Origin of the sequence: Agrobacterium sp. DE0009 (genome assembly GCF_007680755.1) — a bacterium.
GTDB classification, from domain to species: domain Bacteria; phylum Pseudomonadota; class Alphaproteobacteria; order Rhizobiales; family Rhizobiaceae; genus Agrobacterium; species Agrobacterium tumefaciens_B.
The window spans coordinates 344,381-402,051 of sequence record NZ_VEIU01000004.1 but is presented as its reverse complement, the minus strand read 5'-3'; the positions used below and the strand labels follow the sequence as shown (position 1 = coordinate 402,051).

Here is a 57,671-nt window from a genome sequence, read left to right as displayed (position 1 = left end):
TCGAGATGGTCCCGAAGCAGATCGACCAGCTTCGGAAAGCTGTTTATTTTCGCAAGCTCAGCCGCAGATATCCCAGCCATCGTTTCCCCTTCAAATCAATTCAATTCCATCCAAGCCTTCAGAACGGGTCCCACACCGACAGGCGCTTGAACCTTTCGTAAGAAAGTCTTGGTGATGTGCTTCTCTACCGCTACTCGAATATCCGAGAGTTGCAGGCGTTCGATCTCAAGGTGGCGCGGTGTAGAAGGATCGGAGCGGATGGCGTCCGCCATCAATGGTGCCTCTTCTAGGACCTTTCCGCTCGCGACATCGTAGAGATACCACTGCACGTCACCTGCTTCGGTGCTCCAAATATCTTCGCCGGTTTGCTCGCTGGCGGTTTTGTCATGCGCCGGGCGTGCGTAGCAGAAAAAGACGGCGCGGGTACCGGGCTTGAGGTTCCGCTTTCCGCTGAAGACTGCATTGGGAAAGGCGTTCAGCATCTCCTCAAGACCTGGGTGCTCCTTGAGCAAATCCTGCCATTCAAGATGAAGGTTTTCGTCAGGACTTTGCTGGCCCTCATACTGTTCGTTAAAGTTTCGTAGGTCCTCATAGTCATCGTCTTCGCGAAGCAGTTTTCTGCCCTCGATGCCGAGCGTTTTCGAAATACGCAGGGTCTTATGTGCGACCTTGCCATAAAGGCGCAGCAGCTCGTCCAGGTCTTCGGGCGGTAAGAAATTCCAATAGGCGACAGTGCCGCGAAGGTCCTTCTGCTCCGGATGGTCCTTCAATATCCGGGCCTCAATTTCGGGGTTCATGCGGCGATCGACGCGGCCGATACGCTGCATCAATCTGACAGGATTCCAATGGAGGTCATAGTTGATTAGCCGGGTTGCATCCTGCAGGTTCAGGCCTTCTGAGAGTACATCAGTCGAAATCAGCACCCTGATCTCGCGGTCGCCCTGCTCCTTGCTGCTGCTGTCATTGTAGTAGGGAGCAAAGCGCTGAATGATCTTTGTTCTGTCGCCCTTGGTGCCACTATCAATCTGCTCAACGCCATCAATCCCGCTCTCCTTGAGCTGGGCGGCAAGATATCTCGCGGTATCGCCGAACTCACTGAAAATAAGCACCTTGTGCTTTGAAAGCACGGCGTCCTTGGTAAGAAGTTGTACTAGCTTTTTCAGCTTCAAATCCTGGCTCGGTTTGAACTTCTCCAGCTCGTTCAGGAAGTCGGCAATTTGCTCCAGGTCAGCGATGCTGTCAGCGATAATCTCCTCAACTTTGAACTCCCGTCGATCCAGTTTGTCCTTTTCGACATCCTCGATCAGTTCAGCCGGCACGAGGTCTTCATCGGCCTCGGTATCAAACAGGTCCCGGTCAGGCTTGTAACCGAGCAGCTTCGAATGTTTGCGCTTCCAACGCTCCAACTGCGACTTCTCGTGATCCGTCTCGCAATGAACCTCCAGCCAAGCAAGGAGCTTTTGCAGGAGCCGCCAGCAAGACTGCTTGAATGCCTCAGCAGAGCTTTCAAACCGCTTCAAGAAACTGGTCCTGATAAGAGCGACTACCTGCTTCAGGCGTCCGCGTTCCAGGGCCGTTGCGACATTCTCGGTGTCACCTTTGTAGTAGGCATATGGGTTGTAAATTCCGAGCACGAAGAGTGGTTCGCGCTTGTTGAACGCGGTTGCGACCATCTCCAGCAGCTTCCCATAGGTTTGCCGCACTGAGTAGTCGGCCACAGTGGGTTCGCGTGGTTCCGGGAACATCACATCACCATCGCCCTCCCGCTTCATGCTTTCCCTTACATAGCTTCGGCTACGCTGGACGACCAATGCGTCCATGAGAGGGTCGGCGTAGAGTCGTTTGGAAACATCAGCGGTATTCAGCTCCAGGGGCTCATCGCCGCTCTTGCCATAGATTTCGGCCTCGATCTGTTTTTCAAGTTGGCGGATGTAGCCAGGCAGCGAGTGAATCCCAAGGGTTCCACCGGCGAAATAATCGGCGCGGTGTCGAGAAAAGAGCTCGACCATGTGCTGGAAGTCGGTCAAACGGTTATTGATCGGCGTCGCAGTCAACAGGAAAACCTGCTTCCCTTCGGCAATGTCGTGCAGACGCCAATAACGGGATTTTCGCTCCTCGGCATCCTCTCCGCGAATTCCTGTGTTCCGGAAATGGTGCGCCTCATCGACGATAATGACGTCCGCCTGCTTCGCGATCTGATCGAGTTCTTCCCGCATAGCGCCACGCATCAGGTCCGTGTGGCTGTAAATTCGAAGATTGGCAAAACCTTTGAAAAGGTGAGGAAGGCGCTTCTTCAGTTCGCGTTCCCAGACAGCGTCCTTCGCCGCTTTCGGAACGAAAAGAGCTACATTCTTGCCTTCATGGACCACGAAGCGCTCGATCAGCATCAAGCCGACGAATGTCTTGCCCAGACCGACGCCATCGCAAAGAAATGCGCCTCCATACTTCTCCGCCCTCTTTAGCAGGCCGCCATAACCGTCTCGTTGGTATTTGGCCAAGATCGGAAAGATGCGCGAATTCCGCTTCTCCCACTCGCCGGCTGTTTCCTCGTGGCCCAGAAAGTATTGCTGGAGAGATCGAGCGTAAACTTCAAAGGGTTTGTAATCGCGGGTGTGCTTCTCGACCACTTGAAGTAGCTCTGGCGTCACATCCTCCGCTTCATCCCAGTGTTCTTCGAACCACTCCTGGAGCACAGCGACCGGAGAACCTGTCACCTGAACATTAAGCTCAATATTCTGAGTCAATCCTGGATGCGTGAAATTTGAAGAACCTACCAGAGCCGACGAGCCAATTACCTCCAAACGGGCATGCGTGATGTAAGCTTTCGCATGAAACTTGTCTTTGCGGTAAACACGACACTCGATCTGCTTTGTCCGTATCGCGTCCGAAATGGCATTCACCCCTTTTAGGAAGTGATTCTTGCTCTTCTCTCGGTCAAGGCTTTCATCCAGCTTTTTGCCGATATCGGCGAGACCTTTCTCGAATGCCTTCTTTGTCCGGCGCGAGACCTCATCGCCCATAAGTATGCGTATCTTTTCGACCTTCATCCACTCGTCTTCGAGCGCGAGAAGGGAGCCAATCTCAAAGTAACCGGTAGCGATGTCAAATCCCTTGGATAGTGCGCACCAGTCCTTCAGGTAGCGGACGACCTTCCAATCGTCTTCGCTGTTGTCCACGATGAAAAGCTCGCTTCCGACTTTGTGACTGGATCGTTTAGGCATAGGAAAAGACCTTCGAGGTTATTTGACGCCCCGGTCCGTGATTGCCACGAAACTGCAAGCAATGAAAATCTTAAAATGATGAAGTACATAACCGTATTGACACCTCAACCGGCCTCTTGATCAAATCATCTTTGATGCTCGAAAACCATGCTCGAGTTAGGCTTTAACGCGAACTTCAAATCACCTACCCAAATTTTTAGAATGCTGGCCAACACAACTCAAGAGTTTGTAAGCCCTACCTCAGATTTTTCGTCAGACAAATTTTTTCGAGATCACCGATATTTCGATTCCCATGCAAACGGCGTGATCAGGAGTAATGGGGTGAAGACGTTGGGAATAATGGAACGTCGTTTGCGGAATGATGCTGCAAGCCTTCAGAGGAAGTGTGAGCTGACATCCCCGCACTCGCGCCATCAACATCCCGGTTGGGAGACGATAGGTCGAGGCTTGAGATGCCATTTGGGCCGGAACGGAAACAGGCCATCAGAGTACCGATCGGCAAGGTCTTCGAAGACAATCTCGCTCTCCCGGACATCGAAGCCTTGGCGCTCCAGGTCAATGACGATGGCTTCGGACAGCTTGTCCAGAGCGAGCCGCGCATCTTTCCGCCCTTGGGCAGCTGTTATCATCTGCCACAATAACACCCTCGCCAGATCATCCCGCGACGGCCGGCGTCGGGCCTTGGCCTCGTCTCTGACACTCTGCTGACGAACTGCCTGCTCCGCGTTGCGCTGCTTCTTCGATTTCCTGGCCATTGCATTGTCTCCTTGGTTTGGAGCCTTAGCCTCGGTGTCGGCCATGCAAGGAACAAGCGCGACTGCCTGTGTTGGCATTTCGGCAGGGAGGGCGGGATCGTCTCCAATCGCCAGCCAGACGGCCTCCGGCCTGTGCACACGGTCTGCCGGAATCGCCGATCGCGACTTTGGCAACGACAAAATTGGAATAGGAATCGCGGAAGGGTAAATTGAGATGATGTGTTTCGAGTTGTCCGGAACGTAGACCAACGCGTAGTGCTTTGATCTGACGGGAGTTGACGTGCAGTCGATTTGATCCGACGTAAAGCTCTTTGTCGTCAAGTCAGGAGAACGCATCACGACGGCAGGTCACCCGACCTCGTCTAAACGACGCCGCTACCGGCGCCAGAATCGCATTTCCGCAAATCGGAATCGACTTCCGCGACTTCGGAATCGGCATTCGGGAACGGTGAATCGCAGTGGCGCCGTCAGGAATCGCGGTTTCAGAGCTCTCCGTCGGGTTTCGTCAGGCCGGTGGACCAGGGGACGCGATGAGCACGCGCGTGATCTCCTCGCCCGTCATGACCCCGACATCCTTCAACTGCGTGGCGATGGTGACCAGCGCGTCCCGCCTGTTCTCCAGCAGACTGCGGGCCATCCCTTCGGCTTCCATCAGGCGACTGTTGACCCGGTCGGCCAGATGCCGGTCAAGACTGAGGTCATTGATGCTTCCCGCCGCAGACCGATAGAGCAGCGGCTGATGATCGGAGAACCCGAGCCTGGTCTCGGCGGCAACCGCGTGGTCGGTCGCCCTGGCGAGATCACTGTCGTCGTAGCCACCCGCTCCGGCGGCGGTATCGCCAAATGCCAGAAGCTCTGCCGTTCGGCCCGCCAGCATGCAGGCAATACTGCGCATCAGCCAGTCCTGGGTTTGAAGGAGATGGTGATGCTGCCGACTGACGACCTGCCCCATACCACCGATGCCGATGCTGACAGTCATGACCTCGGCGATCCCCATGTCACAGAACGCGATGGCATGACCGGCTTCATGAATGGCAGTACGCCAGCGCACATCGTCGGAGAGTTTCATCTGACCGGCAAGCAGGGCCTGCTCGAGATCGCTCCAGGTCAGCGGCCGCCGTTCCCGTCTGGTTTTTCGTCTGATGTCACGAACAAGTCGTTCGATGTCGGCTCCGGTGCTACCGGTCGCCAGCAAGACCAGCCGTCGAAGATCGGGGTGCTGCTCAGGTGCAATCGTCTGGCTGGCTTCAGGCATCTTGGGATACTCCGCGATTGGATTGGTCGATGACATCTGCATCACCGCCGACATGAGGCTGTTGCTGCCGTGCTGTTTCGATCGTTTTGGGAAGGCCTGACGGCGCAGACGCCAACACACCGGCCAGATCGTCACCGAGATGATGAGCGAGGATGCCGGTGAGCGCCTCCATATCCGGCATGGGGATGGCGACATGCTTTTCCAGTCGCCCGGATCGCAGCAGGGCCGGATCGATCTTCTCGGGGAGGTTCGTCGCCGCAACGACGATCACGCCGTCGGTTTTGAAGTCCCGTCAAGAAGCTCGAGCAGCCGGTTGATCAGCGAGCGCCAGTAGTCATCATGCTGCTCGCGTCTTCCGCCAAAGCGGCTGCCGATATTGTCGATCTCATCGACGAACAGGATGACGGGCGCATTTTCCCGCGCCAGCTCAAAGGCCCTGGACATGCGTTTCAGGACATCACCGAGATAGCCGGGTTCAAGCCAAGACGCCACCGATGTCACAAGCAGCGGAACCTGCAACGTATTGCAGAGCGCCCGGGCATAGGTCGTCTTGCCGGTGCCGGGCGGCCCGGACAGCATCAGCTTGGTGCTCATTTCATGCCAGGCCAGCCCTCCGTCGCGCCAGAGCTGAAGGTCTGTCTTGAGGTCGAGCGCCCAGTCGCGCGCGTCGCCATAGCCAGAGAGCGTCTCGACCCGCAGCTGACGCAGCCGGCTGTGTTCCGGATCAACGGATACGCCGCCGCCACCCTCCTTCCCGGATGCCTCCGCGGGCTTCTCCGGTTGAACGACATCGATCCCATCCACGGATTTTGGTGGGTCATCACCGTCCTTGATCAAAAACCGGCTCTTGACCTTCGGCCTCCCCGACCGGTCACTGCCACGCCCGGAGCCGCGGCCGTCGTCATCGTCATCGCCCGACTTGTCGGAGGAGCGCGCCCGTTCGCCGAGGACTTCGAGAATCGACAAGATGTGTTCGAGACCACGCCCGGAACGAATTGCCAACGCCAGCGCGTCGATCGAGAGACCCTCCAGATCAAGCGCCATCTTCTCCATCTGTCGCAGCGACTGCTTCGGCGCGATTCCGCAACACGTCTGCAGGAGTTCCGCGATCAGTTCATGATCGAGGCCACGGCACTCGAGCACGAGATCGGCCGTCATGGACACAAAGGGCGGAAGCGCGGTCTTTGTCTCATCGGCAAGAACCACGGGCGCTGACCGCTCCAGCAGAACATCCACGAGGAACCGACTCAGCGACCGTTCGACGGCCTTCGGCACATCGCTGCCGGCGAGTGTCTTGATCGTCTTACGGGTCTTTCCGCGGCGGCGATCACCATATCCGTCCGAGAGCGGGCTGCTGCGATGGACATCTTCGAGTTTCGTCCAGTAGGGCAGGATCAAGCCATCTTCGAGCATAAGACCGAAGCGGCGTTCGAAGCGGCCAACCGGCGCTTTGATCAGCACGAACGCTCCCGGGTTCCGAAGGACAGATGATAGCGCCGACAGGTCGGGAACACTTGAACCAACAGCACGGGCAACCAACAAGGCGACCGCGACATGGGCGACGTTTGAGGGAGCAATGTGCTCGCGAAGCAGCGCCAGGAATGTGCTGGATATCGATGGCGACTTCTCCCGCATAGACGTTGCAACGACCGAGGTCGATTTCAGGCGGGTGCCGACAGCAGAGGTATCCTGTTTGCTCTTGGCCTTCCCGACAGAGCGAGCCTTGTCACGCGGCGGCTCTCCTGGAAGGTCCGACATCACGATGTCGATCGTCGTCGTCTTGTAGGGCGCTTTCCCGAGACGCCGCTCGAGTTCGGCACGCGCCTTGACCGGCTCAGCGTCGAGTAGGCGCAAGGACTGTTCCGGGACCCGCCAGATCGTGCCGGACGTCTCATCACCTTCGACGATGAAGTCCGCCTCCAGCAAGCCGATGACGGCGGCGCGCTCGTACAGATCGAGGATAGCCAGCCGACGGATGCGGGCAAGCAGATAGCGCGTGATGCGATCGGTCAGGGTTTCCATCACACGTCTTCCTCGGTTCCATGAATACCGTGAGGGGTGTGCATCCCATCGACGGCCAGCAGCTTGCGATTGCCCTCGAGCCAATCGCGTAACATCAGCGCCGTCGGATCACCGGCCGCACACAGCGTGAAGAGTTGCTCACGGAAGATTTTCGGGACGCTGGTCATGGCGATACCCTTGCGCCTGGCAAAGCCGATCACGACCTGGGCGACGATTGCCGGATCGGGCAAGGCCGCGGGCGTTGCCGCGCACATGGCCATGGCCTGAGGAATGGCTTGTGACCTGGAAGTCGCCGCGCAGCTCGCCTCTTGCAACTTCGCCAGTCGCTTCAGCCGGCCGGATGGCTTCGGCGTCGAAGGCACCTTGGGCGCAGGGTTGTTGGGGAAAGGGATCACGTTGGAAGGGTGTCGACTCATGACAGACGTCTCCTGTCGCCGAACAGGGCAGTTCGGCGCGAACGAATGGAACAGAAAGCGGATAGGAACGTGAGCGGGGCGGTCAGCCCGTGCCGGTCCGTGGGATGCGGGCGAAGCCGACACGGATTTGGCCACGGCCGGCTGGCTGACGGACCTCGGTGATCGAGCCCGGGTCACACACCTCGTTTCCGTTCGCGTCAGTGATGTCCGCCGAGGCAACGCGACGAGCGGGTTCACCCATCGGTCCGGCAAAGGCATTTCGAGCCAGCTTCCAGTTCTCGTCGATCCGACCATGGAAGCGTTCGCGCAACATGCCGATCGCCTTCCCCGCCCTGCCAACCTCGACGAGATGATCGAGATCGCTCAGCGGCCAGACGCCGCCGGCAATGTCGGAGCGCTGGTTTTCCGCGTTGAGGATGACAACGCGAACTTCCTCGGCCACCAGCCGATGATGATCGCGGTAAAGGAGATCGGGAACGACGAGTGCTGCGGCCAACATGCGGCTCTTCAGCTCGTTGATCCGTGACACCTCGTACGAGCCGAGGCTGCGCTTGACGTCGATGACGTGGGCGAGCTTCGTCTTGCGGTTCACAATGATCAGGTCCGGCGTATAGGTTTTGCGCCCGCCGGTGTCGGCATCGAGCGTCAGGGACCGAAAGTGTTTCGGATCGTTTTTCTCGACCAGCTCAAGCGCCGTCTTGGTGACTGGCAGCCGCAGATTTTGCGTCAGCACCACGAGGTCCGGGTTAAGGTCGGCGATGATGCCAATGCCACGCTCGAGCAGCCGTCCTTCCTGGATAGGAATGGCGCGCAGGATCGCGGCGGCTTCAGAGACACCGCCGGCAAGCGCCCTGGAAAGAGCGCCGGCGGAGAAGGGTTGCGTCGAAAGCTCGTCGATGAGGACCTCGAAGCGCGGCTGGAGAGCGTCGAGATCGACGGCATGCGGATAGGCTGGCGCGCCAGGCCCACCGGATAGAATGGTCGTCATGATATTGCTCCTGCTGACTGTGGCGATCGGCCCGCAAACTTCAGGCGCACGACCTCCGTCGCGGAAATGATTTCCGCATCAGGTGGCCGGCCGGCTTCAAACGAAGCCGTGTCCGAAGTCAGGGACGATCAGTTGAATGAGATCAGGCGAGTGCCAGCCCAGAGGCGTGGGCGATCGCACAGCATGCCAACCGGTGCCGCGGCGACATGCGCTCATCAACAGGATCAGGAGACGGAGAAGCTTCCCGTTCGGAAGCGAAGCAGGTAAGGGTCGACATAGCCCAAGGCCTTTCACATGAAGGTTGCGGGTCAGGCCCTCGTTGGTGTTACAGCACCGGCGGGGGCCGCTAAGTGTCTGCAGATATTCAATTTCTGCTGACCATGACGACATAGCCCGGAGAATCGGGTCCGGCAAGCCGGTTGGAACACACCCGGAACAACAGAGCTCCGGTATGGTTAACGGACGACGCGTCCGCCGAAGTGGTGAACGCAAAGGCCCCGCACGGTGGCGGGGCTCCTGGAGGTCATATTCAAGCTGCCAGCTTCCTGTACTGGCGTTTCATGGGCTTGGGATCGAAGACGATCTGGCTCCTGATCTCGTCGCGGCGTTCGGGTGACGCGATATCCAGGGCATTTTCGACGGTTGCCTGTACCTTGGAGGGCATGTCTTCGAATGCGAGCCCATCGTCAGGCTCCTTGTCGAGCGCAGCGGCGGCATCCGCACGATCTTCCCCGTCAGCGTCGCCCTGCAAGGCCTCACCGTGGACGACGAAGCGAAGCAGGGGAATGACCTCGGCCTGAAGCCAGGTGACGAAGTCTTCCCTGCCCGGCCAGCCGTTATCTCCGCCCATGGCGGACAAAAGCTCCTGCACTTTGCGCCAGGTCGTGCCTTCCGTAAGCCTGGCCGGCCGCCAGTTGAAGCTCGCAACCATCGCCGGCTGCAAGGGGGCCGCGATGCTGTTGATCAGATCGTGCGCGTGCCTGCAGTCGTCCATGATCAATTTCTGCAGTGGCCCCTTGAACCCCGCACGGTTCTGCGCCAGCGGTTCCATGGCCTTCTCGACGCGTTTCAGGATGCCGGTTGTCAGCTGCAGGAACTTCACCGAGTCCTCCTCTACTTTAAGCTCAGCTATCCTGCGCAGACCGGCCATTCCGCCGACGTCGAGGACCGCTTCATTCTTCGCCTTCTTCGCGGGCATCGCACCGACCATGGTTTTCACCTGGGCGACGGTCAGTTGCTCGCCAGCCTCGATTGCCGAGATGACCCGTTCGACATTCGCCTGTTCCGCATAGGCCAGCACAAACAGAGTGGTCGGTGCGACGGCAGCGGTCACGAGCCGATCCTTGTATTCGGACAGGTGCGCATGAACGGCAATGTAGTTGCGCGCGGTCTTCGACGTGAACTTACAGATTGCCTTCACCCATGCGCCAAACGCCCTCTCCGGAAGAATGGATTTTGCGCGCGCGAGGTAGCCGCCGAGTTCGACGGCCTGCTCGGTCGTTCGGCGCCCGAGCGACAGGATGCCTTCGCCGAGTGCTTTCAGTTCGCCTTCCTGCTCCGGGCTGATCTCGTCAGCGCTGGTCGCGGCCTTCGCCGCCAGCTTGGCTGCGATCTTCTTCTGCGTGTATTTTGCCATGTCTTCCTATCTCCATGTTTCATCCGGTCTTCAGTAGCGACCGTGAGATAATGGTGACATGAAATTTCGAAAGTCGTTACAACCGACATTGTCAACACATTGAAAAACAATAGTAAAACTGAAGGTTTCCAAATTTATTCCCATTTTGAGACGGAAATTATTCAATGAAACCGGTGTGCATTTTTTCTGAAATTATTTTCAATACATGAATTTCTAATACACTAAATAGTTGTTATCCGTGTTCTCGGATATGGTGCTGACGCCTCCGCTAGCCAGGCAGCACGTCCCAAATGCCGTGTTTGCGATTGATCGCGAGACCTTTTCATCGACAACGATCAAGCAACCTGTTTTTCACCGCTGCTGCGGAGAATTCCGGTTCCACCCCAGCATGCGCGGAATAGCTTTTTGGGAGCCATCAAGATTAGTCCGCACACCGTCTTGCCTCCAATCGACGTCGAAGCGCGGAGCAGGGCGAATATCGACTACCCGACAGCCTGTCGCCCGATCCGCTGGCACCTCTTGCGAATGAGGAACCTGAGGTTCTCCCCAAAATCTCGATGAAAGGATGGATAGCGCTCTGTCTCCCCCAGTGCCTCTTCGAGCTTTGAGGCAACCCTGTCGGAGAGCTCCCGTATCCGTTTTGTCACGACAGCAGGGCTGAGGCCGACGGCCGATGCGAACTGCCGCCAGTCATTGCCGTGAAGGTCGTTGGCATTGCTCTTGGTCGCGATCTGTTGTGGGAGCGACTGGTCAACCTGCTTATAGACTGCCGCGCACATCAGGTCGTAGAGCGGCGCGAGTTTGGCTGTTCCGGCGGCTCCGACGAGAACGGAATAGTTCTTGGCGTGGGAGTCGGAGTTGCAGATCAAAATGTTGAACATCACAGCGTCCAACAGCTTCAGTCTTTCGGCGGGCGACACATAACGCGCCAGGGCTTCAAACATGTGAACCAGCGACGCGCCGCCTCGCGGGCCAAGGCCGGTGCGTTCATATTTTTCTGCCGGGAACAGCCCGAGCAACTGGCAGAAATCCTCCTGATGAACGCGGCGGATGGTTCCTTGAGCGTCGGCTATACGGTCATGGCGCTTGACCAGCAGGTAGTCTCGGCTGCCGGCACGACCGATCGTCACCTCGGCGGCCTCCAGTTCGCATAACCTGGCGAGGGTCATGCAGAAGGCTTCATTCTGAACACTGCAGGTCAGGCGTCTGATGTCGGGTTTCAGGATATGCGTGGATGGCGTGCCGTCGACGGGAATGGCGATCCTGCCGTCCTCAGCAATGTAGACGGGCAGCTTATCCTGCACCCCCGCCAAGGACATCGACACGCCCTGTTCTCCGACCAGGAAGGGTCGCTCGGGCAGTTCATTTAAAATCCGCTCAAGCGCTGCCTCGTCCGGCACGACGCGGAAATTATTTCCGTCTCGGCGTGGTTCCCCGATCGAAAAGGCTCCGGCGGTATCGCGGCCAAGACGCGCGAGAAGACCGACAATGTCCTGAGGCGAGACCTTCAACTGCTGACCGATCTCGGAAAGGTGTGTTTCCGGAAGAAGATTGGCAAGCCAGGGCATGACCTGCTCAGCACCGTATGTACCGGATCGCAAGGGCATGGTCAGCGAGATCGGGAAGGCCGAGGCGCGTTGCTCCCAGCTTGGCTCATAGGCGAGCGAAATCCCATCGCGGTCGATGAGATTGGCAACGGGCCAGGTCTCGTAGAAGATCGTGGTCACGGCGACGCCTGATCAGGAGAAACGGGGCAGGTAGCCGAGATCGTCATCGGCTTCCGGGCTAGGAGGAGATGCTGCGGTCTTCAGGTCGCCGAGATCGATGCCGACCGTTCGGGCCGCGATGAGGGATTTCTCGAGTTGGCAGCTGGGCTTGCCGTTCTCCAGGTCGACGATGAAGCGTTCACCGGTCCCGCAGCGTTCCGCAAGCTGGGTCTGCGTCCAGCCCTGCATTTTCCTGTGTTCTCGAACAAGTGCGCCGAATTCCGCGGCCGAACGGATCATGATACGCCCTCCTAATGTGGAGCTTACCGTACAGGAAGAATTTGTAAGAATCCATGAAAACTTACCGAAGAGGAAGGAATCACATCCACGTAGAAAATCATCCCGATCGGGAAGGCTAACATCCCGAGCTTGATCACCATAGAAGTTTTGGTAAGCTGACGATGGATGGAGGCGAGACACGTTGCTCGCCTGGAGCTTTATACAAACTCGTCAGCGAAACGTCCAATAGGCGCTCGTACCGTTCAAAGACTGCGGAGTGACGTAGATTTACGTCGTCTTGTGCGAGGAACATCCTCCCAACTGAGGGGTGGCCGCTTTCACGGCCATTGCACGTCCGCTTCAGCAATGAAGCAAAGGACGTGGACTCATGACATCAAACAAACTGAAGAATCTGAGAACGCAGGCTGCGCAGCGCCAAGGCGGGCTATGCTTCTATTGTGAACTGCCGATGTGGGGCGACAGCCCACAGGAGTTCATCGTGCGCTATGGAATTTCGCCGGGTCTGGCGAAGCGGTTTCAATGCACGGCCGAGCATGTCGAAGCGAGAAGAGATGGCGGCAAGGACGTCGCACCGAACATCGTCGCCGCCTGCCTCTTCTGCAACACAACGCGGCATAAGGCGAAGCATGCCCTGGACGCGGCCAAACATGCGTCCGTCGTGCGCTCCAGGCTGGCAAAGGGCAGGTGGCACCCGCCGCAGGTCAAGGCAGCATTCAGCAAACGAACAGGGCCACCGGCCTGGACCGGACAGACTCCACGATCATCCCGAGCGCGATATCAAATCAAGGTCAGTTGACGCTCCGAAAACGTCGACTTGCCAAAATGTATCGTTCAATGTATCGCTCGAAGTATCGAAATCGGGCTTATCTGTCAGTGTATTGGCGGAAACCCTTGGATTTGCTGCAATTGGGGAAGAGTCCCACCCTCTCCGCCATAAAGGATCTTGGACCGTAAGGTTTTCCAGCAATTTTGTTAGTTTTGTCAGTCTTCAATTCCGTTGCCGAAATCGGCGAGGGCCACACTCTCGGCACTAGGAAGCGTTTCTCGAAGCTAGGCTTGGCTTGTTCCATCAGAGCGCGTGCGCCTGTCGTCAGCGACGAGCAGAACGAGATCAAGAAGTTCAAAAACTGGGGTCTCGACATCATCCCGCATAGAAAGCGGATGAAGGACGGTTTCACCGTTAAAGAAGTCGTAGGTGCGGCGGCGAATTGAACCGTAAAGGACGGGCAGACGATTTCGCTTAAGTGGCTTAGTCCGATTTTTGCAATTAAAGCGAAGGCTTAAACCGAGGCTAACTGAACCATCCCTGTCAGCAGGCGCAAGGCACTTGAGCTGTGTCAGCAGTGCCCCGCCCGCCTAATTCTTGATGGTGGCAAGAGGATAGAACAACTCACCCGTTTCCGGATCGAGGATGGGCGAAAACGTTTTCTCCCAGTCAAAAAGCGGTCTGCCAAATAGCGATACACCTTGCTTCCCGTCCTGCGAAGACCAGCGGATTGCAATCGGGCGAAAATTGGCGTGCTGATAGATCTTCAGAATTTGAGGGGATCCGCCTATTGCTCCGGCACACTCTGTCTTCTTATAGAATGTCCCATCACTCCGCCGATTGACAAAACGGTCTTCCTTCAACATCTCAGCCAATATCAGAGCGGGTTGATAGTTCAGGGACTGAGGTTCAGAATCACGACAGAAGTCTCGGAGTCTGGCTCGAAACTCTGCGGTGTAATCACCGATCATGTAGCATTGCTCCCCCTCGGGCAGACCTAGTCGGCGGGTCTGCTTTGAGTGGGTAAAAGACCTGAACTCTTTCGCCTTTGGACTATAGTGAATTGGGTAAACTCGGAACTTGTTTGCTCGCCAAGACCATCCCCCGAACAAGAACCTTGTCTTTCGAATGCTATCGGCATGATCTGCCGCATCGGTATCTTTCCATGCCTCACGATAGGCATTCAGTAATGTTAGGATGCGGTTCAACAGCTCGGGCACATCCTCTCTTCGATCCGCGGCTGGCTGATAGTTAGCGATCGCGGAGTTGACCTGGAAGATCAACGGAAAGGCCAACGCTGTATCGCCGCAAAAGGCAAAAAAGGAATCGCCTCGTGCCAGTGGGAAAACCTTCTGGCAGACGTCGACGTGACCGGCACTTGTTAATCTGCTGTCACTTGCAATGATAAGCTCCGTCGCGGGGCCAACTTTCCTCGTCCACGCAATTACAATGGTCATTCGTTGCGCCCAATCTGATGACTCGAAATCTTGATTGCATTCTTTTGCATTCAGATGTCGAGTGCAAGTTGGAGTTGCTTAGTGGATGTCGTTGCAGAGATGACAGCCGGCACGTCTCGGCCACAGGAATGAATCCGTAAGCCAAGTTCCCAGCCTCTGATTTCATCGCTAAGAGAACCCCGCGCATCACAGCGCCGACCAGACTGCGAAGAGGTGGCAGAGTGGTCGAATGCACCGCACTCGAAATGCGGCATAGCTGCAAGGGTAACGTGGCTTCGAGTCCAAGGAAGAGTCAGCTGTCAGCAACGACAGGCGGCAGCAACGCGCAGATGCGGTCCCAGGGGTGATCTCACGCGAAGACCTTACGGAGGTGCCTGGCCCCCCTAGACACACTTGTCAGTTATTGATCCGCCAAGATGCCGATCAGGCTCCGTATGGCACCCAGATGTTCTTCACCTGAATCGCCCTGCGCAAATAGTCGCCGCCCTGCCCTTGGGTACGGTCAAGCCAATCCGGCTGACGCCCATTATTGACCCAGGTGGCCTTCAGGTTGCCCGCTGAAGCCCTCTCGACCATCGCGCTTCCGTCAGCCGATCCGAAATACCAGATGGCTGCAACCTCATCATGCTCGGCCAGCGTCTTTGCGAGCAGATCGCGTTCGCCGGTGACAATATTGATGACTCCGCAGGGCACATCCGACGTGTCCAGCACCTGATAGAAATCACCGGCAATCAATGGATGGCGCGACGACGGGATGACCACAACGCGATTTCCCATGGCAATTGCCGGCAGCACCAGCGACACCAGCGAGAGGAGCGGCGCCTCATCAGGGCAAACGATACCGACGATACCCCACGGCTCGTTCATGGCTAGCGTGACGTGACGCGACTTGGTGGAGTGTACGGCGCCATCGAACTTGTCGGCCTGGGCGGCGTAATAGGAAATGCGGCGCAGAGATGCGTCGAATTCGTCCCACGCCTTCTTTTCGCTCACACCGGTACTATCGATGATGCGGGCGACAAATTCACCACGCCGCGCATCGAGGTTCTCTGCGAGATAATAGAGCACCTGCGCGCGATTATGGGCGGTTGCGGAACTCCAGCTTCCAGCCTTGGACGCGGCTTCCACAGCGTTGCGGATGTCCTTGCGATTGCCTATTCCGGCCATGCCAATCACGGCGTTGCCCTTGCCGATGACAGAATAACTGTAGCCGCCATCGGGGCGGGCCTGCTTGCCGCCGATATAGTTTTTCATGGTCCGATCAAGGCCATCGATCGCCATCTTGCTGTCAGCATTCGGTAATGCGGATGGCGTGAAGGCTTCAGCGGGCTTACTGACCGACAGGTTCTTTTCCCAGTCTGCCGCCAGATATTCGTAAAGCCCTTCGCGCGCACCTTCACGGCCGAAACCGCTTTCACGGTAGCCGCCAAAACCTGCACCGGCGTCCAGCATGTTGGTGCAGTTGATCCAGACCACGCCTGCCTTGACCCGGGCAGCCAGATCAAGCGCGACATTGATGTTTTCAGACCAGATCGAGGCGGCAAGACCGTAACGGGTGTTATTTGCCAGCGAAACGGCTTCATCCGGCGTGCGGAATGTGGTTGCTGCGGCGATCGGGCCAAAGATTTCCACCTGGCAGACCGTCGAGGCCTGATCAACATCGGTGAAGAAGCCGGGAGCGACGTAATTGCCAGTAGACGGCAACGGGTTGGTACTCTGCCAGAGTTCACCACCCTCCTCCACCCCCTTGCGGACAAGATCCGTGATGCGCTTTACCTGCGTGGCGGAAACAATGGCACCGACATCAGTCGACTTGTCGAGCGGATCGCCGACCCGCAGGGTTTCCAGCCGCTTTTTCAGGCGTGCATAAAATTTCTCGGCAATGCCTTCCTCCACCAACAGGCGGGAACCGGCGCAGCAAACTTCTCCCTGATTGAACCAGATCGCGTCAACAACACCTTCAACCGCTGCATCAAGATCGGCATCCTCGAAAACGATGAAGGGTGACTTCCCGCCCAGTTCCAGAGACAGTTTTTTGCCCGAACCGGCAATCTGCTCGCGAATAACGCGGCCAACCTTGGTCGAACCGGTGAAGGCGACCTTGTCGACGCCTGCATGGCCGCAGATCGCAGCGCCTGTTGAGCCATCGCCCTGCACGATGTTGACGACACCGGCTGGAAGGCCGACCTCGTGGCAGATTTCCGCAAAGGCGACAGCTGTCAGCGGTGTCAGGTCGGCAGGCTTCAGCACCACGGTATTGCCGGCCGCAAGCGCTGGCGCGATCTTCCAGGCCAGCATCAAGAGAGGGAAATTCCAGGGGATCACCTGACCGCAAACACCGACGGGCGAGAAACCACGGAACTCGTCTTCCACCATTTCGGCCCATCCGGCGTGATGGTAAAAGTGACGCGCGACGAGTGGGATGTCGATATCACGGGTTTCGCGAACCGGCTTGCCGTTGTCCATCGTCTCCAGAACGGAAAGGAAGCGCTCGCGCTTCTGGACATGGCGGGCAATGGCGTAGAGATAACGGGCGCGTTCGTGACCCGACAGTTTTGACCATTTTCCGAAGGCCGCGCGGGCGGCCTTGACCGCCTGATCCACGTCTTCCTCATTGCCGCAAACGATCTCCGCCAGCTTATCCCCGTTTGCGGGGTTTGAGACGGCAATCGTCTTTCGGCCATCAGGCGATACGAACCGGCCGTTGATATAGTGACCGAAGATGCGTCCGTGAGTGTCGAGCCACTGCTTCACATCACCATTGGCTTCGGGGGAAGGTCCATATTCCATGGTTTCCAAAATGTCCTTAATGGGTCGCATTTTTCAGTCCTTATGCGGCAGCGTGATGGTGAGCGCTGGAATAGCGGCCGGTTACGAAATGTTCGAGCTGCCGCTCGATATCGCCGAGCATCGAACTGGCGCCAATGCGGAACAGGTCCGGCTCCAGCCAGCGATTGCCCAGCTCCTCCTTCATCAGCGTCAGCCATGACAGTGCGTCCTTCGCCGTCTTCAACCCGCCTGCAGGCTTGAAGCCGACCATCTGGCCGGTCAGTTCGCCGTAATCGCGCAGTGCCCGTACCATGGTCAGACTGACCGGCAGGGTGGCGTTGACCTCCTCTTTGCCGGTCGACGTCTTGATGAAGTCCGAGCCCGCCTGCATGGCCACCATCGAGGCGCGATAGACGTTAGTCAGGGTGTTGAGATCGCCCGTCGCCAGGATAGCCTTCATATGGGCGTCGCCGCAGGCTTCACGCATCGCGGAAATCTCGTCGTAAAGTGCTGTCCAGTTCTGCGTCAGAACGAACTCGCGGGTTATGACGATATCGATCTCCTTGGCGCCTTGCTCGACGGCATAGCGGATTTCAGCCAGCCGTTGCGGCAGCGGCGTAAGGCCGGACGGAAAGCCCGTTGCCACCGATGCGACCGGAATAGCCGTGCCTTCCAGCGCCTTGACGGCGTGGGGCACCATGGTCGGATAAACGCAGACGGCGCCGGTGGTGATGCCGGCATCTGCAAGGCCTATTGCTTCGAGAATGTCTTCCCGGACCGGGCGGCGCGCTTTCGCGCACAGCCGGCGCACGCGACCGGGCGTGTCATCACCGGACAACGTTGTCAGATCGATGCAGGTGATGGCCTTGATCTGCCAGGCGACCTGGTATTCCTTCTTGACCGAGCGCCGGGTGGTGATCGTCGCTGCACGCCGCTCGGACGCGCTGCGATTGACCGACACATCTTCGAACCATTCCGGTTTGAGAGCGGTGCCGTTGTTTCTGGGAAATGCTTCGCTCATTTTCTGTCCATTCTTCTTGTCAGCCTGCAGCATTGGCATGGTCGCGGCAAAATGCCTCGAACTCGTCGATGCTGGCATAAGCCTTCTGTGTTCCGGGACGGGTGATGGAATGCGCCGCGTAAAGCGAGGCCTTCTTCAGGGAGGATACGACCTCGCGCGTTTCGGCGTAAAAGCGGGCGAAGGAGCCAATAAAGGCATCGCCGGCACCCGTGGTGTCCTTCGGCGTTACCTTGACGGGCTCGATGTTGACGATTTCGTTTGACGTAATCATGCGCGCACCGCGCGCGCCGAGCGTCACAATGACGGTGCGAATGCCACGTGCGATCAGCGAACGGGCGGCGTTGACGATGTCTTCGTCGGTGTCGGTCGGCAACCCCGACAGCAAGGCAAGCTCGCTCTCGTTCGGCACGAGGAAGGTTACCTGGCGGATGCGCTCAGGATCGAGATTGGCAGCGGCAGGCGCGGGATTGAGGATTGTCTCGATACCGTTCTGGGCTGCAAATTCGATAGTGTGGTAGACGGTCTCAACTGGCACTTCCATCTGCATCAGGATCAGGCCGCACTCTTTCAGATCAGCGGCAGCCTTGTCGACCTCAACAGGCAAAAGGTGGGCATTGGCTCCTTTGACGATGAGGATGGAATTCTCGCCCGACTGTTCGACGAAGATCGGCGCGACACCGCTGGATTTGCCGGCAACCTTCACCACATGACGCGTATCAACGCCGAAGCTTGCGAGATTGCGAATGGTGTTATCCGCGAAGACATCGTCCCCGACCCGTGTGACCATCATTACTTCAGCACCAAGGCGCGCCGCGGCAACCGCCTGGTTGGCACCCTTGCCGCCGCACCCCATCTCGAAAGTGGGCGCCTCAAGGGTCTCGCCCGGTCCAGGCATACGGTCCACATAGGTGATAAGATCGACCATGTTGGAGCCGACGACCCCGATTTTCTTACTCATGCCGATATTCCCTACTTATCTGTTTTAAAGGGCGCTGATCCTGGCGCCGAACCGATCGGCGGCAGCGTGGTCGAGGTAGCCCAGCCGTACCGGGAAGACCCTGCGTTCACCCGGCGATAGTCTCTGCACGTTGTTCTTGGCCTTCTCCGCCAGATAGCCCTCCGGCTCGCAGGTGGATGGCAGGGCGAATGCGGCAACCTGCGAATCCCCGTTGACCAGGATCCAACGCACTGTCTTGGGGAAGGCGGCGAGCGGATAGGAGATGGCAAAGCCGTCGCCCTCACGTCGTTGCATCATCAGATGCGTCAGCCCCTCACCGTCCGCCGTCAGGCCGTTTATGTAGAACACCTGTTCGGGATCGTAACGTTGTGGTTCGTTGAGCACTTCCATGGCCGAAGGCTGCCTTGCCAGCGTCTCCAGCAAGGAAAGGTAATCGGGGTTTGGTGTGACGTGGCCGGGTACGGCCGTTCGCACCTTCACCTGCTCCGGCGTGTATGGCACCGGCTGAACGATTTGCGCACCCTCGGCATAGGCAAAGTTTACATGGCACATATACATGAGATCCATGGACGCTGAAGACAGGTTCTGGATGTCCATGACCATGTCAAAAAGCGTATCCTCAGCATGCAAAGTCACGCTGGGGCGGGCCAGATAATTGGCGCCGAAGCCCATGACATATTCGACTTCGCCTGTTACCCGAACATAGGGGCCGCGCGCATCGTGACCGATAACGAAACCCGCCTTGTCCATGGCGGCACAGGGCATTTCGCCATGCAGCGCATGATTATCCTGCGGCGAAGGGCATCCGTTGCGCAACATGCCGCTATGGAATGCAAAACATCCGTATGTCTCGACGATTGAACCGGCTGGTCGCGGCATCGAAAAGCGACTTCCCATAGTCAGGTCCACACCGTTGAACTCAACGCTCCAGATCATCTGCCCCATGAATGGCAATATGACGATCCGGCCGTAGCGGTTCTCCAATTGCAGCGCCTCAATGCCGGTGGCGTAGCGGAAGGTGGTAACCTTCAGCCCATCGGTTACGGCTAGAAGATGCGGGAGATCGGCGAAGTCCTGCCTGCGAAGATGAAATTCTGTCGCCTGCATGGGATCACCTGCCCGGGTTTCGCCATGCATTGATGGCGATGACGAGAATGAGGAATGCGCCCCAGATGAAGTCGATAAGGTGGTTGGAGAACCGCATCATCTGGAAACCGGAGGAAAGCAGCATGAGGGCGATCAGCGCAATGGCGATGCCAAGAACCCGACCCTTCCCGCCTGCCGGATTTGTGCCGCCGAGAACGGCAATCAGCACCGCCTGCAGCAAATAGGACGCGCCGTAGTCGGATTTCGCTGCATTGGTTCGCCCGGACAAAATGATGCCCGCCAGCGACGCCAGAACGCCGGTCAGCATGTAGGAATAGAGCATCATGCGATCCTTGCGGATGCCTGCAAAGACGGCTGCGCGCGGATTGGTCCCGATCAGCATCAGGTTAATGCCGAGCGTCGAGCGCGTCAGCAGGATCGCGACGGTGATGCAGACGCCGATGAACAGCAGAAACGGCGTCGCTATACCCAAGATCTTGCCGTTGCCGATCCAGTTCCACGCGTCAGGGAAGCCGACGATTGCCGGGCCGCCGGTCAATACCAGCGCCAGCCCCATCAGCACCTGACCTGTGCCGAGTGTCGCCAGTATCGGGGTAATTCGCAGCTTCGCGACCAAAAGGCCGTTGATCAGACCGGCCAGCAGTCCGACCGCCATGGCGAGGACGATGCCGAGCCCGGTGTAGAACACAACGCCCGAAGTGGAGGATTGCCCCGCCTGAACCATTGTGGAATGGAAATAGACGCCGGCGATGATACCGGCCAGATTGGCAATCCCCACCACGGAAAGATCGATGCCACCGGTCAGCATGGCAATCATCATGGCGATGGAGAGGATCCCCAGTTCGGGCATGATGTAGCTGATGGATTCGAAGTTGTAATAGTTCAAGAACTTGCCGGGGTTCATCCAGGTCATCAGGGCAAAGACGATGACGGTGATAACAAGCAGCTGAACGATGTTGTTGTCGTTGCCGAAAAGCCGACGCATGTCGAACGAATTTTTCATGATGCGCTCTCCCGTCACGCTATGCTTTTGCGGTCGCGCCATGCCGTGATGGCAGTGGCAATGATGATGATCAGGCCGACGACGACGCGCTGCCAGGTCGTGTCCACCTTCATGATGATCAGAGAGTTTTTGACCATCACCAGCATGAACACGCCCATTAATGTTCCGAGAACCGTGCCGCGTCCGCCAAAGATTGACGCACCGCCCAGAACCACCGCCGCGATCACGTCGAGTTCGAGACCGACAAAATCACGCGGGTTGGCAAGCCAGATCATCGAGGAATGCAGAAGGCCCGAGAAGCCCGCCAGCGCACCGGCGATGCAGTAGACAAAGAAGATTGTCGCACCTGTATTGAAGCCAACACGTTTGGCAGCTTCAGGAGAGCCGCCATAGGCATAAACGCTGCGCCCGATCATGGTGTAGGTAAGGACGAGATGAATGACCAATGCCAGGCCAAGATAGACCAGGAACATCGCGGTCAGGCCGAAAGTCGATCCAGTGGTCGACGTCAGCGAGATAACATCGGTCTTGCCAAACTCGATCAGCTCCTTTGGCATCTTGTTGATGTTGACGATGCTGGTACCGACGAGGCCGAGAACCAGACCACGCACAATCGAACCCGTCCCGAGCGTCACGATCAGCGGGATCATCTTGAACCGATGGATGATGAAACCGTTGAACGCACCGAGAACGAGCCCAATCAGCGTTGCCGCAACGAAAGGAATGAGCACGCCATCGTAGCCGAGGTAGACCATACTGCGCACGGTCAGATACATCGCCGCAATGGCAAAGGCCGTGAACGATACGTCGATACCGCCGGAAATCATCACCAGCAATACGCCGAGCGCCATGATGCCGATCACGACATTGGAGCGCAACAGGCCGAAGATGTTGTCGAGCGACCAGAAGGCTGGATTGATGAGACCGATGATGACCATGGCCGCGAGCAGGACGCAGGCGATTATGGATTCTGTGCTTTTCAGGAATTTCATGTCTTGCGGCCCCTCAATTCAGCATCTTGAGCCGGTCGTTAACGGCGTCTTCGGTCATGCTCTGTCCAGACAACTCGTCAACGAAACGGCCGCGATGCATGACCAGCACGCGGTTGCAGTTCTGCACCAGTTCCGGCACATCGTCGGAAATCATCAGCACGGCGAGACCTTCCTTTTCGGCCAGCTTGCGGATGATGGTGTGAATCTGTGCTTTGGAACCGACATCGACGCCGACGGTCGGGCCGTTCAGGATCAGCACCTTGGCCCCAGTCAACAGCCAGCGAGCCAGAACGACGCGCTGTGCGTTGCCACCGGACAAATGGTTGACCGGCGTGTGCGGTCCTGGTGCCACGATCTGCATGGCCGAGAACATTTCGCGCGTCGTCTCGTCCGCCTTTTTGCGATTGATGAAAAGACCGCGGACGAATTTCTCAATCGACGTAACAATGATGTTGCGCTCGATCGATTGCGTCAGGAATAGACCCTCGGTCAGGCGATCCTCCGGCACATAAGCGACGCCGCAGGCAATACCCTCCTGAACGGTCCTTGGGTGAACCTCGCGGCCTGCGAGGCGCACTAAACCGGTAAAATCGGGGCGCATGCCAAACAGCGCCAGCGCAAGTTCGGTGCGACCCGAACCGATCAAACCTGAAATACCGACGATTTCGCCCGGCCTTAACGTTAAGTCAGCGTTTTCTACGGAACCTGGAACCGAGAGGTTGCGCACGTCCAGCACCGGTGTATCGGCGCCTTTGTGCGGTACCCACTGGTAGCTGTGAGCTGTCAGTTCCTGCCCGGTCATCGCACGCGTGATTGCCGGCTCGTCGAATTCGGCGATCGGTCCTTCGGCCACCTTCTTGCCATTGCGGAAAACTGTCAGGCGCTCGCTGATTTCGAGCATCTCGCGCATTTTGTGGCTGACGAAGAGCACGGCGATGCCCTGCGCCTGAATATCGCGCACGATCTTGAAGAGGGCATCAACCTCATGGCGTGTAAGTGCCGTCGTCGGCTCATCCATGATGATCAGGCGTGCATCGGCCATGACGGCGCGGGCGATCGCCACGATCTGCTTTCCCGAGGTCGGCAGGGTTTCGACATCCGTATCAATATCGATGTTCACGCCGAGGCGGTCCAACGCCTTCTGGGCCAGCTCACGGACATGCCGCCAGTCGACCGTCTTGCGACCTTCCATCAGAAAGGTATTGATAGCCAGGTTCTCAGCGACCGTCAGGTTACCGAACAGCGAAAAATCCTGATAGATCACCTGAATACCGTGGTGAACGGATTTTACCGGATCGAGTTTGCCGACAGGCTTACCGTCGATCAGAATCTCACCGTCCTCGGGTGTGTAAACCCCAGACATGATTTTGATGACGGTGGATTTGCCGGAACCGTTTTCACCGGCAAGACAATGGATTTCGCCCGGGCGAATGCTCAGCGATACGTTGTCGAGCGCCTTCACGCCGCCAAACCGCTTGCCGATGTGGCGCAGCTCGATCAGATTTTCAGTCATAATGGCCTCGTGCAAGGCTGGAAAACACGGTTGGTGCACGGAGAGAGGGTTGCCCCTCCCTCCGTGGTTCGGATCAGAAGTCGTACTTGTCCATGTTTTCTTTGGTCACGCCGACCCAACCTGCACCATAGAGCAGGTGTGGCTTGGAGGCGTCAGGAACCAGCAGGCTTTCGTAACCGGGTAGACCCATGTTGAGACCCGCCTTGATCTGCTCATTCTTCTTCTCGAGAACCGCGACAGCCAGCATGTTCATGGCATAACCAGCAACGGCCGGATCCCAGAACTGGATGTACTGGATATTATCGTTCTTGATGTATTCGCCGGCAACGGAAACCAGGCCCGTTCCCGAAAAGAAAACCTTGCCAGACAGGCCGCCCTCGGCGATCAGGCGGCCAGCGCCTGCGGATGTCGGCATCGGCGCGCCAAGAATACCGGTAATGTCCGGATAGGCGGTCATTGCTTCCTTGAGCTTGGTATAGTCGGTGTTGGCGTCGTCATAAGTTTCTAGCCGCTCGGTCGCCTGCGACATTTCCGGGAAGTTTGCCTTCTGGTACTCGACGGCGCCGTCGATCCATTCCATCTGCGACTTGGACGTCAGACTGCCAACGGTGGCGACGTACTTGCCCTTACCGCCCATGGATTTGCCAAGTTCCTTCATCAGGTTGGCGCCATAGGCTTTGTTGTCGAAGGCTTCGATGTCGAAATCGACGTTCTGGATGTTGGAAGCCTCGTGGCTGATGACGACGATGCCCCGATCTCGGGCTTTCTTGAGCACCGGCTCTACCGCTTCGACCGAGAACGGCACGATGGCGATCGCATCAACGCCCTGTGCGATGAGGTTTTCAACGATCTGCACCTGAGCGGCGGCATCAGCCTGGCTCGGGCCAACCATCCAGACATCGTTTCCGGTATCGCCCTTGAACTGCTCGACGCCATCGCGCATGCGGTCAAACCACGCAATACCATCCACCTTCACGACGGTTGCAATGGTGTATTTTTTGCCGCTCGCCGTCGTGATCAGCTCCTTGTTGACCTTCGACGCATCGACGGCGCTTTGCGCAAAGACAGCCGAGGCCGAAAGCGTTGCAGCAAGCGCGATGGTAGTGAAAATCTTGTTCACGAATATCTCCTCCCTTTGAAACCGCGATGTGCCGGACCTATTCCAGTCGCAGCACGCGACAATGTTTTGATCCCTAACGCCGGAAACCGCTTCTCACGCGTCCGACGCCTCCTCATTCTCCCGGAAAGGCCTCCTATGCCCCAGTGCACTGGCCTCGATGTGGCCTAGAAACCTGTTGTTTTCCTCTCCCGATAATGCGAACTATTATGATACAATCCGATCATTATGTTTCGATCGTTTCATGTTTGTTATTCTCCTGTCAAGCGCAGAGAAGTGCGATTGCGAGCAAAATAACACCGAAATTTGAAGCGCAGCGACAAGCGGAAAGCGGAGACAAGGTGAGTAGAATAAGTGCACACAATGCCAGGTTGGATGCCTTGGCTGGGCTGGTTCAGGAGACGGGTATCCTGAGGCTGCGCGACGCCGCGTCCCGGCTTGGCGTCTCAGAAATTACCATTCGGCGCGACATTGCTGCCGATGGCGAGCGGCTAAGCTGTCTTGGCGGATATATTGTTCCGGTTCAGGACGGCACCGTTAGCAGCGACTATGTGCTGGAGCAGGAGAAGGACAGTCACGCAACTGCAAAAGCGCGGGCCTGTACGCAGGCGGCGGTTCTGATCGAACCGTATGATACTGTATTCATCGATTGCGGAACGACGATGCCGCATTTGGCGCGGCAGATTCCGGCAAATGCCCATGTCACCGTCATCTGCTATTCCCTTAATGTTGCAGAGGAGCTGGCGAGAAGAAGCGATGTCCGCCTGATCATGCTTGGAGGGGTTTATCACCCGGAAGCGGCCTCGTTTTCAGGTGATGAGGGCATCGAGGTGCTGAAGCGCATCAACATTAACAAGGCATTTTTATCTGCCGGCGGCGTAGACGAACAGCATGGCGTGACCTGTTCGCACTTCCATGAAGTGCCAATCAAGCAGATCGTTATGCAGCGCTCGGTCCAAAAGCATCTTGTCGTGGACAGCAGCAAGTTCACCAAGGTGCGAGCCGCACGTTACGCTTCCATCAGCGATTTCAATTCTATTGTGTCCGATCAGCCTGCACCATGGGTTAAGATAAGCTGACAATGGCTTGCTGCCATTCGATACGAGAGTGATGCATCTAGGGATTTTTTCTGTACCACGCCCCAGTCATCCGAGATAACCGTATAGTTGGCAAAAAGGACAGCGGGACCGGCAAGACGATCCGACCGCGCAAAGCGGTTGCGACTGATTGATGGCCTGGATACAAGGCGAGTGTCGAAACACCTGCACGAGCATTAGGGGTGCGCCACATCTAAAGCGCCTTGGCCATAGGTTGACGTTTGACATGCGCTGACTGACCAAGCCGCGCGAAGACACTCCGCTTGCCGAAACTCGGCTTGCATGCTCGCCACAGCGCCCAGCGCCGCTTTTGTCGCCCCATTTTTTCTTGTCCCACCCCATTCTTCGAATTAGGTGTCGACACATAGCGGGCCGTTCTTGAATAACGACAGCCAACAGGAAATCTTCATTTCGGAACGGTTGACGACATGACAATGACGGCTCGGGAAAACTGCGCCACCAGGCCGAGCATATCAATGACCCCATTCACCGCCGGTGCGCATATCAATCTTTCTCATGCGGCAAGAATGCTAGTCCAAAATTCCAGCCACTAATCGGCCGGATGCCACAGCCGATCAGAGAAGAAGCGCTGTCGGCCAATGGTCATGATGGCGGCGTGTTTCGTCGGCAGATCAACGCTTTTGAGATGTGAAAAGCCGGACTTTTGCAGATTTCTCAATTGCCGGTGATGGTTGCTGCTTGGCTCCTGCACGATGCGCTCTGTACGCGGATCGTCAAGAAACATGTAGTGCAGAAGGGAAGGCAGCCAGGCGGTGAACCACTCGCGGCCACGACATGCCTCGTCACCCACGATAACGTGGCAACCGCGGTCATAGTCGTTCGCATCGCAGAAGGTCCCGACGACATCTTCTTTTGCCCAGTACACCTCGAAATAGGAAAACGCCCTGCCACCGAACCGGCCTATAAGCGGCATGATATGTGGGTCTGCGAACATGCCTTCCAGATAGTGCCTGTGGCGATCTTCGTCTCCAGCTTCATGCCAGAACTCGTTCACACGGGGACTGTTCATCCAGCGGTGCACCTCCGGCAGGTCGTCTAGGGTCGCCACATCAAAAGAAAGGACGCCGCCCAGCCAGGGGATATAGCGGGCATAGACCGTCCCGACAGGTTTGCGCGGACGTGAGGGATGCGACACCCTGCCGTCATGGATTTCGTGGCGGGGGAACAACCCGGTGGCAGGTGCATTCCAGAGACCTTGCGTCTGCCAGAACATATCTGCCCACACGGAAGGAAGTGACGAGGTGGATGCCGCGTCCAGATAAAGCCCGTGGGCCGCAAACTCCTCTTCGAAACTTGCCCAACCATTGCCCGACAGCGTCATAAACCGAAGCGCTGGAGACGAGGAAAACAGGCATTCGAACGCTGCGGCGGCAAGACGCCAAGTACCAGACGCCGCGACCGACAGGTCGGAAACCTCGATCTTTCCAGCACTGTCATCCGTTGAAAGATGGAAGGCTGCCTTTGCCCCATGAGCATCAGAAACCAGAAGCTGCTGACCGTCTCGATAGACCCCAACTGGTCCGCGGCGATGGAGATTGAAGGCGAGATAGACACCAGGACTGGTCATTCCGCCCACGTCGCGGGGTGTGACGGGAGTGACGATCTCCCGCCGCATGTCGCCCTGCCAATTCATCAGAAAACTTTCGTTAGCGACACGGCGAAAGTGCGTCCGCGCGCCTTGTAGTCGAACACAGCCTCATTTGCTAAAGCCCCGTAAAGAGCGTTGGCGCGAGCGCCCCATATAGTCGAGTAATCCTTGTCGAACAGGTTCATCACGCCGAAGCGCAGCGTCGTCTCCTGAGCTTCGAAACGATAGGCGCCGGTTAGATCAAACAGGGTGTAACCATCGATCGTCCGGCTGTCATCGTCACTGAGGCTGAAGACATGCTGCCCGGCAAGTTTGACGTTGAAGTTATCTTTCGTCCAGCCGACATAACCGCCAAGTTTGGAAACACTGGCACTGCCGATGCTTTCCTTTTCCCACTGACCGTCGCTTTTTATTTCCGACTTCACCCAATGCGCTGATGTGCCAAAGTCGAAGCCGTAATCCAGTTTCGCGCTGGCGTTCGCCTCGATACCATAGACGCGTCGTTCACGATCAACCACATCAACGGCCAAGGTCGTGCGGTTAAGCTCGATGGATCGGTTGGAGAGCGAATAATATGCCGCCGTTTCGAAGCTATATGTATCGTCATTGAAGCGATAACCAACTTCGAAGGAGTTCGTTTTGATCGCCTGGAGTGCCGAGTCGCCCACGTTGACGCTGTTCAAGAGGACATAACGGCCGCCGACGAGCCTGTAGCTGCCGATCCCGTAATATTTCGCCGGATCAGGCAGTTCGAAGCCCTGGCTGAAATTGGCATAGATCTGCTGCGCGTCGGTCAATTCGTAGGTCGCGCCTGCGTTGAACAAAGCGGCATCGTAACTGACGTCGCCGCCGGGGATGCTATCAACGGAGGAACCGACCCTGTTCAGGACGGCGACCTGCTGTGCCGCTCCGGCGAAGCTGGAGACATCGGTGGTAACATATTGATAACGCACCCCGCCGTTGACCGTCAGCCGATCTGTCGCCTCATAAGACCCCTGGATGAAACCGGCAACGGTCGAAACATCAATATCGGGGTAGAGTCCCGTTATGCCGCGTGTCTTGAAGTCCATGGCCCCAGTCGTTGCAACGCTGAGGAAATCGAAGACATTTTGTTTGGAACTCAGTGAATCCCGGTCGGCGTCGATGCCGTAGGTAACCTTCAGCCCGTCCAGAGGCTCCGAGATCATCGCTGCCTTCAGGCTGTAATAATCGGTATCCTGCGAGCTGCCGCCGAAATAGACGAAGGGAGAGAAAATCGCGCTGCCGGGGAAAGGGTGAAACCGGATTTCTTCCCGTCGGAAGCTGCCCTGCAGAAGAAGCTCCTGGCCTAAGAAGTCATTGTCAGTATAGGTCGCGTTGACCATCGTGCGACGCGTTCGGGGATTGAAATCCGACCGGTATCCATCCCGCGTTTCGACCAGTTTGGAATTGCGTATGCCGGCAAGCCCCGCGCCAAGATAAAGCCCAAATGGCGAATCCTGTGCGCTGTCGTAAAATTGGCCTGATACTTCGAGGCGTCTGTTGTCGTCAAACTGAAGGCCGACAGTACCCATGAAATCGACGCGCTTGTTAAAAGCGGTGGATGTCTGGGTGATATCAGGCGTGAGCATCGTGCCGGAGCCGTCGTAAAAGGCACCTGTCTGGTTACCGGCAATGGCGAAACGCGCGTCCCAGTTTTCGCTGTTATAGGTCACCGCACCCGCACCATTGCGGTCAATGTCGCGGGTGTGCCCAAAGCCGCTGCCGAGGCCAGCCGTCACTTCGCCATGCAGACCTTCCGGCGCATCCTTGCCCTTCTTCGTGATGATGTTGATGACGCCGCCTGTCGCATTGCCGCCATAGATCGCCGTTGCACCGGACAGGACCTCCACGCGCTCGATATTGAAGGGGTCTATGGAATCGAATTGGCGACTGAGCGAGCGAGCCGAGTTCATCGAAACACCATCGATAAGAATGAGGGCCGTGCGTCCTCGCAGGTTCTGGCCGTAAGCCGTGCGCGCGCCTTCGCTCGCGGGATCGAAGCTTGGAACTTTCTCGGCGAGAATCTGCTGTAGCGACTTGCCCGAGCGGGCCTCAGTCTCGATGGCCTGTGCATCGACGACATAAATCGTTCGCGCCGTTCGCGAAATCTGCTGGGGTATACGGCTGCCGGTGACGACGATCGGCTCCAGCACCGTCGAACCGCTGTTTGGTTGCGCGCTCTGCGATGCATCCTGCGCCTGCGCGGCGCTGTTGCCGCCACCAATTGCAACGGCGATAGCCAGAAGACTAACGCCGACATTCCACTTTCCGATCATGTCGCCCCCAATGCGAAAAAAATACCTCCCGGTTCGTCCAACCGGGAAAAATACAAGACTATTTTTATCATGTTTTATGCGCTATGAAACGGCCGGGCTTGGATGGGGACGAACCCGATTTGGATAGATGCGAACATCAACAGAAAAGACAGGTTTGATTTTTCATGGAAGTGATCCGACCCTTGAAACTTGGAACCCTTACCCTGCCCGATTCAGAAAGCAGGCTGGTCTGCCGCACGATACTTCTGGATATGCTGGGGGAAGCAACGATAACCGTCGAAGACGGTGATCTGGCAGGCGTGACCGGCCTTGTCTGGAAACATCAGGAACTGTCGCTGGCCACCGTTTACCTGCCAAGGACCGCATTGCGTCTGACTGCACATGGGGTGGGCAGGCCTGATATCGTGATGTTGAGGGCGACGGACGGGCCGTTGATCGTTCATCATCGCAAACAGAGCTTCGAGATGGCACCGCGTGATGTCATCCTCCTTCCCTCCGACATGATGTCGGAAATCGTTCTGCCCGAAGGCGGGCGCCTCGACTGCGCGCATCTTCCCCACGCCGGCATTACGCTTGCGCGGAAATCCGTCGACCGGATTTTGTTGCGGCCGTTTTCAGCAGAATGCCTGCCGTTACAGCTCCTGACCAACTATGCGGGTTATCTGCTGCGCCAGGACCATCAGGACAAGGAGCACGCCAGCATGATGGTGGCTCACTTCTATTCGCTCCTGCCCGTTCTCGCCCAATACGTGGCCGAGGCGGCACCTTCGGCAGTGCCGCAGAGCCGGCTTGAGGCAATCAAAGGGATGATCGAGGAAAATCTGGCCGATGGCTCGTTTTCCATTGCCGATGTATCACAGGCCGAGGGGATCACACCGCGCGCGATTCAAAAGCTTTTCAGCAAGGCGGGAACCACCTTTTCACGCTACGTGCTGGAGCGGCGGCTGGTGCTCGCAAAAACCCGAATTCTTGCCGATACTGCCGCAACGCCGATCAGCCAGATCGTCTACAGCGTGGGTTTCAACGACCTGTCCTATTTCAATCGTACGTTCCGCAGCCGCTACGGCATACGCCCGACGGATTTGCGCCGCATGACGGCGCAAACCGTTTGATAGGTTGAGACAGTCAAACCGGTTACCGGCTCGTCAGGCTGCGTCTTTCTTCCGGTCGAAATGCACGAGAGGATTTTTCACCATGCCCTGGAAATCCGGCACCGGCCGCTCGTCATCGTCGGCATAACCATGGGTAAACAGGCGCACGCGATTAAGGCAAAGGCGGGGATACTCATCTGTGAACAGATCGAAAATTGCGAAACGTGCCGCCATGTCCGGGAAACGGGCCTGATAGCGCCTGACGCTGTCTCCAGCCAGCGCCCAGAACGCCTCCTCCGACAGGCCTGACCTCTTGTCCAGCAGCACCGACATGTAACGGAAGACGCAGATGAACAGCGTTGTCTGAATGAAGTGCATCAGGAAATCAGCCGGCAGGCGCAGCAGCACATCCTGAACCTCCTTCGGCAGGCTGTCGCTTTCAGGGAAATTAATATCGCAGACGATGACATCGTCGATGAAGTCGCGCAACGCCAACCGCACCGGCAAACCGTCTTTCAGGATAACCGTCGCGTTCTGCCCGTGGGCGGAAAAGGCAAGGCCATGACGGGCAAGAAGGTGGTAAACCGGAGGCAGCACGACATCGAAGAAGCGCCCCAGCCAGCTTTCGACGCTGACCCCTGCTTTTTCCGCCAGCGCCTGCACCACCGGCTTGCCATCGCTACCGGCATGCATGAATGCGGCGAGCGGCATGCCGGTTTCACCGGGCTTCAGATGTGCCTGAAGACTATCGCGCCACAGGCATCCAAGCATCTCGTTAAACTGGTAGGGCGCGCCGGGAACCTTCGAAAATTGCGGATGTGCATAGTGCATGCCTGCCCGCTCTCCCAGAAGCGCGAGATCGCAATCTTTCGACAGGAAATCGTCATTCTCCAAGAGGTCATCAAGCCAGGTCGTGAGCGGCGCAGCCGTCAGCGCCCGCTTGCCGGGGATACCGCGATAGACCGCCGTATTGAGGATCGTCATGCACAGTTTGAGTGTCGATTTTGCGGGGGTGCTGACGTTCGAAAGGGTCCGGACGGATTGCTGCGGCAGATAGAGATCGTCGCCCTCCCCCAGAAGCACGATATGCCCGGACGAAATATCGGCTGCGAAGTGCGGCAAGATCATATGGTCCCACTGCCACGGGTGAACCGGCATGATATGATGGGTCTCGGTCGAGAACCCCGCAGAATTGAGCCTGCCAACAAATGACGCGTAGAGCGTCTCACCGATAGCCTCGGCCACCAGCCTCTCGTTTGTCAGCCCCGCCTCACCAACGAAGGACGCCCGTTCGCGGCTTACCCCGATCCAGACGATCTTCAACGCCGTCCGGTTTTCCGGGGTATAGGCGAGATAGTCCGCGTAACCGAGGCCGATCCGACCTTTGCTGACCGTGACCCAAGGATGCCCGGTCATCTCGCCTTCCATATGGATATCATCGAGCTCGGCGAGCTCCGCACCCGTCTTGCCGGCACGGGCGGCGATGTGAGCATCGGAGACGAGGGTATTGCCAAGCTCACGGATGAAATGCGCTGTCGTCATGGGCTTGACGCCCAGTTCCGGCAGTACCTCTGCGCAGAAGGCCAGCGGATCATGAACCGGTGTGCTGATGCCATCAGCATGTCTCACAATGCTCTGGGGTTCGACCGACAGATTATCGAACACATATTGCTTGGCCTTGAAGCTGTAGGAAGCCGCCGAAAAGTCGATCCGATAGTGACCCGGCTTGTCGGACGCTACCGGGAAAACACGTTCATAGGCGAATTCCTCGATAACCTTGGCGAGCAGTCGGCGGGAAGTTTCTTTCCAAAGGGACGGCGCAAAGGCGGGGTGATAAAGCGTGTCAAACGGCGCGGGCATAGACATCTCCTAAAATGGTCGAGGACGGGGCGTGGTCTTGCGGAATTGCGAAATCCTGGAAGGCAGATCGCGCATTGACCCGGTAGTGTTCTCTCTGGAGCAACTGATTGATGATGACAGCGTTGCGGAACGCACCGAGACCAAGGTCCGGCGCGCCAACGCCATGCTGGAAGGTTTCGGCGTTTTGGACGAAAATCGCTCCTGCACCGCCGTCACGTCGTCTGGCGCGGAAATCAGCGTCGACGACCAAGTCGCCACCGTCGCAGGTTTCCAGCATCTGCTCCTTCAACGTGTCCAGCCATTGCGGCCACGCGTGGCGATAGCCGGTTGCCGAAACGACCGCATCAGCCTCGACAGTACTTTCCTCGCCGGAAAGATTGTGCCGCAGGCCGATCTTCAGTCCACCAGAAAATCCGGATGACTGGATATCGGTGACATCGCAGTTGGGCGCGAGCGACAGGCCCGGATCTCGCCCACCGATGGAGCGCTCGTAGAGCAGGTCGAAGATATCCCCAATCGTCGAAAAGCTGATGCCCTTGTATAGCAATCCTTGATCGGCCACCGTCTGCCGTCGTGTCGTGCGCGGCAGCTTGTGGAACTCGCGCATGTAGTCCGGCGTGAAATATTCCAATCCGAGCTTGGAATATTCCATGGGGAAGAAACCCGCCGAGCGGGTGATCCAGCGAATGGATGCTCCTGCCGCCACCCTCTGCGGTGTCAGTTCGCTAAAGAGCGCGAGCACACATTCAGCGGCACTTTGGCCCGATCCTATCACGGTCACCCGACGGGCTTTCATCAACTCCGCCTTGCGCTTGGCAAATTCGGCGGAATGGAAAACCGGCGAGTTGGCATTCAACCCTGACCACGTCGGCAGGTAGGGAGACGTTCCAATCCCTATGGCGATATTGCGGCTTCGATAGTTGCGCGTCGTGCCGCCCAAAACGCAGGTTTCAGTTACGAACGTATCGGTCACAGCGTCGTGTCGCACGTCGGCAACCGTTTCGCCGAACCTGCAGCTATCGAGCTGCTGAGAGGCCCAACGGCAATAATCATCATATTCCTGGCGTGGGATCAGGAAATTCTCATAGAAGTAGAATTTATAAAGACGGTCATGGGCGGCCAGATAGTTGAGGAAGCTCAGGCGGTGCGTCGGATCCGCCATCGAAACGAGGTCCGCAAGAAACGGCACCTGCAACGTCGTTCCCGGCAGGATGAGCCCCTCATGCCAGCGGAAACCCGGTTTGCGCTCCAGGAACGTCGCCGAAACCTGCGGGTGGGAGGAGAGAAGCGAGGCGAGGCCAAGATTGAATGGCCCGATACCGATACCGGTAAGATCGAGTGTGGTCATGGTCATAGTCCAAATTGTTCGATGAAGCGCTGTCGATGGCAGAACATCAGTTTGGCGCGTTTATCTGGCAGGTCGATTTCCCCCTGCTCCTCGAAGGCGCAAACCGGCGCATAACGCAGCAAACGCCGTGCCTCGATGCTCGGCTCACCAACGACCTTTTCCGTGGCGGGATCATCGAGAAAAAGGAAGCGCGTAAACGCGCGGATCACCGCGGGCGCGATGCCTCGCCCAAAAAAGGAAGGCTCTCCCACCAGCATGTGCCAGCCGCGATCCTTGTCGGCAGCGGCATAATGGCGGCCGAGAATATCGTCCTTAGCCCAATAGGCCTCCCAATAGCTCATGGGTGCGCCGTCGATGAAGCCGACATACGGATCCTGATGCGGATCAGCCAGATTGGCGTCAATATAGGCGGCAATATGCTCTTTCGGCTTCGCCATCTTCCATTGCGGCACGACATGGGCCTGGTTCATCCAGCGCCACAACAGGTCAAGGTCGCGCCCCTTGTCCAGCAGCCTGAAGCTGATCGTCTTGCCGATATCCGGATCGTATCGGGAATAGGCAAAGCCGGCGCCAGTCGTGGTCAGGTTATCCATGAGCCTGCGCCCGCGCATGCTGAAACAGGGGATTGTCGATTTGCAGATAGACCGATTGCGTTTCCAGCGGCCCGACCAGTTCATCCATCTGCGCAAGCCGTGTCTTGAGATTGGCCTTGCACTGCAAAACAGGCGCCAGCATCTTTTCCACAAGGCGGGATTGCCCGCCTTCTTGCGCGTTGAGTTCGACAAGCGCTGCGCGCAACTGCGAAATCAAGGACTCTTCCTCGATCAAGCCCTCGCGGCCCAGAGCCCCGACCATGCCAAGAACGGAATTGATGAAGGCGTAATAAAGGATGCGCTCATCGACCGGCTCCTCGCCGAAGACGGATTCGCTTGGGACCCCAATGCCCGGAATAGCAGCATTCAACGCCAGATGGCCGCGATCGTGGTGGAAGAAGCCCTGATTATCCCGGTAGAATGCAGCAACGGGATAACCATCGGCAATTTCGAGCAACATGTTCTGTTGATGTGCTTCGATGGCAATGCCATGACGCAGGTAAAGGGCAAACACCGGCGTCACGAAAACCGTCAGGAACCGTGAGAACCAGTCTGCAGCGACAGCTTCCACCGCTCGGCCCTCCATTGCCGCCCGCCTGCAGATCAACGCACCCAGCCTGCTGCCACGTTCGGGCAGGTGTTCGCATAAGGCGGCGAGCAAACTGACGTTGCGGCCAACGTCGTCATCATGGAACGGATTTTCACGCATCGTGGCGGAAAGACCGTCGATCACGCCGCCATTGACCGAAACACCCACATAGGCAGGGTCCGGCATGAAATTCAGGCCCGGATAATCCGATTTCAGGTCCTGCCACAAATGGCTTGCCCGGAAGCGATACATGTCATCGCCCCGCAGCAGTTCGCGGGCAAGATTGACCCTCACCGAATTGGTGATGCCTATACCGAGCGATAGTTTCAACATAAAGGGTGCATCCGGCCGGTAGAGCGTGCGCACGGAGGAGGTAGGAAACCATGGTTTACCCGCCTCGCCGCAGTCCACGATTTTACCGGCGGCTACCAGGGCTGCCACATCTGCCTGTTTGAGCATGGCGTCCGCCTGCCAGGGATGTACCGGCAAGAACGCGAAGTCACCCTTGGGCAGGCTGGTACGCAGAGCAGCCAACGTTTCGCCGTCCACGGCATCAAGCCACTCTTCGGCAGCGGCCGACCCATCTGAATGGCCTGTGTGATAAACGTCGCGTGCAACGGCGAACCAGCGCAGCGGAAAGCTTGCGGCAAATTCGGGCGAGTAGCGTCTGCCCTCCTCTTCTGTCATGCCTTCGCGACTTTTAGGGCAAGGGTGTATTCCGTGACCGGCAATCAGTCCCTGCTCCGCTTCGATGAAGGAGACATGGTCGCCAATAAGCTCTGAAAGATCATTCTCGCGGGCGTGAAGCGCAGCCTCCACCAACAAACGGCTGGAATGGGTGCGAGCCAGAAGATCTTTGCGTCCCTCTTCGCTGGCAGTCGCCTCGATGCGCTCGACGATGATGTCGATCGCACGTTCCGGGCTGATCGTGTTCGTACCGGCGTCATCGCTCAGCACCAGCGGCTCGCCGAAGAGATGATGGCCGGTCACGGAGCGATAGAGTACCGGCACCCTAAGGCTGCCGCCGTTATCGGGAAAATCCAGCGTCAGTTTTTGTCTGCCACTGTCGTGCCCCCATATGCATTGCTCGGCATATTCGCGAGCCACGCAATTGAGCAAGGATCGAAGCGCAAGGGTTGCGGCTTTACGGGCATACATGGTCGTTCTCCAGTTCGCGCGCCATCTCTCCAACCGCGTCCAGAACGCGGCCAATGACGTCGGGTGTGGAATGGGGATTAAGAAGCGTCAGTTTAAAGTGGACCCGTCCGCCAAGAACGGTGGTAGCAAGAGCAGCAATGCCCTTTCGAAAAAGTTCAGCGCGAACGGCAAGCGTCACTTCGTCGGAACGCTCCGGCCCATGTGGCGAAACATAACGAAAAAGCACCGTCGACAATTCCGGCTCCTGCGCGAGATGAAGATAATCACGCCTTCGCACAGCCCCGGCTGCTGCCTTCGTATTGTCGAGCGTCTTCGAGATCAGCTCGTCGAGACCGTCAAGCCCGATAGAGCGTAACGTCATAAGCACCTTCAGTGCGTCGCTGCGGCGGGTCGTCTGCACCGACGACTCCACGTAGTTGGGGACATCACCGAAAATAGACACTTCGGGATTAAGGTAATCTGCCTTCGTCGCAAGCGGCGAAAAGTGGATGCGCTGACCAAGAAGCAGGGCGCCACAGCTGATCGGCTGGAACAGCATCTTGTGAAAATCGAGCGCGATGGAATCTGCCCGCTCTATTCCACGAAGGCGATGGCGATAATTTGAAAACAGAAGTCCCCCGCCGTAGGCCGCATCCACATGGAGCCATAAGCCGTGTTCCTTCGCTATATCGGCGACACCCTCGAGCGGGTCGATCGCGCCGAGGTCTGTTGTGCCCGCCGTCGCCACCACGGCAACCACTGGCCGTCCCCGTGCAGCCGTTTCAGCGATTGCGCGTTGGAGGGCGGGAACTGACATGCGGCCTGCGTCATCCGTCGCAATGGTCACGACCGCGTCCTTCGCGAAACCGAGAAGGGAGGCGCTTTTCTGGATACTGAAATGCGACTGTTCCGAGGTGAAGATGACACCATCCCGCCGAACCGCGAGCCCCTGCTTCTCTGCTGCAAGATAGAGGGCCGTCATGTTGGACTGACTACCACCGCTGGTGAAACTTCCACCTGCCGTTTCTGGCAATCCCATAAATCCTGTCAGCCAAGAAAGCACCCGTTCCTCGACCAGCGTCGCGAATGGTGACTGGTCCCAGGAATCGAGGGACTGGTTTGTGGCGGAAATCAGCACTTCCGCTGCGAGAGCCGGAATCGCCACTGGGCAATGGAGATGTGCCATGGTGGCGGGATTGCCCACGTCCAGCGCATGCCGCACAGCCGGAACGCCGACATGCTCAAGCGCCGCGGAAACGCCGGTTCCCCGGTTCGGGCAGACATCAAGCGTCGCCAGGAAGCCGCGGATATCGTCGGCTTCGACACCGGAGTGAATGTCAGCCCGGATGGCGTTTTCGGTGATCATCGTTACCGCGGTCATCATCGCCTGACGATAAGCCCTGAGCGCGGGGTCCCCTGGGCCAAGGATCGCGGTAGACAACGCGTCCTCTGCCACGTCGACCTGTTTACTGTGTAGCAGGGTAACATTCATGCGGCGTTGCGTCCAAGGCGCAGGAAAGCGTCGGAGAGGATATCGCAAGCCTGATCGATTTCCGCGTCGGAAATGGTCAGCGGTGGGAGAAGCCTCAGAACGCTGCCATGGCGACCACCGGTTTCCAGGATCAGACCGTCGCAAAATGCCGCGCTCTGGATCGCCCTGGCGATATCGCCGCCATGCGGTGGATGGCCCAAGCTGTCAGGATTGCGCGTTGGGTCGATGACTTCTACGCCGAGCATCAGCCCTTCGCCGCGGACCTCGCCGATATAGGGCGTATGGCTCTGAATGCGTTCCAGATTGGCCCGCAGCCTGCGACCGGCAATCGCTGCCCGCTCCACGAGCCCATCGCGCTTGATGATTTCAAGGGTTTTCGATCCGGCTGCCATGGCCAGTTGGTTGCCTCGGAAAGTCCCCGCATGCGCACCCGGTTTCCACAGATCGAGACCTTGTCGATAAATTATGACAGACATCGGTAGACCTCCGCCGATCGCCTTGGACAGGGCGATTATGTCGGGCACGATGCCCGCTTTCTGGAATGCGTAGAAGGTGCCGGTTCGCCCGACGCCGCTCTGCACTTCGTCTAGGATGAGTGGAATGCCGAGTTCGCTGGTGACAGAGCGGACCTTCCGCAGCCACTCGGCAGGTGCTGGAATAACGCCACCCTCGCCCTGAACAGCCTCAAGGATAACGGCCGCAGGTAGATTTATTCCACCTTCAGGGTCGCGTAGCGCCTTTTCGAAATAGTCTGCCGCTAGCGTCGCGGTCTCATCGCCGCCACGTCCAAAGGGGCATCGATATGCATAGGGATAAGGAAAGAAATGTGTTCCCGGCACCAATTGGCCGATTGCCGCCTTCGGGCCGAGCGATCCCATTAAAGACAGTGATCCCTGCGACATGCCATGGTAGGCGCCACGAAACGCAATGACATCAGTGCGTCCGGTGGCGGTCTTGGCAAGTTTGATAGCTGCCTCCACCGCATCGGTTCCGCTCGGTGAGCAGAACTGGATTTTGGCCTCTTCTCGCAATCCGGCGGGTAATGTTTCGAAGATATCGGAAACGAACTTGTCTTTGACGGGGGTCACAAGATCAAGTGTGTGCAGCGGGAGGCCGGAGGCCAGCACGTCCTGAAGGCTGGCAATGACTTCTGGGTGATTATGTCCGAGTGCAAGGGTTCCGGCACCGGCGAGGCAATCGAGATAGGTGCGCCCCTCCACATCGGTGACGAGGCACCCAGAGGCTGACTTCAGCGCGAGGGGAAACCGTCGCGGATAGCTGCGCGCGTTCGATTCACGACGCGCCTGACGCTTGAGGTAAAAATCGTTATCGTGCCGTGAGAACGGGTCCATGATATCAACTCCAATGGAATTGTTGTGGATTCGCGTCCGTATCAGGCACCTGCCATAACAGGTGCCTTCGGACAGCGCCCGATCCGTCGAAGGAACCAGACAGACAGTCCCATTCCGGCAAGGGACAACAGCGTCGCCGTCGAAAACAGCGCGGAATAACCCATTCGGTCAGCCACCAGACCGGCTACGGAAGCGCCCGCCATGTAGACGATCAGTTCGGCGCAGGTGAGGATTGTAAAATCCGTCCCCGGCTGCTCATCTGAGGAATTCTTCATGAAGAAGGAATAGATGGCGACCAGTTCCATGTAACGGATCAGCGTCTGAAATGCCGAAGCGGACATCGCCACCCACATGCCGGGCCAGATACCAAACGCATTGAGCGCAAAGGCGAGGAAGCAAAGGCTTCTGAGACCACCGAGCAGGATAAGCGTTGCCGTCAGGCCAACCTTGCGGATGATGAATGCTGCGATCGCCACGCCGATCAGGCCCGCCGTAGCCGCCGCTCCGCCTGAAAGGTACCCGATCCAGTCAGTCGGCACCTTGCTGTCCACCAGATAAGTGCCTTCCATACCCCGCACGAGACCTTCGCTCGCCCTGTATGTCAGCGCAAAACCGAGGATCAGCCAGGCATTGGGGCGCAGAAAAAAGCCGGCAAGGCTGGCGCGCTTTTTATCTTTGCCTGCCGAGAGCGGTTCCGGCTGCATCGCCAGGGCGGCCAAGAGCGGCAGCAACGACAGCACAGCGACCAGCAGAATCATCGTGCGCCATCCAGCGATATGGAACACCACGAGCGCCGCCGTGCCACCAATGATGACGCCGAGCGCAACAGCCCCTGCCTGCACCGCGTTGCCCAAAGAGCGATTACTGTCGGTCAGGCGCCTGACGGCGTAACCGTCCGTTGCAATATCCTGCAAGGAGGAGACAAGTGTAATCGATATGCAGATCGCAAACAAAATTGCGGCGTCGCTTGGCTCTACCAGTGCCATGGACGCGATCCCGACGCTCACAAGGAGCTGCGTTGGGATCACCCAGCCGCGGCGATGACCAAGTCTGGGAAATGGAGACCAACGATCTACAAGTGGCGCGACCGCAAATTTCAGGATCAGCGGCAGCATCAGCAAAGAGAATAGCCCGATGGCCGTACGTGATGCACCGCTCTCCCGCATGATCGGCGGCAGCGCCACCAAGAGCAGATAGGTGGGTATGCCCTGAGCGAGATAAAGCCCCCCTAGCACATACATCAACGACCACTGGCAGGTGGGTGTCCGGCCCGCGTCACCGGAGATCGCGTCGTTGATTTTAACCATGCAAGATCCGCACTGATATTCCAGAACACCGCCACCCGCGTTAGGTTCTCAGCGCTACCAGCGCCCGGCTGTTCTGAAGAAGTTAAAGAGGAGTATTGCTCTCATCTTTATCTCAGCTTTAAGAAAATGCTTGGATATGAGCGAACCCGTTTAAGACAATTACGAACGGGCTGTGGCGCTTCCACATTCCGCGGAAAGGTCGATCCTGAGGCAGGCTACCAATGATGAGTGACGACTTCCAAAAACTACTATGGTCCTTGGGGCTCTGGATGGCAGGCTCGGAAGCGTTGCGGCCGCCGGTTTGGCGATCCGCGGCGCATTGCTTTAAGACACCTAAGCAGGGCGATAGAATTATTCTTTCGCAAACCCGGATGTCATTGAGCACCTTTACTCATCTGACACCCGGGAAAGGTTTCGGCGGCGCGTTAAACCTGTCGTAAGCCGCCGTCGACGCATAGTTCGGCACCGGCAATGTAGCTCGCGTCGTCGCTCAACAAAAACAAAGCGGCTGCGGCAACTTCTGAAGGCTGCGCCATACGTCCCATCGGAATTGGAGCAACAATTTCCGCTCGCGTCTCTTCCGCAACAGCAGCCATCATCTCCGTATCTGTCGGGCCGGGCGCAACGACGTTCACCCGGATGCCTTTTGGGGTAAGTTCTGCTGTCCAGGTTCGTGCATAGGAACGAACAGCTGCTTTCGTGGCTGCATAGGTTCCGTAACCTTTATAGCCTGCGGTCCCGGCGATGGACCCGACGAGTACCACCGAACCGCCCTCCGTCATGGCGGGCAGAGCCGCCTGGAAGCCGAACACCATCCCCCGGACGTTGACGTCGAAATGGCGGTCAAAATGCTCCGGAGTTATCTCAGGTATCTGCGAGTACTCGGATAATCCCGCATTCAAGACCAGTCCGTCGATGCGGCCATATGCCTTGCGGACAGCGTCGACAGCAGCGACCATGTCTTCCGGTGAGCCTGCGTCAGCCCGAAGTCCAGTCGTGCCGTTGCCAATTCTCGCGGCCGCGTTTTCGGCATCCTCTTCCCTCCGGCTGGTGAGAAAGACACGGGCCCCTTCCTCAGAAAGACGCCTTGCAATCGCCAGACCAATCCCTTTTGCACCACCGACCACCAGAGCAACTTTGTTATTCATTCTATCCATCGTAAAGCCTTTCACTCGTTGATCCACTCATGATATACGCTGGATATCTGATATCAATTACGCACCTGGAATAGCCTAGATATGGATGAGTATACCGACCTCGAAACCCTCTCTCATCGCGCACTTTGCGACATGCCGCTGGTTCGCCCGGTTCTGGATAAAATTGCGGACAAATGGACAATTCTGATCCTGACAGTGATTTGTCCCAAACCGTCGCGCTTCAACGAAATCAAGCGCCGCCTCGATGGTATCACTCACAAGGCCTTAGCCGACGCGTTAAAGCGGCTGGAGCGAAACGGACTTGTCACCAGAACAGTCCTTCCCACGCAGCCGATTGGAGTTGAATACGCGATCACGCCGCTAGGGCACTCGTTGCGGGAGCCCTTTGAAGCATTGTGCCTATGGGCCGCCGCCAACGGTGCCAAGATCGAGGCGGCGATTCTACAGTATGACACCACACTTAAGCAGCGCTAACCGGATGAAGCATTGATGCTCTGTCGGCCGAGGATCGTGCGGATCATATGGCTCTGTAGTCCGTATGCCCTTGCGGTGATGACATCGCGATGGTGACGCTCAAGATTGTGGCGCCTTTGCGCATGGACGATACGCACGCGAAAGTTGATCCCTTCCTCCACGAGGCTCACCGGCCAGTCGATGAAAAGCGTTTATAACTCGTGCCGTCTCATCGAATGAACCTGTTTTCTCCCTATCGTCCATTGGGCTTTTTGACGATCTTTCCCAACTCGCGGAACTTCAAACCGCGGTGAGGGTTGAATTTCGTCGGTCGAAAGCGAGGAGTTGCAAATGACGATGGATGAGCTCTCTAAGAAACTGAGCAAGATAGACTTCTGCATGTTTAACACCAAAGGTGCCGCTGGGCGAATTAATACTCGGCCGATGAGCAATAATGGCGATGTGGAATATGACGGCGACTCTTGGTTCTTTTCGTATGAAGACACCGCTAAGGTCGCGGAAATCGAGCGGGATTCTACGGTCACACTGACGTTTTCCGCGCCGCCCAGCATTCTGGGAAAGCCGGGGATATTCATCTCCGTTGACGGCCAGGCGAGCTTAATTCGAGACAAGGCCGAGTTCGAGGCCCATTGGGTAAATGAACTCGACAGATGGTTTCCACAGGGAACGGATACGCCACATCTTCTTCTTATCAAAGTGTCGGCGCATACAATCAAGTTCTGGGATGGCGACGAAAGCGGCGTCATAGAACGATCCAGCGATGCGGCAACGATTGGAGCCGTGTGACGCGAGACGGCGTTGCAAACACATCCGGAACGTCATGCCCTCAAGGTGAATGCAACCCAAGAACTCGCGTCGGCGATCAAAGGTTGCATAAAAGGATTGACTCTCGTGTCAGTGTGAGTGAGCTTCGCGAAAACGACGAGGAACGACCAATCATCATGTCGCCGGAACGGTTTAATCAATGCCTGCGGGTGATCCGCTGGACGCCGATCAACATTGCCTCTGCCTTGCAATGCGAGCTTTCGTGGATTGAGGCGTTGGAAGCCGGCAATGAGATCGTGCCCGAGGGCCTTGCCACATGGCTTGAAACGCTGGCGCAAGCCCATGAGGCGCTCCCGCCAACCGCAGCGTACCGAGGAAAGCGATCGTCGTTTTAACGCGGCAACAGCCGATAAACCTTCACCAGCAATTGGATAGATTCAATGAAATCACTTATCGCAGCCCTCGCCCTGATTGCGTTCTCAAGCCCTGTCCTTGCGGCATCCTGCGAGAAAAACTTCTCCGTTTCAGGCGTACCGATGGTCACGGCCGTTTCCTACAAATCATGGCAGGAGCTGCCCAAGGCCAAGGCTCCGGCGGTGCTGCAAAAGCTCGCACAGGCCGTGGCGGCGGAAGGCTTTTCCGGTATCCAGATCAACAAGGAACTGTCCGCTATCGACGCACATCAGGAAACGAGTGGCAGCGGCAGAATCCAGACCTTACGGGTAGTGGCCCGGCAGAAAGGCGCCGGCGTGAGGATTGACGCCGTCTTCAATATTCAGGCAGGGCAGATCGCGGATAAGAACGTCATCCGTGAGGGGATCTGCAACATCATCAAGGGCGCCTGACCCACGAAGCACCGAGCCGCCCGACCGCACGCCGTGGACCGCGCTTATGGTGTGGCAGGAAGTGCCGGAATCTGCCATGAGTGCCGGACGAATTGTGCCTGTGGCCTGAAATCGGCCTGGAAGCGGTTGGGGGGACCATGCCGATTTATGAACTGGCCGCCTTGGGTGCGGCAACGTGCTGGGCTATGACTGGCATGCTTTCGGCGGGCCCGGCGGGTCGGCTGGGCGCGCTCGCCTTCAGCAGGACGCGCCAGCTTTTCGTCGCGGCCCTGCTCGGGGTGTATGTACTTGCCTCGGGCAGCTGGCGGGAGCTTCAGCCCGAGGCGCTATGGTCGCTTCTCCTGTCCGGTTTCATCGGCATTTTTGTCGGTGACACGCTGCTTTTCACCTGCCTCAATCGCGTTGGTCCGCGTCGGTCCGGCATTTTGTTTGCGCTGAACGCCCCGATGGCCGCGCTGCTGGGATGGCTCGTGCTTGGCGAACAGCTTTCCGGAAAGGCCATCGCGGGTATCGGCCTGACGCTGAGCGGCGTGCTGCTCGCCATTCTTTTCGGCAAGCGTAAGGCACAGCTGCACGAATGGGAAAACGTCAAAGGGCCGCTTTGGATCGGCGTGCTTCTTGGGCTCCTCGCCGCGCTCAGCCAGGCGGTGGGATCGCTGATCGCAAGGCCTGTCATGGCGACCGGGATCGACCCTCTGGCGGCCTCCATGCTACGCGTCGGCATAGCGGCGATCTGCCTCACCGCTCTGACCAGTCTGCCAATCCAAGCCGTGAAACCGAAGACAAGGCTGACCCCGGCCCTGTTCGTGCAGACGGCGGCCACGGGCCTCATTGCTCTGGCCTTCGGCATGACGCTGCTTCTTTTTGCCCTTTCCGGCGGAAAGGTCGGGATCGTTTCGACACTATCGGCGACGACACCCGTGATCATCCTGCCGCTGCTCTGGTTGAAAACACGCGAAGTACCGGCGCCCGGCGCCTGGGCCGGCGCCGCGCTGGTCGTGGCCGGGATGGCGCTGATGTTCTGGAAATAGCCAAATCCCCGCAGAGCCGCCTGAGGAGCGCCGAAACCACGGCGATATTTCGGCTCCTGACAAGCATTCAAGCGACCACTTGATAAGCAACCTCCGCGTGCTTAAAAGGTGCGCAATATGATCAGTTCGTGAGAGAGGGCCACGTCATGGAACAGGAAACTACCCAACCTGGAAAGGCTCGGCGCAAGGCGCTTTGGTCGGCGGTTGCAATCATTGCGGTGGCCGCCACCGGCGTCATCGGCGGCAAGATCTTTTTGGAAACAAAGGTGAAGGAAGTCGTTGCCCGCGCCGGCGCGAAGGCCGCCTCCGTGGAGGTCGATTTTCTTGGCAAAATCCATGTTCGCGACCTGACGCTGCCGCTGGAAGACGGCAAAAACATCAAGATTGCCTCCATCGACGGACGCCCGAAGCTGCCGTTTCTGGATGGTGCGCTTGATGTGAAATCGATCGACATCGAGGTGCCGACCGGGAAAATCTCGATGGACGATGCGCGCATCGAGAACGCGGTGTTCGAAAGGCCTCAGCCGGCGCCGGCCGGCGGAGACAGCAACTCGTTGCCCCGGCGCCTCGAGCGCTTCGGCGCGACGCGTATTTCCACCCCCGCGCTGACGTTTACCCAGTCTGTCGCGGCCACCGAGCAGACGACCGTTTACAAGAACCTCGCGCTTTCGGACATCGCAGGCGGCCGCATTGGCCATTATTCCATCGAGAGCGGCAGCTACGACATCAAGATGAAGCTGCCCGACGCAGAAGGCGCGATGAAAGACAGCCACATCGTGGCCTCCACCGGCACCATAGCTGGCGAAAGCATCGACGTCGCTTATCTCGCCCGGTTCTACACGGAAAAGGCCGGCCCTGAAGACAAGGAAGCAAAGCCGCTCTATGGCCCGCTTTCCATCCGCGCCGTGACCCTCACCGATGGGACTGCTCATTTCAGCTACGACGAAATCCGCAGCGACGGTTTCACAGCTCGCATGCCGGCAGAGCCGCTCTCGGAGACCTTGAAAGCGCTGACGGCAACTCAAAACCCTGACGAACTGTCGCCGCAGGCGCGTCAGGCGCTTTTCGCCAAGGCCGTGTCGATCATCGACATGATCGGCAACAGCAACATCCAGCTGGTCGGCTTCAAGATCGACGTGCCGGACGAAAAAGAAGGGGCCGCCGGCAAAAGGGTCAAGGCCACCATCGACCGCATGGACATGAAGATGGATAGCCGCAAGCTCGACATCGGCATGAAAGGCATGTCGATCGGCGATGAAGACGGAAAGATGGAAGTCGCCGAAGCGAGCCTGACAGGTTTCGACTGGAGCTCTACGCTCAAGGGAATGTCCGACATCGTCGGGCTTGACGAAAGCGAGATGGAGACCTTTGCCTTCAACCGCCTGATACCGGAATTCGGCCGGATGCATCTGGGTGGTATCAACGTCGATTTCGCCGCGCCGGAAAATCCCGATGAAGAGGCTCCCGCCAAGCCTGAACGCATCAAGCTCTCGCTCAAGAATTTCGATATGGGACTGACGAAGCCCTACAACGGAATTCCGACCGACATCGAGATCAGGCAGGAAGACCTGACGCTTCCCGTTCCAGCGGACTCGCAAGAAGACATTTTCGTTCAGGCCCGCAAGCTTGGTCTCGAAACGCTCGCAGTTTCTTATGGGCTTTCCGCGGGCTGGGACGAGCCGAACAGCAATCTCGTGATCCGCGACATCTCGCTTAGCAGCAAGGATATCGGCAGCATCAAGTTCTCGGGTCTGGCAAGCGGCTTTACGGAGGAGTTTTTCTCCTTCGACATCAATCGCGCGCAGGCCGCTCTCTTCGGTCTGGCCGGCCGCGAGCTGACATTGACCGTCAAGGACGAAGGCTTGGTGGCGAAGGCGATCAAACTCTACGCGCTCGAAAACAACATGTCGGAAGATCAGGTGCGGGCAATGCTCACGCTGGTTGCCGGCATGATGCTGCCACAATTGGCCGCCGACCAGCCAAAGCTGCAAAATGCCGTGGACGCGCTCGTCAAATTCATCAGCAAGCCCGGGACGTTGACGGTGACCGTGAAATCCACAGGTGCAAACGGCCTCGGCATGTTCGACCTGATCGCGGCCTCTGATAATCCGATGCTTCTTCTCGACAAGGTGGATATTCAGGCAACCGCCGAATAATCCGACCATGCCAAACGTCTCAAGCTCGACCTGTCGGGCTTGAGACTACCTTTTCTGCGTGATCAGAAAGTCGTGGGCAGGGAACTTCCCCGCGCGTGCAGGAATTATGACGGTCGTATCCGCTGACGGTCATGGCGGTCATAGGCATGAGGATCAGTCCCTTGAAGACCCAAGAATTAACATTCCCCCCGAGCGAGCAAGTCCCCAACAACGGGAGATTTTCGGTAGTGATCTATCAGGGCGTCGGACCGGCTCTCGACTCCGCGGGATTTGAGGCGCTGTTCTCCCGCAACGGGTGGACCGGCATTTGGCGCAATGGCGTGTTTGACTACCACCACTACCACTCGAAAGCGCACGAAGTTTTAGGCGTCGGGCGTGGCGAAGCGACATTGCAGATTGGCGGACCACAGGGTGAGGCGGTGGACGTCAAGCAGGGAGACTGCCTGATTCTGCCAGCCGGAACCGGCCACAAGAGGTTGAAGGCTTCCGCCGACTTCCAGGTCGTCGGCGCCTATCCACCCGGCCAGGAAGCGGACATCCAGACGTCGTCGCCTGACGAAGACATGCTGGAGGCGATCAGATCACTGCCAACGCCTGAGACGGACCCGGTGCATGGCGCGATCGGCGGCCTCGTGACAATGTGGCGTTGAAGGTGGAGCGACGCGTCTGGCTGCAAAAATGGCGGCGGCCTGTACCGTCTCACCCCCCTTCGCGCAGAAATACCTCTGTCGCGCCGTAACTCGGAGACCCTTCCCACGACGTTCCCGCCGGCAGCGTCTCGCCCTTCATGACGACAGAGAGATTCCCGAGCTAGGCTCCTCGCCGATTTCGGCATCGTAAAGCACGATCGCATAAGAACCGATGACGGCGCGGTCAGCAACTGCCGCGCCGCCGACTTTCATGACGCGATCTTCGAACAGGTGGGGGTGCAAGCTAGAATATTCGTTGAGCACGACCTCGTCGCCGATCCGCACGAGATCATGTTCGGCAATATCGGTCGCGTCGGGGCCAGCTTTGTGAAGCGCCTGGGAGCGACAAGCAGTTCTGCGCCGTCGGCAAATGCACTCCACATAGTTTCGATGGACATGTCGAAAGCTGTGCTGAAGCCGCCGAACACCCGTTCGCTGTCCTCAATGGCAGGATTGCACCTTCGGACCGCAGGAAGTGGCAGGCGCTGGCCTCGGCAAGACGCGAGAATGCCGGCGCGGATACCGTCACGGCGAAAGCGCCAGATCGATGGCTGCCTCGCAATGAATCCGTGTCGTATCGAAGACGGGCACCGCCACATTGCCCTGGTTCAGCAGCATGCATACTTCCGTGCAGCCAAGGATCACGCTGTCAGCCCCGACCTCCACCAGACGCTGGGCAACATCTTCGAATTTCGAACGGCTCTCGTTCCCGATGATGTCCATGCAGAGCTCATCATAGATGATGCGATGCACCTCTGCCCGGTCATTTTCGTCTGGAATAATTGGGTGAAGTGAGGCTTCGACGAGCCGGTCACGATAGAAGCGTTGCTCCATCGTAAAGGCGGTGGCGATCAGCCCCGGGCGACTGAGCCCGGCGGTTGAAATGCGTTGCGCGGTGGCAGCAGCGATGTGCAGTAACGGAATGGTCACGTCAGCCATCATCGCCGATGCGACCTTATGCATCGTGTTCGTCGCCAGCAAGATGAAGTCTGCACCGCCCTTTTCCAGCCCCTTCGCCTCGGCATTGAGAATGGAGGCCGCAGCATCCCATTGTCCGAGCGCCTGCAGCGCCTCAATCTTCGCAAAATCGAGAGAGCGGATCAAAAGCTCGGGCGAATGAAGGCCGCCGAGGCGATCACGGGTGATCTCGCACAGCGTCCGATAATAGATCTGGGTCGATGCGGCCGACATGCCGCCGAGAATTCCGATGGTTTTCATGATCTCATCACCATCCAAGCGACAACATTATCTGTGCGTCACTTCGCGCCCGTTGATCTGCCGAGGCCCAGCAGATGATAAAAGGCAATCGCGCCGATCGTCGCCGTGCCGATACCGTCGAGCGTGAAGCCGGCGACGTTGAGCTTGAAGTTGCCGGCACCGAGAACAAGCGCGATACCGACCGTGATGAGGTTGCGTGGCTCGGAAAAATCGACCTTGTTTTCAACCCAGATGCGGCCCGCAGTCGCGGCAATCAGGCCAAAAACGACAACGGACAGCCCGCCGATAACAGGTCCCGGTATTGTCTGGATCAGCGCACCGAACTTCGGTGAGAAACCGAGGAGGATGGCGACCAGTGCCGCAACAACGAACACGAGCGTCGAGAAAATGCGGGTGATCGCCATGACGCCCATGTTTTCGGCATAAGTCGTCATGCCGGTTCCGCCGAAAGCGCCGGAAAACATCGTCGCTAGACCATCACCGATAAAGGCGCGCCCGAGATAACGGTCGAGGTTCTGGCCGGTCATTGCGCCGATCGCTTTGATATGCCCCAGATTTTCAGCAACAAGGATAACGACCACGGGTGCAATCAGCGTGATGGCGGATGCGGAAAACACCGGAGCAGTGAAAGTCGGCAGACCGAACCATGATGCAGCTGCGACGCCGCTAAAGTCGACGGGTTTGCCGAGACCGAGGCCGTTTGCCACCACGAGATAGGCGATATAGGCAATGGCACCACCCAGGAGGATCGGCAGGCGGCGCGCCATGCCGGGCGCGTAGACGGCAATGGCACCGACTGATGCGACAGTCAGGATCGCAATCCAACGCGAGAGCTGGTCGCCATCGGGATTACCGGGACCGGAGCCGGAAGCGCTGGCAATCGCAATAGGCGCGAGAACGAGGCCGATCGCCGCGACGATCGCGCCCGTCAAAACCGGCGGCATCAGTTTCTCGATCCAGTTGTGTCCGGCGATCATGACGATAACGCCGATCAACGCATAGAGCACACCGGCTGCGATGATGCCGCCGAGCGCCAGGGCAATATTCGGGCTCGCGGCACCGGCAGCGGCACCCGTTGCAACAAGCACGGGCCCGATAAACGCGAAGGACGAGCCAAGATAGCTTGGAACGCGACCGCCAACGGCGATGAAGAAGATCAGCGTCGAGATACCGGAAAACAGGATCGAGACGTTGGGGTCGAAACCCATGATCAGCGGGGCAAGAACCGTAGAACCGAACATCGCAACGACATGCTGCAGGCCAAGCACAGCCGTCTGTCCGGCGGGCAACCGCTCATCGGGCAGGATGCGCCCTTCGGTTTTCAATCTCCAACGCGGAAAATATCCACCCGTATCGCTCATTCTCGTCCCCCAGGAAACAACCGGCAGGCATGCGCGAGGCTCCTCCCCTGGATTCGCCGCCTCACAGAACGTCTGCCGTTTAATGACATACCGCTTGCGCACGAAGCCGAATCGGTTGCCGGCGCATTATTGTCAGGTACAGCGGTTCACCCCGACTGTCATCCGCTCCGGCCGGTTTTCCAGATGTCAGTGTTTTGTCAGCCAACACGCCGCACGTGGTCGCTCTCCGGTTGCTGCGTAGGCGGTGTGTACCGAAGCGTATTTTTTGCGCGATAAAGCGCCTCATCGGCCCTTCGAAACGCAGCGTCACAGCTCGTCTCGCCGGCAGGCACGACGCTGAGCCCGAACGACGCTCCGATAACCATGGGCTTTTCCTGTATGAGATAAGGCTGGGAAATCTCCAAGCAGAGTTGCCGGCAAAACAACTCGGCTTTCGCAGGAGAAACGTCTGACATCAGGAGGGCAAACTCGTCACCTCCAAGTCTGAAGACGCTGTCTCCTGCACGACAGGCCGCTTTCAGACGTGCAGCGACTTCCTTTAGCAATGCGTCACCCGCTGCATGGCCATGAAGGTCGTTAATCGCTTTGAAACCGTCAAGATCAAGGCAAACGACGGCAACCTCTCCGGTTTTGGACATGCGATCGAATTCCGGGGAAACCATCGATCGGTTCGCGAGGCCAGTCAGAAAATCATGCGTGGCAGCATGCCTCATCCGGCGCTCGGCTTCGACGAGAGAAACAATGGCACGCCGTGAGATGCGTGCCGCAACCGTACAGACGACAACGAGAACCAGAATGACGGCGACTGCAAGCGGCAGCGATTGCCTTAGCAGATCATGTGCCGGCGTCGCTGGACGCCAGGACAATGCCTGCGCCTGCCCGTTCGGCCCACTTGCCACCTCCACCTTCGCGCGCCCTTCGGAAACGTTCACTGCGGGTCCCATGGTCGCGTCGTCGAGCAGGAAACGATTACCAAGGAATTCCTGAAGACTGCCGGCGATAGGGATTGCTGAAACGAGGATGGGGGCATGTGTACCTTGTGGAACGGTGGTGCTGAAATCCGGCTGAAACAGGCTTGCCGACAGCAGCACTGCTTCATCGCCAATCACTTCGATCTTGCTGAAGGCGATCGGCTGAGGGATACCGGCTGGGCGGCCGGCCTTTTCCCTGTCTCTGACGGCACCGATGAGCGGACGCGCATCAGCGGCTATCATTTGCGCCCCGCGTACGAAAAAGGGCCGGTCCTGGAATTCATCGTCCGTTTTGGTGTAGACGATGTCCCCACGACCGTTGATGATCATGACGAAGCGCGTCCGTGACGTCCCGATCAGCGAACGGCCGATGTTGCGGTCAGTCCATTCCAGATCGAAGGCATTGTCGATCTTGGCGATGGCCTCATCCCATATCGTCCAGGCCGTCAAAGCGAACTCTACATCGGAAATCCAGATCGATATATTGCGGGATACCAGCGTCTCCTGACGCTCGCGGACTTCCCTGTCTAGCCGGGCAACCCCGAAGTACGGGATCGCGGCAAGACCGATCAGAAGGACCGCGACGAGCAGGACGGCGGAGCCTACAAGTCTGAATTGGGTTGAGCGCATCTTCAATAGGCGTCCTGATGTTGTGGAGACGGCATATTGACGTTGCGGCGTTTAACAGCGGTTACGATCTCTGCTTTTTCAGACGTGTGGGTTAATGCTTTATTTTAGCTATAGCGTAATTGCGGACGGCGCCGGCCCTACAAGTCAGTAGCCGGCGCCGGGATCGCAGCTTTATCTTTTTTCGATAGCCGCCAATATCTCATAGGCGGCGCGAACCCGCTCGACATTGGGATAGAATTTATTGGCCAGGATGACGATGCCGATCTTACGCTCCGGAATAAAGGCGACGTAGGCACCAAAACCATTGGTAGATCCGGTCTTGTTGATCAGCACATCCTTTCGCGGCGCCATAGGCGGGGAAATTGCCGTGACCGGGACGGTCTTCACCAGTGCACCCGAATTCGCCTCACTCAACGTGTTGAGCGAAACCGGATAGGCAAATTGCTCCCATACCATGTCCTGCGTCATGGGACCGACGCTGAAATAGCCGGTGTGGGTCGCCGTAACTGCCTGCTGGATTTTTGCATCCAGTTTTTCGAGCGCCATGTTGGCGTTGACGAAGCGGATCATGTCTTCGGCTGTCGATCTCACACCATAGGCCTCGGAAGAGAGGACACCGGGTGTCAGGCGGACGGGGTCACCATTCTTTTTATAACCCTGCGCATAGTCGTCCATTTTTGCTTTCGGCACCACGGTGAAGGTGTTTTTGAGACCGAGCGCAGCAAAAAGCGTGTTGTGCATGGCGTCATCGAAGCCCTGCCCCATCGCCTTTGCAGTGATGTATCCAAGCATGCCGATGCTGGGATTGGCGTAACTTCTGTGGGTGCCGGCCCTATAGGAAGGTTTCCACCCCTTCAGATAGGACATCAGTTGCTCTTCCGTTTTCACGTCGTCAGGCACCTGCAAGGGAAAACCGCCTGCCGTATGGGTGCTGAGATGATAAAGTTGGACGTTGCCAAAAGGCTTTCCCTTCAGCGCCGGAACATAATCCGCAACCTTCCCCTCAATCGAAAGCTGACCATTCAGTGCGGCATAGGCGCTGAGCGTCGCGGTAAATGTCTTGCTGATCGAGCCGAGTTCGAACAGCGTCTGCGGCGTAACCGCCGCGCGCGTTTCGTTTGAGGCGACGCCGTAGGTGAAGACTTGGCTCTGTCCGTCAACAGTAATGCCAACGGCCATGCCGGGAATGCCGTTCTTCTCCATGATCGGACTGATGGCGGCGTCGGCTGCCGCTTTCAGCTCGGCCTCAGCGGCGGCAGATGCCTGCACGGAAAGGCCCGTCGAGAGCAAGGCAGCCAATGCGATATGTCGGCGGGTGAATTTCATGTTTCGCTTTCTCCAAAACCTCAGGTGGATTTTCAGCCTCTCAGCCAACCCCAGCGAAAAACGTGTAACCGCGCTACATTGCACGAACAAACCATGATATCTGGGACGAGACACAAGAAAATCTAGGTCTTGGATGGTACGCCAATTTCTTCCCCTGAACGGTCTGCGGGCTTTTGAAGCCTCCGCCCGGCACCTGAGTTTTACCCGTGCGGCCATCGAGCTTTGCGTGACCCAAGCGGCTGTGAGCCAGCAGGTGAAGGGGCTGGAGAGACGGCTTGGCGTGGCGCTTTTCCAACGGCTTCCGCGCGGTTTGAAAATCACGGCCGAAGGCGAGGCACTGCTCCCGACGGTTACCAGTTCCTTCGACCAGATGGCGACGACGCTTGACAGGATCGAAGCCGGACAGGTGCGCGAATTGCTGTTTCTGGGCGTCGTCGGCACTTTCGCCGTGGGCTGGCTGCTGCCACGGCTGGCGGCTTTTCAAAAGCGATACCCGTTTATCGACGTCAGGATTTCGACAAACAACAACCGAGTGGATATGGCGGCCGAGGGCCTTGATTTCGCCGTTCGTTTTGGCCAGGGCTCATGGCACGGCACCGATGCATTCCGGCTCTTCGAGGCGCCGCTTTCCCCGCTGTGCACGCCGAAATTCGCAGAGACACTGAAAACTCCCGCCGACCTCATGGAAGCGACCTTGCTGCGCAGTTACCGTGCGGATGAATGGAGCACCTGGTTTGCAGCAGCCGGCGTGACGCCCGCAGCGCAGGTCAACGCGGGTATTGTCTTCGATACCTCGCTTGGAATGATGGAAGCCGCGCTTCAGGGGCTTGGGGTCGCGCTTGCGCCACCATCGATGTTTTCACGGCATCTCGCCTCGGGTGCGATCGTTCAGCCATTTCCCGTTACGATTTCGCTCGGGAGCTATTGGCTCACGCGGCTGCAATCAAAACCGCCGACACCAGCGATGCAGGCGTTTTCCGAGTGGATGTTTGAGACGATTGGTTCCTCCTAAGCAGCCGATGAGATAGCCAGCAGGACGCCGCCGGCGGCACAGAACAACACCACCGCCCATGGCGGTGTTTTCCACACCGTCAGCAGGATGAAACCGGCAAGCGCGAGTGTGAAATCCTTTGCCGTAAAGATGGCACTCGTCCAGACCGGATCATAGAGAGCAGCACCGAGAATACCGACGACGGCGGCGTTTGCGCCACGCATGGCCGCTTGCGCGAGCAGCCGTTTGCGAAACCCCTCCCAGAATGGCAGCGCGCCGACAAGCAGAAGCATACCCGGCAGGAAGATTGCAACAAGCGCAATAGCAGCACCTGCCAGACCATTCGGCTGCGGCCCGACAACCGCGCCAAGATAGGCCGCGAAGGTGAAAAGCGGCCCGGGAACGGCCTGGGTCGCCCCGTAACCGGCGATAAAGGCATCTCTCGTCACCCAGCCATTTGAAACGACTTCCGATTGCAGCAGCGGCAGGACCACATGCCCGCCGCCGAAAACCAGAGCGCCAGCCCGATAAAATGCATCAAACAGGGAAAGGCCCTGCGATGCATCCGATGCCGCGAGCAGGGGCAGAAAAACAAGAAGGAGAGCGAAACTGGCAAGCGAGACAAAGCCGACAGTTTTCGGCACCCGGAAACAGAGATGGCTTGCCTGCCCAGCGGCTTCTGCACGACAAAAGACCAGACCGGCGACGGCACCGACAGCGAGCGCCAACACCTGTCCGAAGGCGCCAGCGACAAAGACGACGCAGACAATCGCGGCAAGCGCGATGCTTGCGCGCTCCCGGTCCGGCGTGAGGCTTTTCACCATGCCCCAGACCGCCTGCGCCACAACGGCAACGGCAACGATCTTCAAGCCGTGCAGCAAGCCCGTCCCGACAGGTCCATCGATGGAAGCCGCAACCGTGGCAAAGAGAACAAGCAGAATAGCCGAAGGCAGGGTGAAGGCCGTCCACGCTGCAAGCGCACCGAGCGGCCCTGCCCTCAGCAGCCCCAGCGCAAAACCGACTTGGCTTGAGGCCGGCCCCGGCAGGAACTGGCAGAGCGCCACAAGATCGGCATAAGCTGTCTCATCGATCCATTTGCGCCGGACAACCAGCTCATCGCGAAAATAGCCGAGATGCGCGATAGGACCGCCAAAGGACGTGACCCCGAGCTTCAGGAACGCCGCAAAAACCTCCCCCGGTGTGCCACGCCGGAGGCTGCGCCCCTCTGTCTCTACAGTTCGCGCTGACGATTTCACGGAAGCTCCCTTATGTGCAAACGGCTAGTCGTCAACACAGATCTGTCTTGAAATGGTCTCGATATCAAACACCATCATGACAGGGATATGAAGGGGTGGCACCCGCAAAACGGTTTCGCTAACTCAGCCTGCCGACATCGCCGAAAGCCTGTCCGGCTGGAAGGCTTCCAACAATCCAAGATAGGGTTTGGCGAGCGGGGTGGCATAGGCACCGCGCTTGGCAGTGGAAAGCCCCATGGCGACCAGCGATTCCGCCTGTTTGACGGCTGCCGCGACACCATCGACAACAGGCACGCCGAATTCCTCGCGCAATTCGGCGGCAAGGTCAGCCATGCCGGCACAACCGAGCACGATCGCTTCCGCCCTGTCATCTCTGATCGCCAGCGCGATTTCCTCGCGCAACCTTTCGCGCGCGTTGGAGCCGGGATCTTCCAACGACAGCACCGGAATATCCGCGGCCCTCACATTGCAGCGCGAGGACATGCCATATCGATGGACAAGGTGTTCCACGGGCAATCTTGAGCGCTCCATCGTCGTGACGACGGTGAATTTCTGGGCGATGAAAGCGGTCGCCGACACCGCGGCTTCGCAAATGCCGAGAACGGGAATATCGGCCAGAGCGCGCGCCGCATCGAGCCCGGTATCGTCGAAGCAAGCAATGATCGCGGCGTCGGCTCCAAGCTGCGGCGCCTTTGCGAGTTCCAGCAACAGGCCCGGGACGGCAAAAACCTCGTCATAGTAACCCTCGATGGAAACAGGGCCCATGGAAGAGGTGACGGCAAGGATTTCCGTGTCGCGGCCAGCGATCCGATTGGCGGCATCGGCAATTGTTTGCGTCATGGACTGCGTGGTATTCGGATTGATGACGAGAACGCGCATTTTCCGTTTCTTTATCCGCGCGAATGGCGGCGATTGAGCATGACGATCAGACCGAGCGTGGCCGCGATCACCAGGAATGAGAACAGGGTTGTCACAGCGCCCAGTGCATAAAGCACCGGTGTCGTGACGTTGGTGGTCATGCCGTAGATTTCCAGCGGCAAAGTGTTGTAAGTGCCTGCCGTCATCAACGTGCGGGCGAACTCATCGTAAGACAGGGTGAAGCCGAAAAGACCGACGCCGATCAGGCTCGGTGCGATCATCGGTAGCACCACATGGGCGAAAGTCTGCCAGGAGGATGCGCCGAGATCTCGGGCCGCTTCTTCATAGGACGGGGAAAAGCGGTTGAAGACGGCGAACATGATGAGCACGCCGAAGGGCAACGTCCAGGTCAGATGCGCGCCGAACGCTGATGTATACCATGAGGGTTCCAACCCAAGCTGCTGAAAAAGAACACCAATGCCGAGCGATATGATGATCGACGGTACGACGAGGCTGGCAACGGACAGGTAAAACAGCGGTGTCGCGCCGATGAATTTGCGACGGAAAGCTAGGCCCGCCAGCAGCGAAACAAGTACGGTGACGATCATCACCATCAGCCCGAGGCCGAAGGAGCGGCGGAACGAGCCGCCAAAGTCGCCGACTGCCTGTTGCTCGAAGAGGTTGCCGAACCAGTGTAGCGACATGCCGTTCAGCGGGAAGGTCAGGCCGCCATTCGGACCCTGGAAGGCGAGGATGAGAATGGCCGATAGCGGGCCATACAGAAACAGCACAAAGAGCGCGAAAAAGAAGGCAAGGAAATAGAATTCGCGGCTGCGTTTTTCCCGGTGCATGGATCAAAGCTCCTTGCGAATATCAACGATGCGCAGGATGCCCGCGACCACCAGAAGAACGAGGATGAGCAGGATGACGGCGTTGGCGGCCGCAGCCGGATATTGCAGCAGCGACATCTGGTTCTTCATCATCAGCGCCACCGAGGCGCTCTGGCCACCGGACATGACCTGAACGGTTGAGAAATCCGCCATGACCAGGGTCACGACGAAGATGCTGCCGATGGCCATGCCGGGCTTGGCGAGCGGAATGATGACATTGGTGAGTGTCTGCCAGCCGGTCGCGCCGGCGTCACGCGCCGCCTCGATCAACGATTTGTC

The 57,671-nt window shown here is 57.9% G+C and carries 50 protein-coding genes and 1 pseudogene (2 of these 51 running past the window's edge); 12 read left to right on the top strand and 39 right to left on the bottom strand.

Features of this window, described 5'->3' with window-relative positions; all coding sequences use genetic code 11:
• The 11 genes from FS804_RS17335 to FS804_RS17285 form a co-directional block, all read right to left on the bottom strand.
• A protein-coding gene (locus FS804_RS17335) for a type ISP restriction/modification enzyme (RefSeq protein WP_144578067.1) crosses the window boundary here: on the bottom strand, positions 1–80 show its start. 3,385 nt of this gene lie to the left of the window's left edge; 80 of the gene's 3,465 nt are visible here — the first part of the coding sequence; its start codon is at positions 78–80; the stop codon falls past the left edge of the window.
• A gap of 15 nt (positions 81–95) precedes the next feature.
• Positions 96–3,176: a helicase-related protein gene (locus tag FS804_RS17330; protein ID WP_186376855.1), complete on the bottom strand. Its 3,081-nt coding sequence runs from the start codon at positions 3,174–3,176 to the stop codon at positions 96–98.
• A 458-nt stretch (positions 3,177–3,634) separates the two neighbouring features.
• Entirely contained in the window at positions 3,635–3,976 is a 342-nt protein-coding gene (locus FS804_RS24995; protein WP_186376853.1) for a hypothetical protein, read from the bottom strand.
• Positions 3,977–4,481: 505 nt separating this feature from the next.
• Positions 4,482–5,231 (bottom strand): ATP-dependent Zn protease, encoded by a 750-nt coding sequence (locus FS804_RS17320; RefSeq protein ID WP_186376852.1) that lies wholly within the window; start codon positions 5,229–5,231, stop codon positions 4,482–4,484.
• Entirely contained in the window at positions 5,224–5,502 is a 279-nt protein-coding gene (locus FS804_RS25390) for an AAA family ATPase (protein ID WP_144578060.1), read from the bottom strand. Before FS804_RS25390 ends, FS804_RS17320 begins: the two co-directional genes overlap by 8 nt.
• Complete coding sequence (locus FS804_RS25385) at positions 5,499–7,253, bottom strand: ATP-binding protein (protein WP_144578059.1); 1,755 nt, start codon at positions 7,251–7,253, stop codon at positions 5,499–5,501. Before FS804_RS25385 ends, FS804_RS25390 begins: the two co-directional genes overlap by 4 nt.
• Positions 7,253–7,669, bottom strand: a complete 417-nt coding sequence (locus FS804_RS17305) for a hypothetical protein (protein ID WP_144578058.1) — start codon at positions 7,667–7,669, stop codon at positions 7,253–7,255. Before FS804_RS17305 ends, FS804_RS25385 begins: the two co-directional genes overlap by 1 nt.
• Before the next feature lie 82 nt (positions 7,670–7,751).
• On the bottom strand, positions 7,752–8,657 hold the full coding sequence (locus FS804_RS17300; protein WP_144578056.1) for a hypothetical protein: 906 nt from the start codon (positions 8,655–8,657) through the stop codon (positions 7,752–7,754).
• A gap of 529 nt (positions 8,658–9,186) precedes the next feature.
• Positions 9,187–10,293 (bottom strand): hypothetical protein, encoded by a 1,107-nt coding sequence (locus FS804_RS17295; RefSeq protein WP_144578054.1) that lies wholly within the window; start codon positions 10,291–10,293, stop codon positions 9,187–9,189.
• Between the two features lie 482 nt (positions 10,294–10,775).
• Entirely contained in the window at positions 10,776–12,020 is a 1,245-nt protein-coding gene (locus FS804_RS17290) for a type II toxin-antitoxin system HipA family toxin (RefSeq protein WP_144578052.1), read from the bottom strand.
• A 12-nt stretch (positions 12,021–12,032) separates the two neighbouring features.
• Positions 12,033–12,299: a helix-turn-helix transcriptional regulator gene (locus tag FS804_RS17285; protein WP_144578050.1), complete on the bottom strand. Its 267-nt coding sequence runs from the start codon at positions 12,297–12,299 to the stop codon at positions 12,033–12,035.
• 367 nt (positions 12,300–12,666) lie between these two features.
• Between FS804_RS17285 and FS804_RS17280 the strand changes: the two genes are divergently transcribed.
• Both FS804_RS17280 and FS804_RS24990 read left to right on the top strand, forming a co-directional pair.
• Positions 12,667–13,095: an HNH endonuclease gene (locus FS804_RS17280; RefSeq protein ID WP_144578048.1), complete on the top strand. Its 429-nt coding sequence runs from the start codon at positions 12,667–12,669 to the stop codon at positions 13,093–13,095.
• Positions 13,096–13,355: 260 nt separating this feature from the next.
• Positions 13,356–13,511, top strand: a complete 156-nt coding sequence (locus FS804_RS24990; RefSeq protein WP_186376850.1) for a hypothetical protein — start codon at positions 13,356–13,358, stop codon at positions 13,509–13,511.
• 144 nt (positions 13,512–13,655) lie between these two features.
• Here FS804_RS24990 and FS804_RS17275 read toward each other — a convergent pair whose 3' ends face one another.
• The 9 genes from FS804_RS17275 to FS804_RS17235 form a co-directional block, all read right to left on the bottom strand.
• Positions 13,656–14,522 (bottom strand): hypothetical protein, encoded by an 867-nt coding sequence (locus FS804_RS17275; protein WP_144578046.1) that lies wholly within the window; start codon positions 14,520–14,522, stop codon positions 13,656–13,658.
• Positions 14,523–14,945: 423 nt separating this feature from the next.
• On the bottom strand, positions 14,946–17,342 hold the full coding sequence (locus FS804_RS17270) for an aldehyde dehydrogenase family protein (protein ID WP_186376849.1): 2,397 nt from the start codon (positions 17,340–17,342) through the stop codon (positions 14,946–14,948).
• A 10-nt stretch (positions 17,343–17,352) separates the two neighbouring features.
• A complete protein-coding gene (gene deoC, locus FS804_RS17265; RefSeq protein WP_144578044.1) occupies positions 17,353–18,312 on the bottom strand; it encodes a deoxyribose-phosphate aldolase in 960 nt (319 codons plus the stop codon).
• A gap of 19 nt (positions 18,313–18,331) precedes the next feature.
• Entirely contained in the window at positions 18,332–19,270 is a 939-nt protein-coding gene (gene rbsK / locus FS804_RS17260) for a ribokinase (protein WP_144578042.1), read from the bottom strand.
• A 24-nt stretch (positions 19,271–19,294) separates the two neighbouring features.
• Entirely contained in the window at positions 19,295–20,377 is a 1,083-nt protein-coding gene (locus FS804_RS17255) for an aldose 1-epimerase family protein (protein ID WP_144578040.1), read from the bottom strand.
• Between the two features lie 4 nt (positions 20,378–20,381).
• Positions 20,382–21,380 (bottom strand): ABC transporter permease, encoded by a 999-nt coding sequence (locus FS804_RS17250; RefSeq protein WP_144578038.1) that lies wholly within the window; start codon positions 21,378–21,380, stop codon positions 20,382–20,384.
• 14 nt (positions 21,381–21,394) lie between these two features.
• A complete protein-coding gene (locus FS804_RS17245; protein WP_144578036.1) occupies positions 21,395–22,372 on the bottom strand; it encodes an ABC transporter permease in 978 nt (325 codons plus the stop codon).
• Between the two features lie 13 nt (positions 22,373–22,385).
• Positions 22,386–23,885: a sugar ABC transporter ATP-binding protein gene (locus FS804_RS17240; protein WP_144578034.1), complete on the bottom strand. Its 1,500-nt coding sequence runs from the start codon at positions 23,883–23,885 to the stop codon at positions 22,386–22,388.
• Positions 23,886–23,958: 73 nt separating this feature from the next.
• Positions 23,959–25,005, bottom strand: coding sequence for an autoinducer 2 ABC transporter substrate-binding protein (locus FS804_RS17235; protein WP_045531774.1), 1,047 nt, complete (start codon positions 25,003–25,005; stop codon positions 23,959–23,961).
• A gap of 338 nt (positions 25,006–25,343) precedes the next feature.
• Here FS804_RS17235 and FS804_RS17230 point away from each other — a divergent pair, with 338 nt between their 5' ends.
• Positions 25,344–26,081, top strand: coding sequence for a DeoR/GlpR family DNA-binding transcription regulator (locus FS804_RS17230; RefSeq protein WP_144578134.1), 738 nt, complete (start codon positions 25,344–25,346; stop codon positions 26,079–26,081).
• A 568-nt stretch (positions 26,082–26,649) separates the two neighbouring features.
• Here the strand turns inward: FS804_RS17230 and FS804_RS17225 are convergent.
• The gene (locus FS804_RS17225) at positions 26,650–27,753 is read right to left on the bottom strand and encodes a GNAT family N-acetyltransferase (RefSeq protein WP_246665902.1); all 1,104 of its coding nucleotides are present in this window, start codon (positions 27,751–27,753) and stop codon (positions 26,650–26,652) included.
• Positions 27,753–30,005, bottom strand: a complete 2,253-nt coding sequence (locus FS804_RS17220) for a TonB-dependent receptor (RefSeq protein WP_144578032.1) — start codon at positions 30,003–30,005, stop codon at positions 27,753–27,755. Before FS804_RS17220 ends, FS804_RS17225 begins: the two co-directional genes overlap by 1 nt.
• Before the next feature lie 251 nt (positions 30,006–30,256).
• On the opposite strand from FS804_RS17220, the gene FS804_RS17215 reads away from it, so the two are divergent.
• Positions 30,257–31,117 carry a helix-turn-helix transcriptional regulator gene (locus tag FS804_RS17215; protein ID WP_371417894.1) on the top strand — a complete coding sequence of 287 codons (861 nt, stop codon included), beginning with the start codon at positions 30,257–30,259 and terminating at the stop codon, positions 31,115–31,117.
• Positions 31,118–31,150: 33 nt separating this feature from the next.
• Here the strand turns inward: FS804_RS17215 and FS804_RS17210 are convergent, their stop codons facing one another.
• From FS804_RS17210 to FS804_RS17175, 8 genes are all read right to left on the bottom strand, one after another.
• Positions 31,151–32,956: an IucA/IucC family siderophore biosynthesis protein gene (locus FS804_RS17210; RefSeq protein WP_144578029.1), complete on the bottom strand. Its 1,806-nt coding sequence runs from the start codon at positions 32,954–32,956 to the stop codon at positions 31,151–31,153.
• Positions 32,940–34,304 carry a putative histamine N-monooxygenase gene (basC, locus tag FS804_RS17205; protein WP_246665901.1) on the bottom strand — a complete coding sequence of 455 codons (1,365 nt, stop codon included), beginning with the start codon at positions 34,302–34,304 and terminating at the stop codon, positions 32,940–32,942. Before basC ends, FS804_RS17210 begins: the two co-directional genes overlap by 17 nt.
• A 2-nt stretch (positions 34,305–34,306) precedes the next feature.
• Positions 34,307–34,897, bottom strand: coding sequence for a GNAT family N-acetyltransferase (locus tag FS804_RS17200; RefSeq protein ID WP_144578025.1), 591 nt, complete (start codon positions 34,895–34,897; stop codon positions 34,307–34,309).
• Positions 34,890–36,644 carry an IucA/IucC family siderophore biosynthesis protein gene (locus tag FS804_RS17195; protein WP_144578023.1) on the bottom strand — a complete coding sequence of 585 codons (1,755 nt, stop codon included), beginning with the start codon at positions 36,642–36,644 and terminating at the stop codon, positions 34,890–34,892. The genes FS804_RS17200 and FS804_RS17195 overlap by 8 nt, the downstream gene beginning before the upstream one ends.
• Complete coding sequence (locus FS804_RS17190; RefSeq protein WP_144578021.1) at positions 36,631–38,115, bottom strand: aspartate aminotransferase family protein; 1,485 nt, start codon at positions 38,113–38,115, stop codon at positions 36,631–36,633. Before FS804_RS17190 ends, FS804_RS17195 begins: the two co-directional genes overlap by 14 nt.
• Positions 38,112–39,467, bottom strand: a complete 1,356-nt coding sequence (locus FS804_RS17185; protein WP_144578019.1) for a diaminobutyrate--2-oxoglutarate transaminase — start codon at positions 39,465–39,467, stop codon at positions 38,112–38,114. Before FS804_RS17185 ends, FS804_RS17190 begins: the two co-directional genes overlap by 4 nt.
• A 41-nt stretch (positions 39,468–39,508) precedes the next feature.
• Positions 39,509–40,774, bottom strand: a complete 1,266-nt coding sequence (locus tag FS804_RS17180) for a RhtX/FptX family siderophore transporter (RefSeq protein ID WP_144578017.1) — start codon at positions 40,772–40,774, stop codon at positions 39,509–39,511.
• Between the two features lie 425 nt (positions 40,775–41,199).
• Entirely contained in the window at positions 41,200–41,931 is a 732-nt protein-coding gene (locus FS804_RS17175) for an SDR family NAD(P)-dependent oxidoreductase (RefSeq protein ID WP_144578130.1), read from the bottom strand.
• Between the two features lie 81 nt (positions 41,932–42,012).
• Between FS804_RS17175 and FS804_RS17170 the strand changes: the two genes are divergently transcribed.
• On the top strand, positions 42,013–42,405 hold the full coding sequence (locus FS804_RS17170) for a helix-turn-helix domain-containing protein (RefSeq protein ID WP_144578015.1): 393 nt from the start codon (positions 42,013–42,015) through the stop codon (positions 42,403–42,405).
• Here FS804_RS17170 and FS804_RS25180 read toward each other — a convergent pair.
• Positions 42,402–42,524: pseudogene (locus FS804_RS25180) on the bottom strand (acyl-CoA dehydrogenase); the annotation flags it as partial. The gene FS804_RS17170 and the pseudogene FS804_RS25180 sit on opposite strands and share 4 nt — an antisense overlap.
• A 211-nt stretch (positions 42,525–42,735) precedes the next feature.
• Between FS804_RS25180 and FS804_RS17160 the strand changes: the two are divergent.
• From FS804_RS17160 to FS804_RS17135, 6 genes are all read left to right on the top strand, one after another.
• Positions 42,736–43,191 carry a pyridoxamine 5'-phosphate oxidase family protein gene (locus tag FS804_RS17160; RefSeq protein WP_144578013.1) on the top strand — a complete coding sequence of 152 codons (456 nt, stop codon included), beginning with the start codon at positions 42,736–42,738 and terminating at the stop codon, positions 43,189–43,191.
• A 155-nt stretch (positions 43,192–43,346) separates the two neighbouring features.
• On the top strand, positions 43,347–43,565 hold the full coding sequence (locus FS804_RS17155; protein ID WP_144578011.1) for a hypothetical protein: 219 nt from the start codon (positions 43,347–43,349) through the stop codon (positions 43,563–43,565).
• A 45-nt stretch (positions 43,566–43,610) separates the two neighbouring features.
• The gene (locus tag FS804_RS17150) at positions 43,611–44,015 is read left to right on the top strand and encodes a hypothetical protein (protein ID WP_144578010.1); all 405 of its coding nucleotides are present in this window, start codon (positions 43,611–43,613) and stop codon (positions 44,013–44,015) included.
• Positions 44,016–44,152: 137 nt separating this feature from the next.
• Positions 44,153–45,046, top strand: a complete 894-nt coding sequence (locus tag FS804_RS17145; protein WP_144578008.1) for a DMT family transporter — start codon at positions 44,153–44,155, stop codon at positions 45,044–45,046.
• Positions 45,047–45,192: 146 nt separating this feature from the next.
• On the top strand, positions 45,193–47,202 hold the full coding sequence (locus FS804_RS17140; RefSeq protein WP_144578006.1) for a hypothetical protein: 2,010 nt from the start codon (positions 45,193–45,195) through the stop codon (positions 47,200–47,202).
• 161 nt (positions 47,203–47,363) lie between these two features.
• The gene (locus FS804_RS17135; protein WP_144578004.1) at positions 47,364–47,852 is read left to right on the top strand and encodes a cupin domain-containing protein; all 489 of its coding nucleotides are present in this window, start codon (positions 47,364–47,366) and stop codon (positions 47,850–47,852) included.
• A 564-nt stretch (positions 47,853–48,416) separates the two neighbouring features.
• Here FS804_RS17135 and FS804_RS17125 read toward each other — a convergent pair.
• From FS804_RS17125 to ampC, 4 genes are all read right to left on the bottom strand, one after another.
• Positions 48,417–49,109, bottom strand: coding sequence for an aspartate/glutamate racemase family protein (locus FS804_RS17125; protein WP_144578002.1), 693 nt, complete (start codon positions 49,107–49,109; stop codon positions 48,417–48,419).
• A 38-nt stretch (positions 49,110–49,147) separates the two neighbouring features.
• On the bottom strand, positions 49,148–50,470 hold the full coding sequence (locus FS804_RS17120) for a solute carrier family 23 protein (protein WP_063949875.1): 1,323 nt from the start codon (positions 50,468–50,470) through the stop codon (positions 49,148–49,150).
• Positions 50,471–50,667: 197 nt separating this feature from the next.
• A complete protein-coding gene (locus FS804_RS17115) occupies positions 50,668–52,071 on the bottom strand; it encodes a diguanylate cyclase (RefSeq protein WP_144578000.1) in 1,404 nt (467 codons plus the stop codon).
• A 171-nt stretch (positions 52,072–52,242) separates the two neighbouring features.
• A complete protein-coding gene (ampC, locus tag FS804_RS17110) occupies positions 52,243–53,397 on the bottom strand; it encodes a class C beta-lactamase (RefSeq protein ID WP_144577998.1) in 1,155 nt (384 codons plus the stop codon).
• Between the two features lie 133 nt (positions 53,398–53,530).
• On the opposite strand from ampC, the gene FS804_RS17105 reads away from it, so the two are divergent.
• Positions 53,531–54,409 carry a LysR substrate-binding domain-containing protein gene (locus FS804_RS17105; RefSeq protein WP_144577996.1) on the top strand — a complete coding sequence of 293 codons (879 nt, stop codon included), beginning with the start codon at positions 53,531–53,533 and terminating at the stop codon, positions 54,407–54,409.
• Here the strand turns inward: FS804_RS17105 and chrA are convergent.
• The 4 genes from chrA to FS804_RS17085 all read right to left on the bottom strand — a co-directional run.
• Positions 54,406–55,644, bottom strand: a complete 1,239-nt coding sequence (chrA, locus tag FS804_RS17100) for a chromate efflux transporter (RefSeq protein WP_144577994.1) — start codon at positions 55,642–55,644, stop codon at positions 54,406–54,408. The two genes, FS804_RS17105 and chrA, sit on opposite strands and share 4 nt — an antisense overlap.
• 123 nt (positions 55,645–55,767) lie before the next feature.
• A complete protein-coding gene (locus tag FS804_RS17095) occupies positions 55,768–56,523 on the bottom strand; it encodes an aspartate/glutamate racemase family protein (RefSeq protein WP_144577992.1) in 756 nt (251 codons plus the stop codon).
• A gap of 11 nt (positions 56,524–56,534) precedes the next feature.
• Complete coding sequence (locus tag FS804_RS17090) at positions 56,535–57,353, bottom strand: ABC transporter permease (RefSeq protein ID WP_144577990.1); 819 nt, start codon at positions 57,351–57,353, stop codon at positions 56,535–56,537.
• Positions 57,354–57,356: 3 nt separating this feature from the next.
• Positions 57,357–57,671: the 3' portion of an ABC transporter permease gene (locus FS804_RS17085; protein WP_144577988.1), read on the bottom strand. It continues 600 nt past the right edge of the window; the window shows 315 of its 915 coding nt (coding positions 601–915); its start codon lies beyond the right edge, outside the window — the gene reads right to left on this strand; the stop codon is at positions 57,357–57,359.

What these genes read in the sequence shown, in the direction of transcription:
- FS804_RS24995 (WP_186376853.1), bottom strand. Translation starts at nt 3,976, where the DNA reads ATGGCCAGGAAATCGAAGAAGCAGCGCAACGCGGAGCAGGCAGTTCGT.
- FS804_RS17320 (WP_186376852.1), bottom strand. Translation starts at nt 5,231, where the DNA reads ATGCCTGAAGCCAGCCAGACGATTGCACCTGAGCAGCACCCCGATCTT.
- FS804_RS25385 (WP_144578059.1), bottom strand. Translation starts at nt 7,253, where the DNA reads ATGGAAACCCTGACCGATCGCATCACGCGCTATCTGCTTGCCCGCATC.
- FS804_RS17305 (WP_144578058.1), bottom strand. Translation starts at nt 7,669, where the DNA reads ATGAGTCGACACCCTTCCAACGTGATCCCTTTCCCCAACAACCCTGCG.
- FS804_RS17300 (WP_144578056.1), bottom strand. Translation starts at nt 8,657, where the DNA reads ATGACGACCATTCTATCCGGTGGGCCTGGCGCGCCAGCCTATCCGCAT.
- FS804_RS17295 (WP_144578054.1), bottom strand. Translation starts at nt 10,293, where the DNA reads ATGGCAAAATACACGCAGAAGAAGATCGCAGCCAAGCTGGCGGCGAAG.
- FS804_RS17285 (WP_144578050.1), bottom strand. Translation starts at nt 12,299, where the DNA reads ATGATCCGTTCGGCCGCGGAATTCGGCGCACTTGTTCGAGAACACAGG.
- FS804_RS17280 (WP_144578048.1), top strand. Translation starts at nt 12,667, where the DNA reads ATGACATCAAACAAACTGAAGAATCTGAGAACGCAGGCTGCGCAGCGC.
- FS804_RS17275 (WP_144578046.1), bottom strand. Translation starts at nt 14,522, where the DNA reads ATGACCATTGTAATTGCGTGGACGAGGAAAGTTGGCCCCGCGACGGAG.
- FS804_RS17270 (WP_186376849.1), bottom strand. Translation starts at nt 17,342, where the DNA reads ATGCGACCCATTAAGGACATTTTGGAAACCATGGAATATGGACCTTCC.
- deoC (WP_144578044.1), bottom strand. Translation starts at nt 18,312, where the DNA reads ATGAGCGAAGCATTTCCCAGAAACAACGGCACCGCTCTCAAACCGGAA.
- rbsK (WP_144578042.1), bottom strand. Translation starts at nt 19,270, where the DNA reads ATGAGTAAGAAAATCGGGGTCGTCGGCTCCAACATGGTCGATCTTATC.
- FS804_RS17255 (WP_144578040.1), bottom strand. Translation starts at nt 20,377, where the DNA reads ATGCAGGCGACAGAATTTCATCTTCGCAGGCAGGACTTCGCCGATCTC.
- FS804_RS17250 (WP_144578038.1), bottom strand. Translation starts at nt 21,380, where the DNA reads ATGAAAAATTCGTTCGACATGCGTCGGCTTTTCGGCAACGACAACAAC.
- FS804_RS17245 (WP_144578036.1), bottom strand. Translation starts at nt 22,372, where the DNA reads ATGAAATTCCTGAAAAGCACAGAATCCATAATCGCCTGCGTCCTGCTC.
- FS804_RS17240 (WP_144578034.1), bottom strand. Translation starts at nt 23,885, where the DNA reads ATGACTGAAAATCTGATCGAGCTGCGCCACATCGGCAAGCGGTTTGGC.
- FS804_RS17225 (WP_246665902.1), bottom strand. Translation starts at nt 27,753, where the DNA reads ATGAATTGGCAGGGCGACATGCGGCGGGAGATCGTCACTCCCGTCACA.
- FS804_RS17220 (WP_144578032.1), bottom strand. Translation starts at nt 30,005, where the DNA reads ATGATCGGAAAGTGGAATGTCGGCGTTAGTCTTCTGGCTATCGCCGTT.
- FS804_RS17215 (WP_371417894.1), top strand. Translation starts at nt 30,257, where the DNA reads ATGCTGGGGGAAGCAACGATAACCGTCGAAGACGGTGATCTGGCAGGC.
- FS804_RS17210 (WP_144578029.1), bottom strand. Translation starts at nt 32,956, where the DNA reads ATGCCCGCGCCGTTTGACACGCTTTATCACCCCGCCTTTGCGCCGTCC.
- basC (WP_246665901.1), bottom strand. Translation starts at nt 34,304, where the DNA reads ATGACCACACTCGATCTTACCGGTATCGGTATCGGGCCATTCAATCTT.
- FS804_RS17200 (WP_144578025.1), bottom strand. Translation starts at nt 34,897, where the DNA reads ATGGATAACCTGACCACGACTGGCGCCGGCTTTGCCTATTCCCGATAC.
- FS804_RS17195 (WP_144578023.1), bottom strand. Translation starts at nt 36,644, where the DNA reads ATGTATGCCCGTAAAGCCGCAACCCTTGCGCTTCGATCCTTGCTCAAT.
- FS804_RS17190 (WP_144578021.1), bottom strand. Translation starts at nt 38,115, where the DNA reads ATGAATGTTACCCTGCTACACAGTAAACAGGTCGACGTGGCAGAGGAC.
- FS804_RS17185 (WP_144578019.1), bottom strand. Translation starts at nt 39,467, where the DNA reads ATGGACCCGTTCTCACGGCACGATAACGATTTTTACCTCAAGCGTCAG.
- FS804_RS17180 (WP_144578017.1), bottom strand. Translation starts at nt 40,774, where the DNA reads ATGGTTAAAATCAACGACGCGATCTCCGGTGACGCGGGCCGGACACCC.
- FS804_RS17175 (WP_144578130.1), bottom strand. Translation starts at nt 41,931, where the DNA reads ATGGATAGAATGAATAACAAAGTTGCTCTGGTGGTCGGTGGTGCAAAA.
- FS804_RS17170 (WP_144578015.1), top strand. Translation starts at nt 42,013, where the DNA reads ATGGATGAGTATACCGACCTCGAAACCCTCTCTCATCGCGCACTTTGC.
- FS804_RS17160 (WP_144578013.1), top strand. Translation starts at nt 42,736, where the DNA reads ATGACGATGGATGAGCTCTCTAAGAAACTGAGCAAGATAGACTTCTGC.
- FS804_RS17155 (WP_144578011.1), top strand. Translation starts at nt 43,347, where the DNA reads ATGTCGCCGGAACGGTTTAATCAATGCCTGCGGGTGATCCGCTGGACG.
- FS804_RS17150 (WP_144578010.1), top strand. Translation starts at nt 43,611, where the DNA reads ATGAAATCACTTATCGCAGCCCTCGCCCTGATTGCGTTCTCAAGCCCT.
- FS804_RS17145 (WP_144578008.1), top strand. Translation starts at nt 44,153, where the DNA reads ATGCCGATTTATGAACTGGCCGCCTTGGGTGCGGCAACGTGCTGGGCT.
- FS804_RS17140 (WP_144578006.1), top strand. Translation starts at nt 45,193, where the DNA reads ATGGAACAGGAAACTACCCAACCTGGAAAGGCTCGGCGCAAGGCGCTT.
- FS804_RS17125 (WP_144578002.1), bottom strand. Translation starts at nt 49,109, where the DNA reads ATGAAAACCATCGGAATTCTCGGCGGCATGTCGGCCGCATCGACCCAG.
- FS804_RS17120 (WP_063949875.1), bottom strand. Translation starts at nt 50,470, where the DNA reads ATGAGCGATACGGGTGGATATTTTCCGCGTTGGAGATTGAAAACCGAA.
- FS804_RS17115 (WP_144578000.1), bottom strand. Translation starts at nt 52,071, where the DNA reads ATGCGCTCAACCCAATTCAGACTTGTAGGCTCCGCCGTCCTGCTCGTC.
- ampC (WP_144577998.1), bottom strand. Translation starts at nt 53,397, where the DNA reads ATGAAATTCACCCGCCGACATATCGCATTGGCTGCCTTGCTCTCGACG.
- FS804_RS17105 (WP_144577996.1), top strand. Translation starts at nt 53,531, where the DNA reads ATGGTACGCCAATTTCTTCCCCTGAACGGTCTGCGGGCTTTTGAAGCC.
- FS804_RS17095 (WP_144577992.1), bottom strand. Translation starts at nt 56,523, where the DNA reads ATGCGCGTTCTCGTCATCAATCCGAATACCACGCAGTCCATGACGCAA.
- FS804_RS17090 (WP_144577990.1), bottom strand. Translation starts at nt 57,353, where the DNA reads ATGCACCGGGAAAAACGCAGCCGCGAATTCTATTTCCTTGCCTTCTTT.